The organism is Lacticaseibacillus jixiensis (assembly GCF_042847315.1).
Lineage (GTDB): Bacteria > Bacillota > Bacilli > Lactobacillales > Lactobacillaceae > Lacticaseibacillus > Lacticaseibacillus jixiensis.
On sequence record NZ_BAAFPR010000002.1, the window covers coordinates 57,466 to 114,216 of the forward strand.

The 56,751-nt window shown below is 51.8% G+C and carries 58 protein-coding genes, 1 other RNA gene, 1 riboswitch and 1 other annotated feature (1 of these 61 only partly in view); of the genes, 17 read left to right on the top strand and 42 right to left on the bottom strand.

From position 1 onward, the window contains the following. Positions 1-76: 76 nt before the first annotated feature. The 5 genes from ACGG90_RS01655 to groES form a co-directional block, all read right to left on the bottom strand. The gene (locus ACGG90_RS01655) at positions 77-1,912 is read right to left on the bottom strand and encodes an APC family permease (RefSeq protein ID WP_390405027.1); all 1,836 of its coding nucleotides are present in this window, start codon (positions 1,910-1,912) and stop codon (positions 77-79) included. A gap of 128 nt (positions 1,913-2,040) precedes the next feature. Next, entirely contained in the window at positions 2,041-2,397 is a 357-nt protein-coding gene (locus ACGG90_RS01660; protein ID WP_390405029.1) for a DUF1827 family protein, read from the bottom strand. 45 nt (positions 2,398-2,442) lie between these two features. Then, positions 2,443-2,715 (bottom strand): hypothetical protein, encoded by a 273-nt coding sequence (locus tag ACGG90_RS01665; protein WP_390405032.1) that lies wholly within the window; start codon positions 2,713-2,715, stop codon positions 2,443-2,445. Positions 2,716-3,075: 360 nt separating this feature from the next. Beyond that, the gene (gene groL, locus ACGG90_RS01670; protein WP_390405035.1) at positions 3,076-4,701 is read right to left on the bottom strand and encodes a chaperonin GroEL; all 1,626 of its coding nucleotides are present in this window, start codon (positions 4,699-4,701) and stop codon (positions 3,076-3,078) included. Positions 4,702-4,785: 84 nt separating this feature from the next. Further along, a complete protein-coding gene (gene groES, locus ACGG90_RS01675) occupies positions 4,786-5,070 on the bottom strand; it encodes a co-chaperone GroES (RefSeq protein ID WP_390405038.1) in 285 nt (94 codons plus the stop codon). A 221-nt stretch (positions 5,071-5,291) separates the two neighbouring features. On the opposite strand from groES, the gene ACGG90_RS01680 reads away from it, so the two are divergent. Continuing rightward, positions 5,292-6,365: an LCP family glycopolymer transferase gene (locus tag ACGG90_RS01680; RefSeq protein ID WP_390405042.1), complete on the top strand. Its 1,074-nt coding sequence runs from the start codon at positions 5,292-5,294 to the stop codon at positions 6,363-6,365. A gap of 373 nt (positions 6,366-6,738) precedes the next feature. Here ACGG90_RS01680 and ACGG90_RS01685 read toward each other — a convergent pair whose 3' ends face one another. After that, positions 6,739-7,398: a redox-sensing transcriptional repressor Rex gene (locus ACGG90_RS01685; protein ID WP_390405044.1), complete on the bottom strand. Its 660-nt coding sequence runs from the start codon at positions 7,396-7,398 to the stop codon at positions 6,739-6,741. A gap of 221 nt (positions 7,399-7,619) precedes the next feature. Between ACGG90_RS01685 and ACGG90_RS01690 the strand changes: the two genes are divergently transcribed. After that, positions 7,620-9,572 (top strand): ABC-F family ATP-binding cassette domain-containing protein, encoded by a 1,953-nt coding sequence (locus tag ACGG90_RS01690; protein WP_390405045.1) that lies wholly within the window; start codon positions 7,620-7,622, stop codon positions 9,570-9,572. Between the two features lie 105 nt (positions 9,573-9,677). On the opposite strand, the gene ACGG90_RS01695 is transcribed toward ACGG90_RS01690, so the two are convergent. The 5 genes from ACGG90_RS01695 to ACGG90_RS01715 form a co-directional block, all read right to left on the bottom strand. Then, positions 9,678-10,502, bottom strand: a complete 825-nt coding sequence (locus ACGG90_RS01695) for an HAD family hydrolase (protein WP_390405048.1) — start codon at positions 10,500-10,502, stop codon at positions 9,678-9,680. After that, on the bottom strand, positions 10,492-11,511 hold the full coding sequence (tsaD, locus tag ACGG90_RS01700) for a tRNA (adenosine(37)-N6)-threonylcarbamoyltransferase complex transferase subunit TsaD (protein WP_390405051.1): 1,020 nt from the start codon (positions 11,509-11,511) through the stop codon (positions 10,492-10,494). Before tsaD ends, ACGG90_RS01695 begins: the two co-directional genes overlap by 11 nt. Positions 11,512-11,577: 66 nt before the next feature. Further along, complete coding sequence (rimI, locus tag ACGG90_RS01705; protein WP_390405053.1) at positions 11,578-12,117, bottom strand: ribosomal protein S18-alanine N-acetyltransferase; 540 nt, start codon at positions 12,115-12,117, stop codon at positions 11,578-11,580. Further along, positions 12,101-12,823, bottom strand: coding sequence for a tRNA (adenosine(37)-N6)-threonylcarbamoyltransferase complex dimerization subunit type 1 TsaB (gene tsaB / locus ACGG90_RS01710; RefSeq protein ID WP_390405056.1), 723 nt, complete (start codon positions 12,821-12,823; stop codon positions 12,101-12,103). Before tsaB ends, rimI begins: the two co-directional genes overlap by 17 nt. Positions 12,824-12,912: 89 nt before the next feature. Beyond that, complete coding sequence (locus ACGG90_RS01715) at positions 12,913-13,431, bottom strand: folate family ECF transporter S component (protein ID WP_390405059.1); 519 nt, start codon at positions 13,429-13,431, stop codon at positions 12,913-12,915. A 52-nt stretch (positions 13,432-13,483) separates the two neighbouring features. After that, a riboswitch (THF riboswitch) is annotated at positions 13,484-13,576 on the bottom strand. Between the two features lie 412 nt (positions 13,577-13,988). Here ACGG90_RS01715 and ACGG90_RS01720 point away from each other — a divergent pair. After that, positions 13,989-14,960: an asparaginase gene (locus ACGG90_RS01720; protein WP_390405060.1), complete on the top strand. Its 972-nt coding sequence runs from the start codon at positions 13,989-13,991 to the stop codon at positions 14,958-14,960. Continuing rightward, the gene (locus ACGG90_RS01725; RefSeq protein ID WP_390405063.1) at positions 14,938-15,585 is read left to right on the top strand and encodes an endonuclease III domain-containing protein; all 648 of its coding nucleotides are present in this window, start codon (positions 14,938-14,940) and stop codon (positions 15,583-15,585) included. Before ACGG90_RS01720 ends, ACGG90_RS01725 begins: the two co-directional genes overlap by 23 nt. A 57-nt stretch (positions 15,586-15,642) precedes the next feature. Here ACGG90_RS01725 and ACGG90_RS01730 read toward each other — a convergent pair whose 3' ends face one another. The 15 genes from ACGG90_RS01730 to tadA form a co-directional block, all read right to left on the bottom strand. Beyond that, positions 15,643-16,707 (bottom strand): endonuclease/exonuclease/phosphatase family protein, encoded by a 1,065-nt coding sequence (locus ACGG90_RS01730; RefSeq protein WP_390405065.1) that lies wholly within the window; start codon positions 16,705-16,707, stop codon positions 15,643-15,645. A gap of 45 nt (positions 16,708-16,752) precedes the next feature. Beyond that, the gene (locus ACGG90_RS01735; protein WP_390405068.1) at positions 16,753-17,490 is read right to left on the bottom strand and encodes a sulfite exporter TauE/SafE family protein; all 738 of its coding nucleotides are present in this window, start codon (positions 17,488-17,490) and stop codon (positions 16,753-16,755) included. A 63-nt stretch (positions 17,491-17,553) separates the two neighbouring features. Next, the gene (locus tag ACGG90_RS01740; RefSeq protein WP_390405071.1) at positions 17,554-18,279 is read right to left on the bottom strand and encodes an acyl-[acyl-carrier-protein] thioesterase; all 726 of its coding nucleotides are present in this window, start codon (positions 18,277-18,279) and stop codon (positions 17,554-17,556) included. Continuing rightward, the gene (gene rsmI / locus ACGG90_RS01745) at positions 18,276-19,139 is read right to left on the bottom strand and encodes a 16S rRNA (cytidine(1402)-2'-O)-methyltransferase (protein ID WP_390405074.1); all 864 of its coding nucleotides are present in this window, start codon (positions 19,137-19,139) and stop codon (positions 18,276-18,278) included. The genes ACGG90_RS01740 and rsmI overlap by 4 nt, the downstream gene beginning before the upstream one ends. Beyond that, complete coding sequence (locus ACGG90_RS01750) at positions 19,139-19,477, bottom strand: DNA replication initiation control protein YabA (RefSeq protein ID WP_390405077.1); 339 nt, start codon at positions 19,475-19,477, stop codon at positions 19,139-19,141. The genes rsmI and ACGG90_RS01750 overlap by 1 nt, the downstream gene beginning before the upstream one ends. Before the next feature lie 45 nt (positions 19,478-19,522). Beyond that, entirely contained in the window at positions 19,523-20,680 is a 1,158-nt protein-coding gene (locus ACGG90_RS01755; RefSeq protein ID WP_390405079.1) for an MFS transporter, read from the bottom strand. 283 nt (positions 20,681-20,963) lie between these two features. Then, positions 20,964-21,938 carry a DNA polymerase III subunit delta' gene (holB, locus tag ACGG90_RS01760; protein ID WP_390405082.1) on the bottom strand — a complete coding sequence of 325 codons (975 nt, stop codon included), beginning with the start codon at positions 21,936-21,938 and terminating at the stop codon, positions 20,964-20,966. Beyond that, on the bottom strand, positions 21,938-22,267 hold the full coding sequence (locus tag ACGG90_RS01765) for a cyclic-di-AMP receptor (RefSeq protein ID WP_390405085.1): 330 nt from the start codon (positions 22,265-22,267) through the stop codon (positions 21,938-21,940). Before ACGG90_RS01765 ends, holB begins: the two co-directional genes overlap by 1 nt. Before the next feature lie 25 nt (positions 22,268-22,292). After that, positions 22,293-22,940, bottom strand: a complete 648-nt coding sequence (tmk, locus tag ACGG90_RS01770; protein ID WP_390405088.1) for a dTMP kinase — start codon at positions 22,938-22,940, stop codon at positions 22,293-22,295. Between the two features lie 93 nt (positions 22,941-23,033). Further along, complete coding sequence (locus ACGG90_RS01775) at positions 23,034-23,294, bottom strand: YaaL family protein (RefSeq protein WP_390405091.1); 261 nt, start codon at positions 23,292-23,294, stop codon at positions 23,034-23,036. A 119-nt stretch (positions 23,295-23,413) separates the two neighbouring features. Next, a complete protein-coding gene (gene recR, locus ACGG90_RS01780) occupies positions 23,414-24,013 on the bottom strand; it encodes a recombination mediator RecR (protein WP_390405093.1) in 600 nt (199 codons plus the stop codon). A 19-nt stretch (positions 24,014-24,032) separates the two neighbouring features. After that, the gene (locus ACGG90_RS01785) at positions 24,033-24,344 is read right to left on the bottom strand and encodes a YbaB/EbfC family nucleoid-associated protein (protein ID WP_390405429.1); all 312 of its coding nucleotides are present in this window, start codon (positions 24,342-24,344) and stop codon (positions 24,033-24,035) included. A gap of 24 nt (positions 24,345-24,368) precedes the next feature. Continuing rightward, the gene (gene dnaX / locus ACGG90_RS01790; RefSeq protein WP_390405096.1) at positions 24,369-26,048 is read right to left on the bottom strand and encodes a DNA polymerase III subunit gamma/tau; all 1,680 of its coding nucleotides are present in this window, start codon (positions 26,046-26,048) and stop codon (positions 24,369-24,371) included. A 75-nt stretch (positions 26,049-26,123) separates the two neighbouring features. Beyond that, positions 26,124-26,210: signal recognition particle sRNA small type (gene ffs, locus ACGG90_RS01795), an RNA gene on the bottom strand. Positions 26,211-26,289: 79 nt separating this feature from the next. Further along, on the bottom strand, positions 26,290-26,778 hold the full coding sequence (gene tadA, locus ACGG90_RS01800; RefSeq protein ID WP_390405099.1) for a tRNA adenosine(34) deaminase TadA: 489 nt from the start codon (positions 26,776-26,778) through the stop codon (positions 26,290-26,292). A gap of 63 nt (positions 26,779-26,841) precedes the next feature. Between tadA and ACGG90_RS01805 the strand changes: the two genes are divergently transcribed. After that, on the top strand, positions 26,842-27,663 hold the full coding sequence (locus ACGG90_RS01805) for a helix-turn-helix domain-containing protein (RefSeq protein WP_390405101.1): 822 nt from the start codon (positions 26,842-26,844) through the stop codon (positions 27,661-27,663). 114 nt (positions 27,664-27,777) lie between these two features. Here the strand turns inward: ACGG90_RS01805 and ACGG90_RS01810 are convergent, their stop codons facing one another. The 15 genes from ACGG90_RS01810 to pplA form a co-directional block, all read right to left on the bottom strand. Further along, positions 27,778-28,371, bottom strand: coding sequence for a class I SAM-dependent methyltransferase (locus ACGG90_RS01810; protein WP_390405103.1), 594 nt, complete (start codon positions 28,369-28,371; stop codon positions 27,778-27,780). A 70-nt stretch (positions 28,372-28,441) separates the two neighbouring features. Further along, positions 28,442-31,048 carry a bifunctional lysylphosphatidylglycerol flippase/synthetase MprF gene (gene mprF, locus ACGG90_RS01815; RefSeq protein ID WP_390405106.1) on the bottom strand — a complete coding sequence of 869 codons (2,607 nt, stop codon included), beginning with the start codon at positions 31,046-31,048 and terminating at the stop codon, positions 28,442-28,444. Positions 31,049-32,276: 1,228 nt separating this feature from the next. Further along, positions 32,277-32,642 carry a 50S ribosomal protein L7/L12 gene (gene rplL, locus ACGG90_RS01820; protein ID WP_390405109.1) on the bottom strand — a complete coding sequence of 122 codons (366 nt, stop codon included), beginning with the start codon at positions 32,640-32,642 and terminating at the stop codon, positions 32,277-32,279. A 47-nt stretch (positions 32,643-32,689) separates the two neighbouring features. Further along, a complete protein-coding gene (rplJ, locus tag ACGG90_RS01825) occupies positions 32,690-33,196 on the bottom strand; it encodes a 50S ribosomal protein L10 (RefSeq protein ID WP_390405111.1) in 507 nt (168 codons plus the stop codon). 32 nt (positions 33,197-33,228) lie between these two features. Continuing rightward, positions 33,229-33,348 (bottom strand) — a sequence feature (ribosomal protein L10 leader region). 64 nt (positions 33,349-33,412) lie between these two features. Next, positions 33,413-35,170, bottom strand: a complete 1,758-nt coding sequence (locus tag ACGG90_RS01830; RefSeq protein ID WP_390405112.1) for an ABC transporter ATP-binding protein — start codon at positions 35,168-35,170, stop codon at positions 33,413-33,415. Next, positions 35,157-36,887: an ABC transporter ATP-binding protein gene (locus ACGG90_RS01835; RefSeq protein WP_390405115.1), complete on the bottom strand. Its 1,731-nt coding sequence runs from the start codon at positions 36,885-36,887 to the stop codon at positions 35,157-35,159. The genes ACGG90_RS01830 and ACGG90_RS01835 overlap by 14 nt, the downstream gene beginning before the upstream one ends. A gap of 447 nt (positions 36,888-37,334) precedes the next feature. Further along, the gene (rplA, locus tag ACGG90_RS01840) at positions 37,335-38,024 is read right to left on the bottom strand and encodes a 50S ribosomal protein L1 (protein WP_390405118.1); all 690 of its coding nucleotides are present in this window, start codon (positions 38,022-38,024) and stop codon (positions 37,335-37,337) included. Between the two features lie 90 nt (positions 38,025-38,114). Then, on the bottom strand, positions 38,115-38,540 hold the full coding sequence (gene rplK / locus ACGG90_RS01845) for a 50S ribosomal protein L11 (RefSeq protein WP_179395878.1): 426 nt from the start codon (positions 38,538-38,540) through the stop codon (positions 38,115-38,117). Between the two features lie 146 nt (positions 38,541-38,686). Beyond that, positions 38,687-39,235, bottom strand: a complete 549-nt coding sequence (nusG, locus tag ACGG90_RS01850; protein WP_390405121.1) for a transcription termination/antitermination protein NusG — start codon at positions 39,233-39,235, stop codon at positions 38,687-38,689. A gap of 95 nt (positions 39,236-39,330) precedes the next feature. Beyond that, positions 39,331-39,501, bottom strand: a complete 171-nt coding sequence (secE, locus tag ACGG90_RS01855; RefSeq protein ID WP_390405124.1) for a preprotein translocase subunit SecE — start codon at positions 39,499-39,501, stop codon at positions 39,331-39,333. Positions 39,502-39,780: 279 nt separating this feature from the next. Then, positions 39,781-39,930: a 50S ribosomal protein L33 gene (gene rpmG, locus ACGG90_RS01860; protein WP_390405126.1), complete on the bottom strand. Its 150-nt coding sequence runs from the start codon at positions 39,928-39,930 to the stop codon at positions 39,781-39,783. Between the two features lie 31 nt (positions 39,931-39,961). Further along, a complete protein-coding gene (locus tag ACGG90_RS01865; RefSeq protein WP_390405129.1) occupies positions 39,962-40,924 on the bottom strand; it encodes a UbiA family prenyltransferase in 963 nt (320 codons plus the stop codon). After that, a complete protein-coding gene (locus ACGG90_RS01870) occupies positions 40,915-41,853 on the bottom strand; it encodes a 1,4-dihydroxy-2-naphthoate polyprenyltransferase (RefSeq protein WP_390405131.1) in 939 nt (312 codons plus the stop codon). The genes ACGG90_RS01865 and ACGG90_RS01870 overlap by 10 nt, the downstream gene beginning before the upstream one ends. After that, the gene (locus tag ACGG90_RS01875; protein WP_390405134.1) at positions 41,850-42,923 is read right to left on the bottom strand and encodes an FAD:protein FMN transferase; all 1,074 of its coding nucleotides are present in this window, start codon (positions 42,921-42,923) and stop codon (positions 41,850-41,852) included. Before ACGG90_RS01875 ends, ACGG90_RS01870 begins: the two co-directional genes overlap by 4 nt. Positions 42,924-43,043: 120 nt before the next feature. Further along, positions 43,044-43,967, bottom strand: a complete 924-nt coding sequence (gene pplA / locus ACGG90_RS01880; protein ID WP_390405137.1) for an extracellular electron transfer flavoprotein PplA — start codon at positions 43,965-43,967, stop codon at positions 43,044-43,046. 293 nt (positions 43,968-44,260) lie between these two features. Between pplA and ACGG90_RS01885 the strand changes: the two genes are divergently transcribed. The 4 genes from ACGG90_RS01885 to ACGG90_RS01900 all read left to right on the top strand — a co-directional run bounded on the left by ACGG90_RS01885 (position 44,261) and on the right by ACGG90_RS01900 (position 48,209). Next, positions 44,261-46,168, top strand: a complete 1,908-nt coding sequence (locus ACGG90_RS01885) for an FAD-dependent oxidoreductase (protein WP_390405139.1) — start codon at positions 44,261-44,263, stop codon at positions 46,166-46,168. Between the two features lie 78 nt (positions 46,169-46,246). Next, entirely contained in the window at positions 46,247-46,672 is a 426-nt protein-coding gene (locus ACGG90_RS01890) for a NusG domain II-containing protein (protein ID WP_390405141.1), read from the top strand. After that, positions 46,669-47,232: a Gx transporter family protein gene (locus ACGG90_RS01895; RefSeq protein ID WP_390405143.1), complete on the top strand. Its 564-nt coding sequence runs from the start codon at positions 46,669-46,671 to the stop codon at positions 47,230-47,232. The genes ACGG90_RS01890 and ACGG90_RS01895 overlap by 4 nt, the downstream gene beginning before the upstream one ends. Then, positions 47,229-48,209 carry a polyprenyl synthetase family protein gene (locus ACGG90_RS01900; RefSeq protein ID WP_390405145.1) on the top strand — a complete coding sequence of 327 codons (981 nt, stop codon included), beginning with the start codon at positions 47,229-47,231 and terminating at the stop codon, positions 48,207-48,209. Before ACGG90_RS01895 ends, ACGG90_RS01900 begins: the two co-directional genes overlap by 4 nt. Before the next feature lie 62 nt (positions 48,210-48,271). Here ACGG90_RS01900 and ACGG90_RS01905 read toward each other — a convergent pair whose 3' ends face one another. Further along, the gene (locus ACGG90_RS01905; protein ID WP_390405147.1) at positions 48,272-48,805 is read right to left on the bottom strand and encodes a sigma-70 family RNA polymerase sigma factor; all 534 of its coding nucleotides are present in this window, start codon (positions 48,803-48,805) and stop codon (positions 48,272-48,274) included. Between the two features lie 168 nt (positions 48,806-48,973). Between ACGG90_RS01905 and ACGG90_RS01910 the strand changes: the two genes are divergently transcribed. The 8 genes from ACGG90_RS01910 to ACGG90_RS01945 all read left to right on the top strand — a co-directional run. Further along, positions 48,974-49,783, top strand: a complete 810-nt coding sequence (locus tag ACGG90_RS01910; RefSeq protein WP_390405149.1) for an ABC transporter permease subunit — start codon at positions 48,974-48,976, stop codon at positions 49,781-49,783. Positions 49,784-49,785: 2 nt separating this feature from the next. Continuing rightward, positions 49,786-50,487, top strand: a complete 702-nt coding sequence (locus ACGG90_RS01915) for an ABC transporter ATP-binding protein (RefSeq protein ID WP_390405151.1) — start codon at positions 49,786-49,788, stop codon at positions 50,485-50,487. A gap of 14 nt (positions 50,488-50,501) precedes the next feature. Continuing rightward, a complete protein-coding gene (locus tag ACGG90_RS01920; protein ID WP_390405153.1) occupies positions 50,502-51,707 on the top strand; it encodes an acyltransferase in 1,206 nt (401 codons plus the stop codon). After that, positions 51,664-53,196 carry an AMP-binding protein gene (locus ACGG90_RS01925; RefSeq protein ID WP_390405155.1) on the top strand — a complete coding sequence of 511 codons (1,533 nt, stop codon included), beginning with the start codon at positions 51,664-51,666 and terminating at the stop codon, positions 53,194-53,196. Before ACGG90_RS01920 ends, ACGG90_RS01925 begins: the two co-directional genes overlap by 44 nt. Next, a complete protein-coding gene (locus ACGG90_RS01930; protein WP_390405157.1) occupies positions 53,193-54,152 on the top strand; it encodes an aliphatic sulfonate ABC transporter substrate-binding protein in 960 nt (319 codons plus the stop codon). Before ACGG90_RS01925 ends, ACGG90_RS01930 begins: the two co-directional genes overlap by 4 nt. A gap of 223 nt (positions 54,153-54,375) precedes the next feature. Further along, a complete protein-coding gene (locus ACGG90_RS01935; RefSeq protein ID WP_390405159.1) occupies positions 54,376-55,245 on the top strand; it encodes a DegV family protein in 870 nt (289 codons plus the stop codon). 74 nt (positions 55,246-55,319) lie between these two features. Next, positions 55,320-56,015 (top strand): SDR family oxidoreductase, encoded by a 696-nt coding sequence (locus ACGG90_RS01940; protein WP_390405161.1) that lies wholly within the window; start codon positions 55,320-55,322, stop codon positions 56,013-56,015. A 108-nt stretch (positions 56,016-56,123) separates the two neighbouring features. Beyond that, positions 56,124-56,751, top strand: partial view of a sulfite exporter TauE/SafE family protein gene (locus ACGG90_RS01945; protein ID WP_390405163.1) — the 5' portion only. It continues 134 nt past the right edge of the window; only the first 628 of its 762 coding nucleotides appear in the window; its start codon is at positions 56,124-56,126; its stop codon lies beyond the right edge, outside the window.

The window sequence follows — 56,751 nt, forward strand, 5'->3', positions numbered from 1 at the left end:
CAAGCCAAACAAACACCCCTGCACCGCGATTCAAAGTCCAAAATCGTGGGTAGGGGTGTTTGAGGCAGCTTGTGAACTATCGCTTCAAGTGGTAGCTGTAAGTGGCGATGATGACATTCTCACGCGAGGCAAACGCAGTGCGCAAACGCACATTGGTTTGGTTGTGCAGAATGTTTTGCCAAGGCTTGCGCGGCACGAATTGCGGGATCAATACCGTGGTTGTGAAATTGCGCTTGGCGGCATTCTTGGCGATGATATCCACGAAGCGGATCGTCGGGCCAGTGATCGAGCGGTAACTCGAATGGACATCGACAAAGCGCACATCCGGGAAGTCGCGTTTGAACTCGTCTTGGGTTTCGTGTTCTTTGTTTGGATTTTCGTCCATGGACACATGCATGGCGATGACATAATCGCCGATCGTTTGCGCATAATTCAACGCACCGCGCGTCACCCGCGTCACATTGCCCACTAAGACGATCACCGTTGAACCTGAATACTCATGCTTGAGCACTTCTTCTGGCAAGCGCAGTTGCGCCGCAACGACTTGATAATGCGCATGGATCTTGTAGAACACAAAGACCAATAACGGCATGATGATGAAAAACGGCCAGATATCCGGCAGGCGATAAACAAACAAAATCACCAAGATAGCAAAGGAAATCAACGCCCCTGCAAAATTGGCAAAAGACTTGCCCAGCCAACCTTTCTCTGTGGTGTGGCGTTTCCACCAATGCCGGATCATCCCCGATTGCGACAAGGTGAACGGAATGAACACCCCGACGGCATACAGCGGGATCAAGCGTTCCGTTGACCCATGAAACATCGCGATCAACAGCCCAGACCCAACTGCCAAGGTCAAGATCCCATTGGAATACCCCAACCGGTCGCCACGGTCCATATACATATGCGGCAGATACTTGTCTTTGGCCAAATTATACGCCAACACTGGAAACGCTGAGAACCCGGTGTTAGCCGCCACGGCTAAGATCAGCGCAGTGGCAAATTGAATGACGTAATACATCACGCCGCCTTGACCGAAAGTGTGCGCTGCCACTTGCGACAGCACCGTGACTTTGGCTTCAGGCACAATCCCATACCAGTAGTTCAAGAAGGTGATTCCGGCAAAGAAGAAGCCTAAGATTGTCGCCATAATCGCCAAAGTCGAAGCCGCGTTATGCTCGCGCGGCTTCTTGAAGAACGGCACCGCATTAGAAATCGCTTCGACCCCAGTCAGCGAACTTGACCCGCTGGAAAACGCCCGGAAGATCAAAGCCGCCGAAATACCTGGTACGACCCCACCCACTGCTGCAGTGGCGGTAAACGGAATGGCGCCAGTGAGAATTTGATACAGCCCCCAAATGATCATGGCTGCGATCGATACCACGAACAAATACACCGGGATCATCAAGAAGTTAGCCGACTCGCTCATCCCCCGCAAGTTCATCAGCGCCAACACCACGATGATGACGATCGAAATCGCCACTTGATGGCCGTATAACGCAGGGATCGCCGAAGTGATCGCTTCGGCTCCGGCTGAAGTTGACACCGCCACAGTCAGCATGTAGTCGATCAACAAGCTGCCCCCAGCGGCTAAGCCGGCATTTTGTCCAAGATTCTCGCTGGCCACCACATACGCGCCGCCACCAGACGGGTAAGCGTAGATGATCTGGCGATAAGACATCGTCAAAGCCAACAGCAAAATCAAAACGAATGCCGCGATTGGCAAAGAATACCAAATCGCCGCGGCAGACAAGGTGGTCAACACCAAGACGATCTGCTCGGTACCATATGCGACCGAAGACAGCGCGTCGCTAGAAAGCATTGCCAAAGCCTTGAGTTTGCCGAGCTTTTGCCCGCCTTCTTCGTTAGACTTCAGGGGCTTCCCCACTAAGAAGCGTTTCAAATGAGCCATTTCTATTCTCCATTTTCAAAAAATCAAACAGAAGCTATTCTAGCGCATCACTTTCTGAAAAGCTATCAATAAACAAGAAAAATCCTGCCCACGGCTTAAGCATGCCGTGCTGGCGGGATTTTGCAAAGTTACGCGGTGGCCAATTCGATGATCACGATATCTTTGAATGGCAGCTTGCGCTTGGCGCCTGCTTCCACTCGCGACTTTGCTTCATCATCGATTTTCAATTGGTCTTGAACCTTTGCATCAAATAATTTATCAACGATGAAGTCGATTTCTTCTTGCTTGATCTGGCGATGGTCATGAGTCAAGATCACGTCAGTTTTGGTGAACCCTTCAACGTAGTGCACATGAACGGAACCCAATGTGTACAGGCGAAACGCCTTGACGTTGCCGCTGTGCTTGCCATATAAATAGCGCATCGTGTACGGCAGCATCTTATGGAGGCTGGCGTTTAGACGGATAGGATTTTCAATCAATTTCATGCGATCACTCCTTTAACTTCATTATACCAAACCGCTTACGCCGCGTCACGACAAGCCCGGATCAGCTTGGCGCATCCGCTGATTCAGCAGCGATAACAGCGCTAACACGGCATCTGGCACTTGATAGTCATGCATGTAAATCACATGCGAGATTCGGCGGGAGAAAACGCCAACCGCAATCGCATTGGTCCGGCCTTGTTGATAATCTGCGGCAAAAGCCTTCAACTGACTTTGCAGCTTCGGCAAGCCATTGGTGGCGTTGATTGCTGCGGTCAACGCGGCTAAGACTTGAATGTCAGGTTTCTGGCGTTTAAACATATCGATTCCCCCGATCGCGGCTTGGATAAACCAAGCACCTACTCATGCGCACAATATACACCCCCGATACCAGTTTAAGCAAGCAAAGTGTCACAGCTTAACCACAGCTTGGGGTCTTGGTTTAACTGCCCGTCGCAATATGGCCAGCAATTTGCCATGTGCAGTATGCGCAGCATTGCACCTACTATGAGCTCGGCACATAACAGTATGGAGACACGCAACTTTATCGTGTTAATCCAGGCTATCAATCTGACGGCGGCATCACGGCATATATCCACCGCTAAGTGCGGGCTGCTTCACTTTGGACACACAAAAAGCCTCGCAGAAAGCGAGGCTTAATGAAATGCGCATGATGATAAATTACATCATACCGCCCATGCCGCCAGCAGGTGCAGCTGGTGCAGCTGGTGCGTTCTTATCTGGCTTGTCAGCAACCACGGCTTCAGTCGTCAGCATCAAAGCGGCAACAGAAGCAGCGTTTTGCAAGGCAGAACGGGTGACCTTAGTTGGGTCGATGATGCCGGCTGCGGCCATATCTTCCCAAGTGTCAGTGGCAGCGTTGTAGCCGAAGCCAACTGCTTCTTTCTTCATGCGATCAACAATGACAGAGCCTTCAAGCCCAGCATTGATGGCAATTTGACGAACTGGTTCCTCAAGAGCGCGCAGCACGATGTTGATCCCAGTTTGAACGTCGCCTTCTTCTTTAAGCGCCGCAACAGCCTTCATTGCGTCAACCAAAGCGACACCGCCGCCGGCCACGTAACCTTCTTCAACCGCGGCACGTGTCGCGTTCAAAGCATCTTCGATCCGATACTTGCGTTCCTTAAGTTCAGTTTCAGTTGCAGCACCGACCTTGATCACAGCAACCCCGCCGGCCAACTTAGCCAAGCGTTCTTGCAGCTTCTCACGATCAAAGTCAGAAGTGGTTTCTTCGATTTGCTTGCGGATGATGGCAACCCGTTCGTCGATGGCAGCCTTGTCGCCAGCGCCTTCAACGATGGTCGTCTTATCCTTGGTGATGGTGACCTTGTTGGCAGTCCCAAGTTGTTCTAACTTGGTGTCCTTCAAGTCTAAGCCAAGATCAGAAGTGATCACAGTACCGCCAGTCAAAGTGGCGATATCTTGCAGCTGTTCCTTGCGGCGATCACCAAAGCCTGGTGCCTTAACCGCAACGACATTGAAGGTCCCGCGAATCTTGTTGAGGACCAAAGTTGGTAATGCTTCACCATCAACGTCGTCAGCAATGATCAATAAGGCCTTGCCTTGTTGCACGATTTCTTGCAGCAATGGCAATACATCTTGGATGTTGGAGATCTTCTTGTCAGTGATCAAGATGTATGGGCTGTCCAAATCGGCTTCCATCTTATCATTGTCAGTGACCATGTATTGAGACAAGTAGCCGCGATCAAATTGCATCCCTTTAACAACATCGGATTCAGTCTTGATCCCTTTGGATTCTTCGATGGTAATAACACCGTCGTTGCCGACTTTCTCCATGGCATCGGCGATCAATTCACCGACTTCTTCGCTGGCGGAAGAAACGGATGCCACTTGGGCGATTTCCTTCTTGCCGGAAACGATATGGGAAATGTTGTGCAATTCCTTGACCGCAGCGTCAGTGGCTAATTCGATCCCCCGACGGATACCAACCGGGTTAGCACCAGCGGTGACGTTCTTCATGCCTTCACGGATGATGGCTTGGGCCAAAACAGTCGCAGTGGTGGTACCATCACCGGCGATGTCGTTGGTCTTGGTTGCGACTTCGGCAACCAGCTTGGCACCCATGTTCTCGTAGTGATCTTCTAATTCGATGCCCTTGGCGATGGTGACACCATCGTTGGTGATTTCAGGGGCGCCGTAAGACTTTTCCAGCACCACGTTGCGGCCTTTCGGGCCAAGGGTGGTTTTTACTGTGTCTGCTAACTTGTCGACACCTGCCAACATGGAACGGCGAGCTTCTTCAGAGAACTTAATTTCTTTTGCCATGTGTGCATTCACCTCATAAAATTGATTTTATATATTTAACGCACGCAGCTTTGTGCGCGCTGGATCAATCGCGTTACTTGTTGCTCAGTCAACGATGGCCATGAGATCCTTCTCGTGTAAGACCAGGTACTTCTCACCGTCGTTCTTCACTTCAGAACCTGCATACTTGTCATAAACCACGACGTCGCCAACCTTGACGCTGAGCGGTAAGACTTTGCCTTCTGGGGTGCGGGCGCCATCGCCCACAGCAACGACCTTACCAGATTGAGGCTTCTCCTTGGCGTTATTGGCTAGAACGATCCCACCAACGGTTTGTTCCTCTTCTTCAACGACCTGCACGATAACACGGTCTCCTAATGGCTTTAACAAGGCAATCCCTCCATAACAATGATTTGAATTTTAGCACTCATATTGTCTAAGTGCTAACCACAACTGCTACTATAACGAGTTTGGCTAAAGAATGCAACCCTAAAATAGCAATCTTTGCCTCAGAGTGCTAGATTTTAACAAGTGCTTAAACTCAAGCCCACTCGTGACGCGCCTGCAGCTGGGGTGATACACTAGAAGCAACATTGTGAGGAGGCCCCAACATGCAAACGCGTCAATCTCGCCACCGCCAGTCGCCAAGACCAGCGTGGCGCCGCTGGCTTTTCCTGATCGTGGCTGTTGCGCTGTTTTCAATTGGCGCATACGCCTTGCGTCTATACAGTCAAACCAAATACGCTGTTGATGCCACTTATTCCGGATTAACCAGTCAAAAAGTCTCAAGCGACATCAGAAACAAGAAGCCTTTTGCCGTGTTATTGCTGGGAGTGGATACCGGCGCGTATGGTCGCTTAGATAAGGGGAATTCCGATACCATGATCGTCGCGGTGGTCAACCCCAAGCAAAAAACCACCACCATGGTGTCGATCCCGCGTGACACTGTGGCGCAACTGATCGGCACCAAATCATTCAACATGCAAAAGATCAACGCCGCTTATAACGTTGGCGGCTCAGACATGGCGATCAATACCGTCAAAAAGCTGACTGACGTTCCGATCAAATACTACATGACCATCAATATGGGCGCATTAGAGAAAGTTGTCGATGCGGTGGGCGGCATTGACGTTGATGTGCCATTCTCCTTCTCTGATTCACACACCGGCGGCCAACACTTCACCAAAGGCAAGATGCACCTTAACGGCGAATATGCGTTGGCTTATTCGCGGATGCGCCATGAAGATCCCCAAGGCGACTATGGCCGCCAAAAGCGTCAACAGCAAGTAATCAAAGCAATTTTAAAGAAGGCGATCTCTTTTCATAGTTTGACCAACTTCACCAAGCTGCTTAAAACCGTTTCTTCTAACATCAAAACCAACTTGACCTTCTCCGACATGACCAGCATCTTTACCAATTATCGTGCCGCGGCAGGAAAGATCACCAGCGGCACTTTGCAAGGCGCCAGTGCCAATGTATACTCCAACACCTACGGCAGCTATTTGAGCTATCAGATTCCTTCTAACGACACCTTGCAGCAAACCTCTGACAAGCTGCGCCAAGCGCTGGGCCTGCAGCCAACGACGCTTAACAACGAAAACATCAAAGAAAACAACGCCAACGCTGGTTTCTCCTGGACCAGCGGAGTGACGCAAACCTATACGATCTACAATCCGGATCTTTAACAATAACAACAAATATCCCTGGCTCACCAACCGTGTGAACCAGGGATGTTTGTCGTCATACCGCTGCCGATTGAGGAAATTCGCGGCAATCGTTTGTGATGATGTCACTCGGCTAAATGTAATAGCCGCTTTAAACTGTATCACTCAAGTTGTGGGATCTGGCTTGATCTTGCAGCAGACACTGCACTTTCACGAAGATTCGCATATGGCAACGTTAACATTCGCTGATTTTTCCACAATGATGATGCCCTGTTGCGCGGCTTAAACAATTTGCTCAATCCTACACCATTACTAAATTGATCTCCTTGATTGCTGCAAATAAAAAACCGCTTGGCTAGCTGAAAGCGGCTAGACAAGCGGGTCAAACGCTGATTTATTCTTGGGTATCAGGTTCAGATAAGTTGGCGCCATAATGTTCCAGGAAGTAGATCAAAGTCTGCAACTCGGTAGCTAAGTCGACGTTTTGTACGCGGACGTAACTTGGCACAGAAATGCGCAGCGGGGTGAAATTCATGATTCCTTTGATGCCGGCTTTGACCAAATCATCGGTAATGTCTTGGGCAGCGTCAGTTGGCACCGTTAAGATCACGATCTCGATTTGTTGTTCCTTGAGCTGCGTGATCAATTCAGTCATCGGATAAATCGGCACACCGCTTTGAATGGTACCGGCAATTTCCGGATTCAAATCGAAGCCGGCACTGATGCGGATGTTGTTGGCTTGACGGAAGTTGTAGTTCAATAAGGCATGGCCCAAGTTGCCGACCCCGACTAAAGCCACATTAGTCAAACGGTCTTGATTTAAGATCTTCTTGAAGAACTTGATCAAAGCGGTGACGTCATAGCCATAGCCGCGCTTGCCTAAGGCGCCGAAATACGAGAAATCGCGGCGGATCGTTGCGGAATCGACCTTGACGGCTTCTGATAACTCCGTTGAGCTGATTTTTGTGGTCCCGGAATTCGCCAAAAACGTTAAATACCGGTAATATAAAGGTAGCCGCTTTGCTGTTGCTTTGGGAATGATTGTCTCTGCCATTAGATGTTATCCTCCTGATAATCGCTGGTCAATTTGTTCACTGTTGCGCTTTCAATTGTGAATCCTCTGTCAAGCTTCTAAAATGATAGTAACCGCTTTGGCACGCAAACGCAAGTAAATCGGTTACCCTTGTACAAAAAAATTCACATAAGCCCAAAAGAAACAGCAATGCCAAATGTGTTATATTATTATTACGAATCTAACCAAAGGAAGCGATACGCGTGATTATTATGCAGGCACAACAAGTCAGCCGGACCTTCTCCGGTAATGACTTGTTCACGGGGATCAACCTCGAAGTGCAAACCGGCGCTCGAGTCGGGCTCGTTGGACCCAACGGGATCGGCAAAACGACGCTGCTCGAGATCCTCGCGGGCCTCAACCCACCGGATCATGGTCAAGTCACCATCAGCAAGAACGTGTCGATCGGCTATCTCGCCCAGGATTCTGGACTGGACTCAAGTCGCACGATTTTTGCCGAAATGTTGACGATTTTTGACGGCCTGATTGCGATGGAGCAGCGTATGCACGCCTTAGAAGCTCAGATTGCCGACCCTAAAACCGCCGCCGATCCAGAGCACTATCAACAAGTCTTGGCCCAATACGACCAGATCCAACACGATTTCCAAGCTCAGAATGGCTACGGCTACCAAGCTGAGATCCGCTCTGTCTTACACGGCTTCAAATTCGATGACACCACTTATGACAAGCCAATTGGTACCTTATCTGGCGGCGAGCGCTCGCGCTTGGCGTTGGCGAAGCTCTTGTTGGAACATCACGACTTGATCATCTTAGATGAACCAACTAACCATCTGGACATCGATACCTTATCTTGGCTTGAAGGCTACCTCAAAACATACGATGGCGCCATTCTCACCGTCAGTCATGACCAATATTTCTTGGATCACGTGGTCACTGAACTTTACGAACTGACCCCAAGCAAAGCCATTCACTACAAAACCAACTACTCCGGCTACTTAAAGCAAAAAGCCGAAAATCAAGCACTGGCTTGGAAAGCTTACGAGAAACAGCAAGAAGAGATCCACAAGCTGCAAGATTTCGTCGACAAGAACATTGTGCGGGCCAGCTCAACCAAACAAGCCCAAGCGCGGCGCAAGCAATTGGAGAAAATGGACGTTTTAGATCGCCCTCAAGGCCGTGAGAAAACTGTCCACTTCCGCTTCACCCCAGAAACCACCAGCGGCAATGAAGTTTTGCATGTACAAGATGCCACAGTTGGCTATGATCCAGCTGAACCAATGGCTGGTCCGATTAATTTTGAAGTCAACAAAGGCGACCGCATCGCCATCATCGGCCCAAACGGCGTCGGCAAGTCCACCCTTTTGAAGTCGGTGTTAGGCCAGATCCCCTTCTTGAAAGGTGAAGCGCGCTTTGGGACCAACGTCACTACAGGTTACTACGATCAAGATCAACACCAACTGCATTGGAACAAAACCGTGCTAGATGAGATCTGGGATGATCATCCGACCATGCCGGAACAAGCCGTTCGTTCAGCATTGGCTGCGTTCTTATTTGATGCCAATGACATCACCAAAACCGTCGCTGATTTATCCGGCGGTCAAAAGGCGCGCTTGGAGCTGACCAAGTTGTCGTTGAAGCATGATAACTTCTTGGTGCTGGATGAACCAACCAACCACTTGGACATCAACTCCAAAGAAGTCTTGGAAGAAGCCTTGGCAGACTTTGCTGGGACGGTGCTGTTTGTCAGCCATGATCGGTATTTCATCAACGAATTGGCGACCAGTATCGTTGAAATCGAGCCAGCAGGCGGTACCTTGTTCTTAGGCAACTGGGATTACTACCAAGAAAAGCTCGCCGAAAAGCGGGCTGAACAAGAGGCCCAAGCCGCTGCAGCTGCCCCAACCGAAGATGTGCCAACCACCGCTGCCGTAGACTATCAACAATCCAAAGACCAACAGCGCGCCCAACGCAAGCTGCAACGCGAAGTCGCTAAGCTTGAAGAAACCATGGAAGACTTGGCGCAACAAGTCACTGCGGTTCAAGAACAAATGGCCGCACCAGAAGTCTTGAGCGATTACGTGAAGATGCAAGCTTTGCAAAGCCAACTTGATGACCTTAATCAGCAAAACCAAGCGGCTGAAGACGCCTGGGAAGAAGCGGCTATGAAGCTTGAAGAATTTGACGCATCATTGTAAACGGGTCCTTCGCGCATACCTGCACGAAGGATTTTTTCTCAGCACAACAAACAGCATCGCCGCAGCAAAAAGATGCTGTGTGCGATGCTGTTTGTTGTGATCGTGTCATTCACGTGATGTCTCAAGCAGCCGCTCTAAAGCACGGCCCACGCCTTGATGGTCGTGATTATCAACCACCTGCTTAGCGACTGCTTTAACTGCTGGAATGGCATTAGACATAGCCACGCCAAAGCCGACACCTTCAAGCATTGCCAAATCATTCTCATAATCACCAAATGCAATGAAGCGGCTGACATCTGTGTGCCATTGCCTTGCCAAAGCCGCCAAGCCGGTCAGCTTGGTGATGCCGGCATTGGTGATCTCTAAGAAATTCGCCGAAGCCCACACCATGGTCAGCGCTTCTCGCTTGGCGAGCTGCTGTTGAATCCCAACCAACACCGCATGATCCGGGTGATTAAAGCCGACTTTATAAATCATGCGTGTTGCCAGCAAGTGCCGCAGCCTTGATTCATGCTTGAACAAGCGATTGCGCCGGTCATGCCCCAGAAATAAAGCGTGCCACAGCAGCGAGTTGGTCACATCATAGCGCACCACTCCGCGTTGCTGATAGCACATCATATTGGCACCAGCCGCGCTGGCCAGTGCAAACAGCTCAACAATCATTTGCGGATCGATTGCTGAAGCGACCAGCACATGCGCTGCCTCGTCAACGACATAGGCCCCATTCAAGCAGACTTTGGCACCATTGACCCCTACTTTATGCATCACCTTGGCAATCGCAGGCTGCTGGCGGCCAGAGGCAACCACAAAGTGCAGCCCTGCGGCAGTGGCGCGCTGTACGGCCACGATATTCCTGGCTGGGATGGTCATGCCGTGATGCATGAAGGTACTGTCTAAATCGGTAGCAACAGCGACATACTTATTCGGCATAGGCAAAGTTCAAACCAGGATCGGCGCTTAAAGACAAATCGGCAAGCTTGTGCTGGGCGAAAGCCACATGCGCTGCAGCCCCGATCATTGCGGCGTTATCGCCACACAAACGCAGCGGCGGCACGATCAACTCGATATCTGTCGGTGCCAGCACCTTGGTCATGGCTTCGCGCAATCCTTGATTGGCTGCAACACCGCCGGCCACGACAAGCTGCTTGACCGGGTGTTGCACCAAGGCACGCTGAGTCTTGGCCACCAAGACATCAACCACCGCCGCTTGAAAACTTGCCGCAAGATCTTTGCGGTCTAAGGTTTCACCGATTTGATCGGCGTGATGTACCGTGTTGATAAACGCTGATTTCAGCCCAGAAAAGCTGAAGTCCAAGTCTTCTGAATCGATCATCGCCCGAGGAAAATTAAACGTATCCTGGCCAAGGTGTGCCAGCCGATCCACTTCTTTGCCTGCAGGATAATTGATTTTCAGCACACGGCCGATTTTGTCATAAGCTTCCCCAGCAGCATCATCACGCGTGTCGCCAATGATTGAAAACTCACCGGCCGCTTTCATATACACCAGCTCAGTGTGTCCGCCAGACACGACCAACGCCAACAACGGGTATACCAGCGGCTTAACCAAGCGCGCCGCATAAATGTGACCGGCGATGTGATTGACCGGGATCAAGGGCAAATGATGGGCAAACGCCACCGTCTTAGCCGCAGTGACACCGATCAAAAGCGACCCCACCAAACCTGGGCCGTATGTCACTGCCACGGCAGTGAGGTCTTGATAAGTCACGTGGGCTTCTTGTAAGGCCAAATCAATAACTTCGGTGATCTGCTCAACGTGATGCCGGCTGGCTACTTCTGGTACCACCCCGCCAAAGCGCTTGTGGGAATTGATTTGAGTAGCAATGATGTTGGATAAAATGGTCTCGCCGTCTTTGATCACTGCAACACTTGTTTCGTCACAGCTGCTTTCAAAGGCAAGAATCAGTTCTGGTTGACTCAATGTATTTCTCCTTATTCATGTATACAACGCAGGGGCCGCGTTCGTGCTCGGGGCAAATCTTTGGGGTTAATTTAACTCCAGCCACATGTCCATGGCATCGTCGTGATTGGCCACGTAATAGCCTTTCTTGATCCGGCCGTCTTTAAAGCCCAGGGAATGATACAGCGCTTGGGCAACGGCATTATCGGTTCGCACTTCCAGTGTCAACTGCAATGAGCCATAATCCAAAGCCTTGGCGATGATCATCTTCATCAAGAAGCGGCCGATGCCTTGATGTTGCAAGTTGGGATCCACTGCAATGTTGGTCACATGGGCCTCATTTCTGGAGAACCAGCAGCCAATAAATGCCACCACCAAGCCGTCATCCGGCAGGGTCAACACTAGATACAAGCTGTGCTGGCGCTTACGCAACTCTGACAAGAAAGCCACGCGGTCCCAAGGGGTATCATTATACACCGCCCGTTCGATCGCCAAGGCCGCGTCGATGTCAGCATTGGTCATTTTGCGCAGCGTGTAGCTGCGCCGGTTGATCACCACCTCGCTTTGGGCAAAAAGCAGCGGCTCCGGTGGGTTATTCTCGATCCAATCTCTAAACTTTCTCAACATATGGCTCATGTCCTTCATCCGAGTGCGTTTTAAGCCAGGTGCGCTCGGCCTCCGTCACGCGCAAATAGCGAGGTACGAAGTCGGAAACGGACACTGGTTGCGCCTTGCGCCCAAGCATCGCCAACCGTGCAGCATTAGGATAAGCAGTCAACGCATCCGCCAATTGGCCGCGATCGCCAAGTTTGGCCACGATGGTTTCGTTGAACTTCGCTGCGTCGACGCCAACAAACACCGCCGGCTGCTGCAACACATTGATCCGCTCCAGCAGCAATCCCAACGACACATGCGCGTCTTGCACCACATTGATCAACTCGCCATGATCCCACTGGTAAATGCCTGCAAACACATTCTGCCGCCGCGCATCCATCAAAGGGACGATCAAGGCTGTTGTGTTGGTGACGCCTGCTGCTAACACCGCGAGACTTGAGATCCCAACCAGCTGCTTGTTTAGGGTATCAGCCAATGTCTTGCCTGTGGTCACAGCAATGCGGATGCCAGTATAAGAACCAGGCCCGTCTGCCACCACGATGCGGTCCAGCTGTTCAGGCGTCAACGCACTGGCGCTCAAGAGGTTCTGAATGGTCGGCAACAGCTGTTCACTGTGCGTTTTTTTGTGATTGATCGTCGTTTCTGCCAGCAGCGTTGCGTCTTGCATCACTGCAACACTCATGGTTTGATTCGACGTGTCCATTGCCAATAAATACATGCGTTGCCTCCAAAGGTTATTATTGGCCTATTTTACCGCTTTTTGCCCATATTAAAAAGGCCACGCTACTCGCGTCGCCTTCGTTTGGCTTAAAGTTGTGGTTTGGCCTTGCTGACAGCCTTCAAAACGGCGTAAGACACACCGACTTCAATGACTAACATGACCAAATTCTTCAAGATGCGCGGGATGATGATTCCTTGCCACGGCATCCCCATCATGTCCAGCCACATGGTGTTCAAGAAGGTGTCACAGATGGCGACCACTAAGACTGTGGCCACCAGCACCCGCCAGAAACGCACCGGCTGTTGATAAAAGAAGATCCCGTAGATGATCGCCGCAACCACTGCGGTCACGGTAAAGCCTGGGAAATCCAGTCCCGGCATAAACACCAAGACATTGAGCTGATCACACAATCCAGCCCCGATCGCCGCGACCCACGGGCCTAAGTAATATGCCATCATCACCGTGGCGATGAAAGCCGGCCCGATGCGCAAGAAACTGTTGCTGATCGAGAAGCGGCTCAGCACCAGCTCAAGCGCCATGAACAATCCCAGACTCACCACAGTTTTGGTGGTGAACTTGGCTGAAGAAAACGATAAAACTTGCATAACGACAATCCCCTTTGGTCGGAGACGCCAAATTGTGCGCCAAAGCGCGTTATCGGCGAATGCGGATCTGCCACCGCAGCAAAGCTTTCGTCCAGTGTTCACATTCCGTTCCACTGGCACTTAACGCGGCAGAGCCTACTCCTGAAATTTATGGTACGAGAACCATCATAACCCAAACGATGATAATTGCAATAGCTAAATTGTTCGTTAGTTGCTCACTATCATCAGCTATAGGTGCTGCCTATCACCGCTGATCACGAATAATCGCCTTGACGTGATAAACTTACTAATGCTGTAATCAACGTAATTTCCTATTTGTTCAACGTTTACCAGCTGCTCACTCACATGGGTCTATTAACTAATTTATCGTTTGCTGAGAGCCGCATGAGGACTCTCACACGAAACTTTTCCGCTATCACCATAGCAGCCAAAACGCGTTCTAACCTGCCGCTTGTATACTGATTAGCAGTAACCAAACTTTATCTATCTCCGGCAACGGGGATTTCCCTTAAATAACACTTCAATCGAAGTGTTTTTTTTCGTCACGGAGGAAGATCATGCCTAACATCCTTGTCTTACATACCGGCGGCACCATCGCCATGAGCCAAGACCAAGCCGGCGCTGTTTCGCCAAACGCCGCCAATCCGTTGCTGATGGTGGATACACCGCTTAGCGCCGATATTCATGTCACTGCTGAAGAAGCGTTCAACTTGCCATCACCGCACATGACTCCGCAGCACATGCTGCAGCTGGCGTTACGCATTCGCCAAGCCACCGCTTGTGGCATCGACGGCGTGGTGGTCACGCATGGCACAGACACCTTGGAAGAAACCGCGTATTTCCTAGACCTCACGTTAGAAAACACCATCCCCGTTGTGGTCACTGGGGCGATGCGCTCTAGTAATGAAGTCGGCGCCGATGGCAGCTATAATTATGCTTCGGCATTGCAAGTCGCCGCCAGTCCGCAAGCCCGCAACAAAGGCTGCTTGGTGGTGATGAATGACGAGATCCATACGGCGCGCTTTGTCACCAAAACTCACACCACCAATGTTGCGACGTTTCGGACCCCGACTTTTGGTCCGATCGGCTTGATCACCAAACATGGCGTCCGCTTCTTTCAAGAATTGATCCATCAAGTTGCCGCACCGATCGATCACACAGTGGCCAATGTATTCTTGTTGAAAGCATACGCTGGCATGGATGGTACCTTATTTGACGCGCTGCCTGATGCGACCAACGGCTTGGTTATCGAAGCGCTAGGTGCCGGGAATTTGCCGCCGGCGACTTTACCAGCATTGCAGCGCTTGTTGGCCCGCCACGTCCCAGTCGTGTTGGTGTCACGCTGCTTTAACGGCGTGGCTGAAGGGTTTTACGATTACCCAGGCGGCGGTGCTCAACTGGCCAAACTAGGCGTGATCTTCTGCCAAGGCCTCAACGGGCAGAAAGCACGCATCAAGTTGATTGTTGGCCTCAGCGCCGGGTTAAGAAAAGAGGCGCTGGCCCATTATGTCGACAACGCCATTTCATGAATTATCGCTGGCCAAGCTTTACCAGCACTTGGCCACAACACTCGGCCCAAGCGGCTGGTGGCCGGCAGATTCACCATATGAGATCTTAGTTGGCGCCATCTTGGTGCAAAACACCAACTGGCAAAATGTCGCCAAGTCCTTGAGCAGTTTGCGTCAAGCAACGCATTTTGACCCAGAAGCGCTTGCGGCACTGCCTGTGGATAAGCTGCAAGCCTTGATTCGCCCCAGCGGTTTCTATGTGCATAAAAGCCAAGCGATCCATACGTTATTCACCTGGTTGGCCGCACAACAATGGGACTTGGCTGCTCTTGGCCAACGCGTTGATTTACGCCGCACCTTGCTGGCCTTGCCTGGTATTGGCCCGGAAACTGCCGACGCCATGCGGCTTTACGTGTTTGCTCAGCCAACGTTTATTGCTGATCATTATTCGCGGCGCTTGTTTGCATGGTTGGGCCAACCGGCTTTGACCTATGCCCAACTCAAATCCCGCACCACAGTTGTGGATAACTGGCCATTGCATGATGCTCAAGAGCTGCATGGTTTGATCGATAACTTCGGCAAGCAGGTCAAAACCGCTGCTGACTTCACCCAAAGCAGCTTGGCCAACATGCAATTACGGCTGTAATCAAATAAGCGGCTCGCTTCATCAAATCCTGCGTTGAGGATCGACGAAGCAAGCCGCTTATTTGGTTAACGTGAAGCGCAGTAACACGGGATTATGATCGGAATAAGCAAAACCTGTGTCAACGACTTGCACGCTGTTGGTCAAGATATTAGGTGAGCAGATAAACCCATCGATCAAGGTCACAAAACTGCTTTGCGGCGCATAAGCCCGATCAAGCGCCCGAACAGACGCAACCGCCGCTTCGGCTAAGCCGCGCGTGGGCTGATAAAACCCTGGTGCCAAGCGCTCAATGGGCAGCACATGCGTCCAAGTGCGCGGTGTTTCATCCGTGTGGAAAACTTGCGGCGCGTTTTTCAACACGCGATGATTATAATCGCCGCCGACTAAGACATAATTGCCTTGTTGATATTCCTGAGCAATGAAGTCAAACAAAGCAGCCAATTGTGCGTCATGCACCGTGCGATTCGGCGTGAATGCCGATAAATGGACATTGACCAACACAAGATATCGCCCGTTGTCCACAGGGGTATAACTGGCCGTGAAGGCGCGGTCGAGATCCATGAACTTATTGAAGTCTTTGTCCACAGGCAGTGCATAACGCCACGCTTGCACCAAGGCACTTTGCGCTTGTGTCACCAGCCCTGAGCGCGCCTTGCCGATTGGCTTGGTGAAGGGATAAAACAAATACGCTGAGTCATAGTTCTGGCCAAACACCCGCGCATACTGCGTGAACCCAGCATCTAACAGCGTCAATTCATTCACGTGATGTGCGCGGTCGCTAGCGACATCGACTTCTTGATATAACGCAAAATCCGGCGCCAACTGACGCACCGTTTGCACCACCCCATTAAGACTGCGGCGCACCGCATCGGCACTATAAGCGCGCGAATATTTACCTCCAGACATAAAGAAACTGTATGACGGTGGATAACTGCCATAACCAATATTATACGTCAGTGCCGTATACACCTGACCAAGGTGCAGGACGTCTCGGGCCGCATGGCCGCTGACAGGCAGCGGCAGCTGCGCAGGCAAGCGCCGATAACTCAAAGCCAAATAGGCCAAATAACCGCCGATCACAAGTGTTGCACCAACGCTAAGCCCTTGCTGCCATTTGCGCATAACCTGAGCTCCTTTTTTATCCACAGGGGATAACCCCATCCAAAGTTATCCCCTTGTGGATAATGCCGTTAGCAGATAATACATGCCGCTGATGCCGATGAACCCATACACGACCTTGGTGATCGCCGCAACGTTGAGATGCACCACGATGCGATTGGCGATAGCCGTACCGATCAAGGTGCCGACGATCCCCACTGCTACCAGCGGCAGCTGCGCCACGCCGATCACACCGGTGGCAAAGCGCACCAGCGACACATAACACGTGTCGATCAAGAAGAACGCTTGGATGCTGACCAGATATTCTTCTTTGGTTTGAGCCAGTGTCAGAAAATATAACGCCATCAGCGGCCCGCCAATCCCAAATAAGCCATTGAAGAAACCTGACACCATCCAGAACAGGACCGCCACTGCCAACGGAATCACTTGCGTATTGGTGCTTTTGCGTAACAGAAAATAAATCGCCAAACCGATCAATAAGCAGCCTAACAACACCCGCAGGATCTGCATCGGCAAGACTTGGCCCAAATGCACTGACCAAGTGGCCACCACCGAATACACAATGAATGGCACCACCAAACGCCGCGGCTTAAGGGCGTGGCGATAACGCCAAGTCAGCGCTACTTCTGCCACGATCATCGTCAACGTCGCCACCCCAGCGCTTTGCCCAATCGGCAATAAATGCGGCAAGATGATCATCAACATGATCCCCGAACCAAACCCGGTCACACCTTGTTCCAAACTGGCGATCACCGCCGCCAGCAACATCACCCAAACCCAACTCAAGATCTGTCCCCGCCCCCAATACCCATTGTCTATTCGATCGTTACACCACCTTGATCAGCCGATTTAGTCGCGCTGATGCCAGACAAAAGTTGCTTCGGCATTGACCACCCCATCAGAAACGATTTGATGATGGGTCGTAATGCCTTCGATTTGCGCTTGGGCATGCGGCGTTGAACCATAAGTGACTTCGCGCGCATATTTGATCTGCACCGAGTCGATATCATGTTGGCTCAAGAAATCATAACCTAAGCTGTCTTCCATCCATTCAAAATAATGCACATTATTCACGTGCCGATTGCCATCAATATCAAAATACCGCACGCGATATGGCACATCAACATCGATGCGTTCAAGCTTGGGCAAGCGCGAAAACCGCTGCACTAAAGTATCTGACACCGCACCGACTTTTTCTGGAAATTCAGGCAAGATCGGCACTAATTTGCGAGAATCCAGATCCATCATCACCCAAGCACCGCGCATCGTCGCCAGCTTGTGGCCAGCAAGATCGGCGACCCAATAGTCGCGATAAGTCATCAGCTTGTTATAGGTAGTGGCTTGCGTCCCCAATACTAAAGGCGTTTCAACTGGCGGCATCGCGTTGATTTTGATTTCATATTGCGTGATCACCCAGCCTAAGCCATGGGCCAACAAAGCGTCAACGCCAGCACCTAATTGGTCCAGTTGATGTTCGGAACCCATCAATAACATGTTCACCAATGTCGCCAAATTGACTGTTTGCTTCTGTGTCGTGAGGTAATAAGGCAGCGTGTAGGGCTCTTCATAGATCATGCATCGTCCTCCAATCCGTGATAGGCGTTATAGACATCTTGGCGCACCGCACCATTGGCTTTGGCTACCGCCTTGATCGCTGCGTTAGGCTTGGCCCCTTGATCGATACGCGCTTGTACTTGTTGTGCCAGCGGCAAATCGCTAGGTTGAGGCGCTTGAGGCGTGGCCCCTTGCACCATCACCACAAATTCACCGCGCGCAGATTCGATTGCCCAGGCTGTTAATTCGCTTAAGCTGCCTCGGATGAATTCCTCGTGCAGCTTGGTCAGCTCCCGAGCCAACACCGCTTGGCGATCGCCAAACGCCTCTTGCATGGCCGTTAAGGTCTTGGCCAAGCGATATGGTGACTCATAAAACAAGATCGTTTGTTCTTCAAGCGCCAGCTTCGCCAATTCGGCGCGCTGCACGCTGGCTTTGCGCGGCAAGAAGCCGTAGAACATGAACGGCTGCGGCGCCAACCCCGAGGCAATCAACGCAGTCAGCCCAGCATTGGCACCTGGCAGCGGCACAACCGGCAAGTCGGCTTGGATCGCCGCTTGTACCAGTTCTTTGCCGGGATCAGAAATCGAAGGCATCCCAGCGTCAGATACTTGGGCAATACTCAAACCATCCCGGAGTTTAGCAATCAGCTCCGGGATGCGTTGTTGGGTATTATGTTCGTGAAACGAAATCTGCTTGGTGGCAATTTCAAAGTGGTTCAGCAGCTTCTGGGTGTTGCGCGTGTCTTCTGCGGCGATCAAGTCGACTTCCTGCAGTGTTTTCACGGCCCGAATGGTCATGTCGTCAAGATTGCCGATCGGTGTCGGCACCAGATATAAGGTGCCGCTTTGATGATGGTCGAAACTATGTTGATTTTGCATTAATGCTCCCCGTAAATAATGTCCAAACAAAAGGCACACGGTTCATTGTCGATCCGCCGCTGGCCGTACATATACGAGCACACATGGAACCCTTCTTCATAAAGGTTCTCCAAGTTCAGCTTAGACTTGGACAATTCCACCGCACCACTGGATTTATGATCAGCGCTGGTTTGCAGCTCCTGCAGATGCTCGCGCAGGTGGCGATTCTCGATTTCAAGTTCCGCATTGGTTTCCACGATCGTCGCCATTTGCGTCTTCAACGCCGCGATCTTGGTGAGCATCGCTTGAGTTTCTTGTTCAAGTGCTACGAAACCGTCATAGAGTTCTTTTTTCTCCATGTGTCTTCCCTTCTTGCCGTATTGATACTTTCAGTGTACCGATAATTATCCTCGGCCGCAAGCGACGACCTGTTGATGCATGCGCCAATAACTTGCCAATAGCGCCGCCCACAAGCCGCCCATCACCCAAGGCAACAGGCCTAATTGCCCGATCCCGCCAAAAATCGGCGGCACGAAAGTCGAACCGGTATATGCCGCAGCCATTTGCACCCCAATGATCGCTTGGGAGTACTCCGGGGCAAAATTCATCGGCGTGGCGTGGATGATCGCCGGATAAATCGGCGCGCAACCGATCCCCACTATCACTAACCCCACCAAAGCAAATATATTCGAAAGTGGCAGCAGCATTGCCAACAGCCCAATGCCAACCACGACCCCGCCGCCTAATACCAAGCGATGATCGCCTAAAGCATCCGCAAAAAAGCCTGCCAGCAAGCGTCCTGCCGTGATTCCCAAATAAAACAACGACGCAAACATCGCCGCTTGCACCGGCGCCACGCCGCGTGCAGCATGCAAATAAGAAGCAGCCCACAAACCGGTCAAAGACTCTAAGCCGCAATACATCCCAAACGCCAGCATCACCATCTTCACGCCAGGCAGCGCCACGACTTGAACAAGCGACGCGGCATGCTCACGCGCGGCTTGGGCCTTGACTTGCCGCTTTGGCCAAAGCGGCAAACTCGCCAACAATACCAATGCCAACCCCAATTGCACCATTGCCACCGTGCGATAGCCGCCGCGCCAAGACATTTGATTGGCTAAGGCATTGCCCATGATGAACGGACTGATCGCCGCGCCGATACCCCAACAACAATGCAGCCAATTCATTGCCCGCGACGAATAATGTACCGCAGCGAAGTTATTCAGCGCCGCATCCACCGACCCGGCGCCTAACCCATAAGGCACCGCGATCACGCACAACGTCAAGAAATTCGGCGCCAATGAGAATCCCCATAACGCCAAGGCCGTCAGCATCACGCTGCCTGCCGTCACCATGCCCACACCTAAGCGCCTAGTCAAGCGATCAGAAGCAAGACTGGAAACAATCGTGCTGCCGGCAATCAGCATCGAAATCGTTCCCGCCCAGCCACTAGGTACTTGCAATGCGACATGCATCACCGGCCACCCTGCACCTAACAACGAATCCGGCAGCCCCAAACTCACGAATGCAAGAAACACCAATGCCATTAACAAACTTGCCATAATATCCTCCAAAGAATATGGCTAATTATAGCAGAAATCGTTTGCAAAATCGGCTATTCTGCATCAGATATTTCATGCCTTGCTAGATTGCACGAATCCATCTTACACACATCGCTAAATACGCTTTGCTTCGCTTTGGTATTTCGTCCAGCTGCGCAAAGCAACGCGATTGCGTGTAAGCTGGCTTGAGCTTATGGCAAAGCCCGCCATTCGCTCAGGCCATCTTACACACATCGCTAAATGCGCTTTGCTTCGCTTTGGTATATAAATAGCCGTGGCGACTTCACACGGCTAATAGTTTAAGCATCAATTGTTCGCAATCGGATTGAAACGTCACATTCTGGCGCAGCTGGACCTGCGCTTGTAAAATTGCGGTTAAGCTGGTCACCAAAGCTTTAGCCGAAAATCCAGCCAGCTGGTCCACTACTGGTGCGCCAAGAAACGCTTGGCTTTGGTCCACTTGATAATGGCGATTCATGGCATCTTCATAAACCAGCCCCAACAACGCCAGCATCTGGGTTTGTTCCGGCAGGCTTTTGGCGTGCGGCATCAACTCGGCTTGCACCGAAACAAACGCCATGCTGTCGCGGTTGGCCAACTGTCCGGCAAGCTTTAACACCGCAGCAACACGCGCAGCAAAATCGGCATCATCAGCCAACGCCTGAGCTTGCGTCAAGTCAGCGGTTAAACTGGCCACCAAAGCAGCAGTCGCCGGGATCACCCCTTTGGCGGTGAGCTGCTGCTCCAATTGCGTGCGCGATGGCGGTAAGAAGTTAATGATCTGTGCGCGCGACAAAATCGTTGGCAACAGTTGGTTCTTCGCGGTGGTCGTCAGAATGATCGTGGCCCCAGCCACCGGTTCTTCATAGAACTTCAGCAGTGAATTAGCCGCTCCCGGCGTCATTTTCTCAGCTTCTTCAATGATGAATACGCGCTGTTGGCCTTCCATACCAGACTTGGTCAGTTCACTTTTCAACGCGCGCACGTCATCAACTTTCAAGCTGCGCGCATCGGTACGCAATTCAACCACATCGGGATGGTTGTGCGAAATGATTCGCTGACACTCAGCGCATTCACCACAGGGACGGCCAGCTTGCACATTCAAACAAAACAAACGCATGGCGATCCACTCGGCTAACGCCACCTTACCAACACCTGCTGCACCGTTGAAAACATAAGCTTGGCTGAGCTGGTTGGCTTGGATGATCGTGGTAAATTGTTTGACTAAGCTGGGCTGAAGTTGTTCAATTGCCAGCATCAGAAGTGGTGGAACGCTTCGACAGGCAAGACGAACACTGTCGCGCCGCCGACTTGCACTTCGATTGGATAGGCCATGGCCGAATCAGAAGTGGCATCAAGATTAACCGGCGGCGTCATGAATTGCTCACGGGTTTGTGCGGTGTCTTTGATGATCTGTAAGACATCGTCGACACGCTCATCTTCGATCCCGATGATGAAGGTGGTGTTGCCGGACTTCAAGAAGCCCCCAGTCGTCGACAACTTGGTGGCACGGACGTTATTATCAATGAATTCACTGCTCAACAAGTTGCTGTCTTTGTCTTGCACAATGGCCATGATCAATTTCATAACTAACTCCTCCGTTTCCTGGCGATCAACTTCGCCAGATGCCTTGTAGATGCGCTTGTAACACGGCTAAACACTGCTGGACCACGACTGCCATGTCAGCAGTCGCATCAACGGTCACGATCCGCTGCGGGGCGTTGTGAGCCAAGCGCAAGTACGCCGCTCGAACCCGCTGGTGAAAATCGAGCTGTTCTTGATCCAAGCGATCATATTGCGTGGCTTGGCGATTCTGACGGATACGCGCTAAGCCAACTTCAGATGGAACATCCAAATAAACCGTCAAGCTCGGTTCAAGGCCAGCCGTGGCAAACTGATTTAATTGCCACACGGCCTCTTCACCGATCCTGCGCCCGGCCCCTTGATAAGCAACAGACGAATCGACAAACCGATCACATATTACCAACTGTCCTTCTGCCAACGCCGGCAACACCTTCTCAACCAGGTGCTGTCGGCGGCTGGCAGCGTACAACAACGCTTCGGTACGCGGATCCATCTCGGTATTTTGCGGGTCAAGGATCATCGTACGGATCGCCTCAGACAGCCGCGCGCCGCCTGGTTCACGCGTCAACACGACAGGCGTAGTCACCGCCTGAGTGATCTTGGGCATCAGCGCTTTAAGTACGCTGGTCTTGCCTGCGCCATCGGGTCCTTCGAATGTGATAAATGTGCCTGTCACGGTTAGCCTTCTTTCGTCTGTCATGTTAATTCTACTGGAAATCCTGCCAAATAAAAAGCGCGGGGTCAAAAATTCTCATCCCGCGCACATCTGTTATAGATTTGCTTGTTGCAACTGTTCAGCTGCCATCTCTTGGACTAATTTACCAGACACCTGGCGAACTCGAGCTTCTCGATACAAGAAATCAAACAAGCCCTCTTGCAGCTGCAGCTGTGAGCGTGATAAGGCATCGACTTCGCGAAAAGTAGCCAACAGCGCCCGTTCTCGTGCCATATTATCCCGCACGCGATACACTGTTGTCATCAGCTCGCGATCCGCTTCAGTTTTTAGTTGGGGCTTCTTGGTAAAGAACATGCCAGATCTCTTCTTTCTTCAACACAGGTTGCTGGTATCGTCAAGTGACGCAAAAATAACGCAGCTATCGATTAGTTGGCTAAAGTTGAAGCCAGCTTTGCCTGACCGCGCACGCTGGGTCAAATTTCCGTTCGGCCTTCTACGGCCTTGAGCAAGGTCATTTCATCAGCATATTCGATATCCGAGCCCACCGCCAAGCCATGGGCCAAGCGGGTGACTTTGATTTGCGCCGGCTTGATCAAACGCGCCAGATACTGCGCCGTTGCTTCGCCTTCTGGTGTGGCGTTGGTCGCAACGATCACTTCATGCACATCATCGTTAGCTTTCAAGCGCTTGATCAGACTTTCGATATTCAAGTCTTCAGGACCGCGGCCTTCGATCGGCGACAATACCCCGTGCAAGACATGATACAAGCCATGATATTCGTTGGTGCGATCGATCGACATCACATCTTTAGGCTGTTCCACCACTAAGATGGTGCCTTGATCGCGGGTGTGGTCGCTGCAGATCTCACAAGGATCCGTATCGGTGATATTGCCGCAAATTGTGCAGTAATGCAGCTGGGTCTTGGCTGCCATCAGGCTGTCAGCGAAGCCTTTAACATCTTCTTGGGCCATATCGATGGTATAAAATGCCAACCGTGTGGCGGTTTTGCCACCGATCCCAGGCAGTTTCATATAGCTGTCGATCAACTTCTCGATTGGTGCTGGATATTGCATGTTTCCCCTACCTATTCAGTTAGATGCCTAAACCGCGCGAATACTTACCCATCTTCTGTTGCGTGGTTTTATCGATATCTGCCATCGCCGCGTTAACGGCTTCGATCACCAGATCCTGCAACATGTCAGGATCATCCGGGTCGATGGCTTCCGGCTTGATTTGAATGTCTTTGAGCTTCTTATCGCCAGTGAAAACAACTTTGACCATGTCAGAAGCGGAAGTCGCCGAGAACTCAGTGGCATTAAGTTCGTCTTGATCAGCCACCATTTGTTTTTGCATCTTCTGCATCTGTTTCATCATACCTTGCATGTTACCCATTCCGCCACGCATCATAATATCAATTCCTCTCTTTGTCTAATCATCTTTAACGGTAATATTTGGTTCTTCACCGAACATATCAGTGATGGCTTTGACCACCGGCGCTTGGGCTGGCGGCGTCTTGGCTTTAGGATGCGGCGCGCCGTTTTGCGCAAGGTAATCCTTACGCAGCTGCGGCCAAGCGGCGGACTGCACCAGCACGATCTGCGGTTGTTTGTTGATCAAGCGCTGCAAGCCGTTCTTCAACTCAGCCATTAAAGCGTCGTCGTTTTCAGCCCGCTCCACCAGGATATCATAGTCGAAGCTGACGATCACCCCATCTGGGCTGGCTGCCACTGGCTCTGAGATCTTCATCATTGCTCGCTTGGTCACCGACAGCATATTCAACAGATCCGGCCAAATATCTTTGATCGCATCCAGATCCGCGCGGGTTGCAGCGCCTAAGATCGGATAAAGCTTGGCTAAATTGACTGTGGCTTTCTGCTTGCGCCGCACCTTAGCAGCTGGCTTGCTGGGCTTTGCCACGCCATTTTGCGCCAATTGTTTGACTGTTTCTTGTAAAGCCGCCAGCTGCTGCTTTAACGCAGCCACTTCTTGCGTTTCCACCGGCGCCGCTTGTTTTGGTGCCGCTTGGTCCAGTTCGCCTAAGCGCACCGTGGCCACTTCCAGGTAAATCGCCGGATGGTTGGTCAAGCGCAATTGCGCTGCGGTATCATTTAATACCGCAATCGCCTTGGCCAGCCACTGCGCAACCAGTTGTTGTGCCAACGGCTTGAAGTGCGCGTCGATCAGATCTGCTTCAGTAGCATCCAACAAGTTCGGGGCTTGTTGGTAAACCATCAAATCTCGCAGATAGGCGATCAAGTCTTCAATTAACCTGCCGGCATCTTTGCCAGACGTCAACAAAGCCTCAACTGTTGTCAACGCCTTGGGGATATCACGCGCTTGGATCGCCGCCAGATATTCGCCCAGTTGCGCGGTTGCCACCCCGCCGGTGACGTCTAAGGCATTCTCGACGGTGACATGATTCTGGCCAAATGACAACACTTGATCCAGAATCGATAACGCATCGCGCATTCCACCTTCTGCTGCGCGGGCAATGACCGCCAACGCATGCTCATCGTAGGTGATCTGCTTGTCGTCTAACACCGTCTTTAAGCGGCCGACGATATCTTGCGGTGTGATCCGGCGAAAATCAAACCGCTGGGTGCGGCTGATGATCGTTGCCGGGATCTTCTGCGGCTCCGTTGTTGCCAAGATGAACACCACATGGGCTGGCGGTTCTTCAAGAGTCTTCAACAATGCATTGAAAGCCCCAGTTGACAACATATGCACTTCATCAATAATGTAGACTTTGACCCGCGCCAACGTCGGGGCGTATTTAGCCTTGTCGCGGATATCGCGGATCTCGTCAACGCCGTTATTCGACGCGGCATCGATTTCGATCACATCAGTCAATGAACCTTCCGTGATCGCTTGGCACAAATCGCAGGTGTTATCCGGTTCACCGTCTTGCAAATGTCGACAATTCAGCGCTTTGGCCAAGATCTTCGCCACAGACGTCTTCCCTGTCCCACGCGGGCCGCAGAAAAGATAGGCATGGCTGGTTTGCCCAGTCATCAACGCGTTCTTAAGCGTTTGTGTGACAGCGGTTTGGCCGATCACATCAGCGAATGTCTGCGGTCGCCAGACCCGATACAATGCTTGATAGCTCACCTGATTCACCCTTTCTGTAGATTAATTTTAACACATTAGAAAAGGCCACCCGACAGGTGACCTGTTAATTATCTCAAAAACTTAAGGCACATGGCTAACGATCCTTAGTGCTGCTTCCTTCCGGACCTGACACGATTCGAAAAGCAGCCATTGCCTCAAGGCCTTTCGGCAACAATTATCATACCATAGGCCGCTGAATTTGGCTAGTCACAAGCAGCCACTGTTCCTAGCCCACACATCATTATTGTTTCTTTGTTTGTTGCTTGGCGCGCTTGGCAGCCTTGCGCTTGGCGCGGATCGCCCGAAAGAAGTCTTGCAATAACGCCGCGGCTGCTTGTTCGTGAACGCCGGAAACCACTTGCACTTGGTGGTTGAAGCGGGTATCAGTCAACAAATTGCCTAACGACCCAGCCACGCCGGCTTTAGGATCGAACGCGCCAAAATAGCATGTGCGAATGCGGCTGTTGATCATCGCACCGGCACACATTGGACACGGTTCAAGCGTCACGTATAAATCACAATCTTCCAAACGCCAAGTACCTAGCGTCATACACGCTTCTTGAATCGCCAAGATTTCAGCGTGTAACGTGCTGTCTTGGCTGTGTTCGCGCAAATTGTGGCCGCGGCCAACGATTTGACCATCATGCACCACCACGGCGCCGATCGGAACTTCGCCGATGCGCTTAGCGTCTTTGGCTTCTTGAAGTGCGGCAATCATGAAATCCTGCATGTCATCCTCCTATTTGACGTGTTACACTGAATGTAAGCGATTTACCACAAAGGAGTCTTGCTTATGTCGATTCAGTCCGTATTGGAACAATACTTTCAAGTGTATCATAACCCGCCATTTCCTGCGCATAGCCGGGAGTTGATGGTCGATGGGGTGCGCATGGCCGTTGCCGACGGCGATTTAACGCCGCGCGAATCTGCATTGTTAGCGGCCTTGGCGCCGCAACCCACGTCGCGCAATCCTTGGGCGCATTTTCTGGCGGGTACCGGGCCGATCCCTAATAGCGGGGTGGTACGCTTAGTTCAATTCACAACGGCGAATCCCCCAGCAGAAGCCAAGATGTGGCTGGACGCGCTGCTTAGTTTGTTCGGCGGTGATGATACCGGCTTTTGGCTCACGCCGACGCATGCCGTAGTCGTTGAGCCGGAATCCACTGCGCCAGTCGACTGCGACGGATTGTTAAGCATCTTAGATACCTTGGATCCGGACTTCGACACCCAAACACATGGCTATCTTGGCCAATTCTGGCCGGTGACCACGGCGCTGCCGACGCTTTTTGCCGAAGAACAGCGCTTGGCCGCCTACACCGATGCGCGTTGCGCCAATCTCCCGCAAGCAGCGTTAGGCTATTACACCCAAACGGCCCGCAACGATTCGCGGCTGCTTGCTGCTTTGCGCGCCACTGTTGATCAAGATCCTGAAATGCGGCCGGTGATCACCAGTTTGTACGAACATCTCGGCAATCTCACCGCCACAGCCAAAGCCTTATACATCCACCGCAACACCTTGCAATATCGCTTGGACAAGTTCCAGCAAGCTACCGGTTTCTCCTTGCGCCGCATGGATGACTTGGTGTTGTGCAATTTGTTGATCCAAGGCCAATAGTTCGGCGTATTCCCTATGGCGAACTTGATGTTTCACGTGAAACAAATACCGCATCCGGCGCTTGACGCTGGATGCGGTATTTGTTCTGGCCAAAAGAGCCCTGAACCAGACTGCTTAACGTACGGCTTCTAAGATGTAGTAGCCTTTGTCTTTCTTAACTACCGTCGCATTGCCAAAACGTTGCGCCATCAGTTTCTTGGCCGATGGTGCCCCTTGTTTCTTCTGCAACACGACCACCAGCTTGCCGCCAGCATTAAGGTGATCATACGCCCCTTCAAGCATCGCTGAAACGATCGGCTTGCCAGCACGCACCGGCGGGTTGGTCACGATCGTGTCAAAAGTCCCTTCGATATTGTCATACACTGAAGACGCCACGATCTTAACGTTGTGAATGCCATTGGCCGCTGCGTTGCGCTTGGCCAAAGCCATGGCGCGCTCGTTGACATCTGACAACACAACTTGCAGATCAGGATTGGCTTTGGCCAAGCTTAAGCCAATCGGCCCCCAACCGCAGCCAAGATCTAATAACTTGCCTTCAAGCGGCGCGGTTGCAACCACTGAAATCAATACGCGGCTGCCATAATCAACAGTGTGCTTGGAGAAGACACCATTATCGCTGGTAAAATGCAGATCATGACCAGCCAACGTGAAATCGAAGCTGTGTTCATCATGGGCCAGCTCTGGGTCATTGGTAAAATATTGATTCATACGTTCTCCTATTTCTGTGTGAGATTACTTTAAGCATACTACGTTTATTCGCCAACGGCTAGCATCCTGATCAGTTGAACCACTCATCAAGTTTGGCCACCAGCCGAAAGCGGCGCGGCTCCCACACTCGGCTTTGCGGCTGCTTGCGATTGACCAATAACAACAATTGCAGCATGGTAAACAACAAGCTGTTGCGCTTGCGATAAGCGATGTATTGCGGGATCCACTCATCGGTATACTTGGCCTTATATGAGCGCAACCCAGCGAACCCGTAGAAGCGATAACCGTAGCGATACACCAAGTGGGCCAGGCGTTCTTCTACAAAAGCATGCGGCGATAAGCCAACGTTGCTTAATGGCGCCATGCCCAGGTCAAACACCGTATCGCCGGCATCTTTGGCATATTGGAACAAGTTGATAAACAGCAGATCCATGCTGCCATTAGGCGCCGCATCGCCAAAGCGCATCAAGTCCACACTACCAACGCCTGCAGCCATTGGCATTAAACTGGCAAAGGCCACGATTTGCGCATCAGCAGCTTGGATCACTGCGATCGGTGCCTGCTGCAAGTACGCTTCATCGTAATAACCCAACGAGAAGCCTTCTTCAGCACGGCCTGCCAACCACTGGTCTGACACGGCATGCAATGCAGCTAGCGTTGTTGCATCAAACGGCGGCTTTAAGACGGCAAACGTATACCCGGCGCGTTCCAGCTTATGGACCAAGGCTCGCTCACCTTTGCGCCGACTGCCAGCCAAGGTGAAATCAGCCAAGGTCACATGGGCAGATTCGCCGAACTTCATGAAATCAAAACCATATTCGTGCAGCTGCATTGTCAAATCTGCCGGTACCTCATAGAACACCAACGAGCGATTCTGCGCTTCAGCAGCCGCCATGAAGTCAGCAATCGCCGCTTGCCAGTCTGCTTGCGGCCCGATCGGCACGCCTAAGATCATCAGCTTGTCAGCAGCAGCTTTATACAAGAAGGCCACGCGATCTTCACCGTCGACTTGATAGAAGCGGACCATTTTGTCTCCAACAAATGCCAAGTGGGAAGTGGCCGTGCCGCCGAAGCGATCAATCAGCGCCGCAATGCGTCTTTTGGCATCTTGCGTGGGGATGCCAAAAGGCGCCCCTGGTGCACATAAGTAGCGATAGATCACTGCCAAAGTAATGGCCGCGACCACCACCCCAGCCAGGGTCGTCATCCACATTCGCTCGCTGGGAAAAAGAAAGATCTCCGGTACCGGATGGCGATGATGGATCGCCGGGGCGTTATAAAACAACGCCAAAGCATAAAATACCGCCGTGGCGCAGAAAATGACGGCATCGATCAGCTTATTACCCCAAGACATCACCATACTGCTGCGCGTCAACGCCTTGCGCGCCCACAACGCCGTGATGATCAACACGCACACAAACACGCCTAACTTAATACCGGCTTCTTGCCGCCAAGATGCCAGCCCGCCAAGTACCAAGATCACGATCGTCGGCCAATACGCCCGGCGCACCCGATTGGCAATGCCGCGCGCGAACCCGAAGATCACAAACGCCATCATGATATTGGTCACGCGACTCAAAAACAAGAACGTGTATGGATAAAAGCGCAAGTACAAGGCATTGCGCAACGCCAGATCCGGGATCACCCCGCGCATCAACAACATGAACGCCGTGAAATACAAGAACAAGGTCAACCCAGCATGCGCCAAGCGTCCCAACAGCACGCTTGGCAAACCTTCCAATTTGGCATTCAGCTTGCGCCCGGCATCTTGGGCAAACAACAAGGCCCCGATCAGAAACGGGATCACATAATAAAACAGCCGATAAAACAGCAGCCACACCACCGCAATGTTGTTGTCGACACCAAGTTGCGCCAAGCCAAAGATCATGAACACATCAAATGATCCCAAGCCCCCAGGCACCATCGATAGCACCCCAAAGACATTGGCAATCAGAAACATCGGCAACACCGCAAGCGGCTTTTGCGTCGCATGCATCAGCACCCCGATCAGCAAGAAGAAACCGCTGCAGCCGCCCCATTCCAGAAACGACCCGCAAGCCAAGCTCACCCGCCGGCGCAGCGGCAGATCCGAAAAGAATTCTGCTTGGGTAAAATGCGTGATCAGCATCAACACCGGAAAATACGCTGCTGCCCCGATCAGCCAAATCCAATAATCAGTCACCATATGACCGATGCCAAAGCCAAACATCAACACCAACGCAATCATCGACCACAATGACAAGCCCGCTAATAAAAACAGCGCGATCTTAGAAATCGCAAACAAGATCTGCTTGCGACTGGCACCTTTGTGATAGAAGTTCGCCCGCAAACTCGCGCCTAAGAAGCCGCCGAACCCCGCAATATTGGTAAACGTGTTCACGATCCACCCAGAGCGCAAGATGTATAAGGGTTTGAAGCGGCCAGGCAGCAGCTTGGTAATGGTAAAATCATAATTCATCATCGGCAATACTGCGACCAGCCCCAACACTGCCATTAATAGCAGCGTTTGCGGGCTTTGAGTCGCTAGGCTTTGGCGCATGGCTGCGCCAGACAGGTCACGGCCAATGCGCCCAATTTCGATGATCACAAACACGATCACCGACAGCATGAATAGTGCCTTCAATAGGTTAAGATGCTTCTGTATGGCAGCTAGAAGCTTAGTCACAAACTTTTTCACGAGACACCTCCGACTTTCCATTATAGCCGCCTATGCCACGTCATTCGAGTAACAATATTGTTATGTTGCTGTAAGTCAGGACAAGGACTGCTGCGGGGCAGTGGTTGGCAGAGCCGGACAGGGGCTGCTGCGCGGCGCGGGGCAAACGGCGGCGCAGGCGGTGCGGCCGGCTTCAACCACGCAAAAAGCGCGTGTTTTACGCCTAAGCATTTAGCCGTGCGCTCGCTTTGCTCACTTGCGCGTCTAAATGCTTGCCGCGATTTGTACAGCAAGCCAAGCACAGCCCGCTTGTCTCACTGTACAAATCGTTTCACGGCCTGACCGCCGCTTGCCCCACGCCACTTCGCAACCCCTGTCCTCCGGTGTTCAAGTTAGCGACAAATTGAGCAATCAAGTCGCAATGTTGCAGACGTAATTACTAAAATCAACTTTGGAAAATACAGCAGCAAGTGAGGCTCAGTCAGCGATCGAAAAACTCAAGCTCGAATACAATCTTGAATGATCAGCAAAATACCCCTACGGAAGTGGCCAACGTCACAAATCGTACCTGAACGTTTCTTAACTCCCGAATCAACTGCCTGAATATCGCTGCACTGCTCACACCACTGCTCACCAAGATGTACCCTGTTCGATGAAAATCAGCTTTGCTCATTGGCATTACTTCAAAAACCGAATCCAATGAGTAACCATAGTCCACACATGACTGGTCGCTCGTGCCAATTGTTAGCTGATTCGACTATTGGAGGACAGGGATTGCGTAGGTGCGCGGGGCAAGCGGCGGTCAGGCCGTGAAACGTGTGATGTCAGGTAAGACTCGCGTACTTTGCGAGGCTCACCCGACATCACACGCGGCAACTTTTGAGATTTGCAAGGCGAGCCGCAGGCGAGCGCAAAGCTCAAAAGTTAGGTGGAAAACGCGCGCTCTTCAGCGCGGTTGGAACCGGCCGCACAGCCTGCGCCGCCGCTTGCCCCGCGCACCGAAGCAATCCCTGTCCGGGCTTTACCAGTTCCATGCTTTTTACACTGTGGCCTTCGTCGAGCTGCGCAAAGCAACGCAGGTGCAATTAGCTACGCCCCCGCACTCGCGGCAAAGTACGCCGCAAGCACGAGGGCTAGGCTAATTGACCCGCTAAATGCACTTTGCTCCGCTGTGGGTATCAAAAACGCCGCCGCGCGGCTCCCTGATGGGAATCGTGCGGCGGCGCTTTGGATTGCTGAAGTGCAAAAATTACTTAAGAGTAACAGTTGCGCCAACGGCTTCAAGTTGTTCCTTGATCTTGTTAGCTTCGTCTTCAGTAACGTCTTCTTTGACGGATGCAGGTGCACCGTCAACAAGACCCTTAGCATCCTTCAAGCCCAAACCAGTGATGGTACGGACTTCCTTGATAACCTTAACCTTTTCTTGGCCAACTTCGGTCAATTCAACGGTGTAGGAATCCTTGGTAGCAGCGGCATCTGCGCCGGCTGCAGCAGCTGCTACAGGAGCAGCTGCAGTAACGCCAAATTCTTCTTCGATTGCCTTAACTAATTCGTTCAGTTCAAGGATGGAAGCTTCTTTGATCTGGTCGATGATTGCTTGTGTATCTAAAGCCATGATTGTTTCCTCCAATTTATGGGTTTTATGCAGCTAGGCTGCTTGAATTATGCTGCTGGTTCTTCGTCCTTTGCTTCGGCAACGGCCTTGACGGCGTATGCGACGTTGCGGACAGGAGCTTGTAATACGGAAAGCAACATGGAAAGCATCCCATCGCGGTCTGGTAACTTGGCAAGTTCCAAGATTTGATCCAGAGTTGCGACTTTGCCTTCGATGAAGCCGCCCTTGATTTCAAGGGCGTCGTATTGGTCAGCGAACTTGGCCATGATGCGGGCTGCGGCAACAGCATCTTCGTTAGAAAATGCAATTGCAGTAGGGCCTTTGAAAATATCGTCCAAGCCTTCATAGCCGGAGATATCTGCAGCACGACGCAGGTAAGTGTTCTTGAGAACTTCCATCTTGACGCCGGCGTCACGCAATTCTTTACGAAGTGCGGTCACCTCATCAACAGTTAAGCCACGGTAGTTCACAACAACAGCGCTGGTTGCGGCTTCAAACTGCTTGACGATCTTGTCAACAGCTGCAGCCTTTTGTGCGATAATTGCTTCACTCATTTGATTCACCTCCTACAGTTTGGTTGAAGTTTTTAAATATAAAAAAACTCCATGTCTACCAAGACATAGAGGTATCTAATGTTTCCGATACCACCTCGGCAGGATATTAAGGCTTGCGCCACCTGAGTCTTAGGCAGAGTGAATTAACACAAAGAGCATCGTATCATGCAACACGATGCTCGTCAACATTTTTCTGAAATTAATCTGGCAGCCGGCTTAATCAAAGATCATCTGGTTGCGATATAAACTGGCATAGAAGCCATTCTCCGCTAATAAACTGGCATGGTCGCCTTCTTCGATAATGCGGCCGGCTTGTAAGACCTCAATACGATCAGCATTCAAGATCGTCTTGAGCCGATGGGCGATGACGAAACTCGTCCGCCCGGCGATCACGTTATCCATTGCCTGTTGGATCGCCGCTTCGGTGACGGTGTCAACGTTGCTGGTGGCTTCATCCATGATCAATACTTGCGGATCACACAAGATCGTGCGCGCGATCGACAACAATTGCTTCTGCCCGGCTGAGAAAACCGCCTGTTCATCAGAAAGCGGCGTGTCGTATCCTTGCGGCAAGCTCATGATGTAATCGTGAATATAGGCCTGCTTGGCGGCGGCGATCATTTGCGCTTCGCTGGCGTCAGGCTTGCCAAAGCACAGATTCGAGCGGATCGTGCCAGAAAATAATTGCGGATCTTGCAACACGATCCCCACAGTGTGCCGCAGCTGAGTCAGATCCATTTGCCGCACATCAACGCCATCGATCAACACCGCGCCGCTATCGACATCATAGAAGCGATTCATTAAGTTCATGATGGTCGTTTTGCCTGACCCGGTGGGACCGACTAACGCCACCATTTCCCCGCGCTTGGCGTGAAAGCTTACCCCGTGTAAGACTTCTTGGCCTGGCAAATACGAGAAATGAACGTCGCGCACTTGGATCTGGTCATGCACTTCGGCCACTGGCAAGCCTGCTTGCGGCCGCACTTCATCTGCTGCTTCATGTACTTGGGCCACGCGCCGTGCGCCGGTGATCGCCAATTGGATCTGTGCGTATAAGCTGGTCATCATCACGATCGGCTGAAAGTATTGCTGCGCATATTGCACAAACACCACCACCAAAGCCAGCGCCGCAGCCGTTGATAAGCTGCCTTGCAGCACCAGCCAGCTGCCGACAAAAATCACGATCGCCGTGGTCAATAACATCAAGCCGCTCATCAGCGGCTGCAAGACCCCAGACCAGATCTGCCCGCGCAAAGTGGTGCTGGCCACTTGCTTGTTTAAGCGGTCAAAGCCGCTTAACGAGTCTTGTTGCAAGCCGTTAGTGATGATCACTTTCTGGCCGGTGATCTGTTCGTTGATGTAGCCGTTTAACGCGCCGACATGGTCTTGTTGCAAGTTCACCGCCGCGCTGGCTTTGCGAATATTGATCACCGCGATGATCGCCGCGATCGGTGTCGTCGCCAGCGTCACCCAAGCCAACTCAGCAGAAGCATGAAACATCACATACAAGGCGCCGACAAACTGAGCAAACGAATAAAACATCTGCACGAAGACTTCATTCATCGCATTGAAAATGTTATCCAAGTCACTGGTATAACGCGCTAGAATATCCCCATCAGAATGGGTATCGAAGTATTTAACCGGCAGGCGCTGCATCTTGGTAAACAAACCCACCCGCATGTCGCCAGTCACTGTGCCGCCGACCCAAGATAAGATCATTGACGTGGCCCAATCGCCGAAGCTTGACGTGACGTATAACGCCGCCAAAATTGCGGTATTCTTCAAAAACGCTGCTGCCGGGGTGCCGTGCTGCACCATGTTGGTCAACGCCGCGATTGCTTGGCCTAGAAACATCGGCGAAGCAGCATTGGCCACGGCAAACACCAAGACGCATAACGCTGCGGCCACTAAGCCCCAAGCATAGCGCTTGAGATAGACGCGATAATAATGCAGCGGTAACTTAAGCTCTTGCATCAGCTGCTCCTTCCAGTGCGCGTTGGGTTTGATAGATCCGTTGGTAAACCGGACTGGTTTTGACCAAAGCCTCATGCGTTCCGCTGGCCACAATGCGGCCGGCATCGATCACTAAGATCTGATCGGCGTGGCGCACTGCAGACAGCTTCTCGGCAATGATCACCACCGTGGTGTCTTGCAGCTCGCGGTTAAGCGCTTCTTGCACCAGCTGTTCGCTGCGGGCATCTAAGGCCGAAGTCGAATCATCCATGATCAAGATCGCCGGCTTGCCAATGACGCCGCGAGTGATTGCCAAACGCTGCTTTTGTCCGCCGGAGAAATTGGCAGAACGTTCTTCCACTGGCGCGTCATAATGCGCATCAAGGCGGTCAATGAACTCGGCAGACTGGGCCACATTCGCCGCCCAGCGCATATCCGAAATGGTCGCATCAGGCTTGCCTTGCCGTAAATTGCCTGCGATCGTCCCAGAAAACAGCGTGGCGCGCTGCAGCACCATGGCCACATTCTGGCGCAGCGTTGCTGCAGACAAATCGCGCACATCTTGGCCGCCGATGCGAATCGTCCCCCGATCCACATCAAACAACCGCGGGATCAGCTGAGCCAGCGTCGACTTGCCTGACCCAGTTGCCCCAACGATCCCCAGCATTTCGCCAGGCGCTACGGTGAAGCTGATGTCTTGTAGTGTCGGTTGATCATCATTAGGGTAAGTAAACGTGACATCATTGAACGAAATGCTGCCGGCTAAATCGATTGCCGGACCTTCCGGCAGCGCCATGGACGGCTGATGGTCAAGTACCGCACCCATGCGCTTCAGCGACACGAAGGCACGCGTGGCCCCAGTCAGAATGAAGCTGGCGTTGATGATCGCCATGAGCACTTGCATCACATAACTGATGAAACTGGCTAACGCGGCCAGATCCCCTGGATGAGCGTGGATCGACTGCCCTACTAGCAGCAGCACCAACACACAAGCAAGATTGGCGATCAGAAAGAACCCCGGCATCATATACGAGAACGCATAGCCGATCTTAACGGTCACACGCACCATGCGATCAGACGCGGTTTTAAACTGCTTGATTTGGGTGTCTTCTTGATCAAACGACTTCACGACCCGCACACCCATTAAATTCTCGCGCGCGATTGTGTTGACGGCATCGATATCATTTTGCACTTGGGCAAAATACCGGCCCATAGTCCTGGTGCCGATCACCGCAATGGCGATCACAATGGCGATCATCAATAACATCACCCACCACATACGCGGAATGGTCATCAAAGCCAGCACCATCGCGCCAATGAACAAAATCGGCACCCGCAGCACAATCGACAACATCGCCATCAGCATGCCTTGCACCTGATTGACATCATTGGTCATGCGCACCACCAAGTTAGACGCCGAGAATTGTTCAATATCCGCAAAGGCAAAACGCTGCACCTGCGCATACAAGTCTCGCCGAATACTTGTCGCCACCCCAACGGCAGTTTGCGCCGAGTAAATGGTGTTGACGATCCCCGCCACGATCCCGATTCCAGCCAGCGCCACCAGCCACACGCCGAGATGCCACACCGTCGTTTGGTCTGAGGCGATAATGGCAGTCATCATCGCTTGCAGCAAGTGTGGCTGCCATAGCGTTGCAAAGGCCATGGTGATCGTCGCCAGGGTGGCGATAAGCGCCTGCTTGCCATAGCGCCGTAAATACGGCCATAAAGTGGTCATTTAATCCTCCATTATCTGCTTGTAAAACCCCATGCTATAAATTCATGAGCGTGCCCGATATTTGTAACAACTCTCTGGCGCACCCAACAAACTGTCTTGCCCAAATCTGCAACCTCGATCAACTTCGGAATTTATTTCATCACCTAATCATATCCTGATTCAAACCAGGCAAGAGTGGGATAAGTCATGACGCCAATTGGGCAAAGTACGCCCAACTGTCATCCCGCCTTATATCCATCGCTAAATGCGCTTTGCTTCGCTCTGGGCTTTTCGTCGAGCTGCGCAAAGCAACGCGATTGCGTGTAAGCTGTCCCGAGCTTATGGCAAAAACCGCCATTAGCTCAGGACAACTTACACACATCGCTAAATGCGCTTTGCTTCGCTCTGGTATATAAAAAGCCATCATCAGGAAGTCTCCCGATGATGGCTTGGCTTAATAATCAGTGATTAGAAAGCTTGAACGTCGACATGCACACCAGGCCCGAAGGTGGAAGTGAGTGTCAAGCTCTTGATGTATTGACCCTTAGCAGATGCAGGGCGTGCCTTAGTGATCACGTCGTTCATCGCCTTGAAGTTCTCAACTAACTTGGCTTCATCAAAAGAAACCTTGCCAATTGGGGCATGCACGATACCAGCCTTGTCGGCACGGTAGGCCACTTGACCTGCTTTGATATCGTTAACAGCCTTGGTCACGTCCATTGTGACGGTACCAGTCTTCGGGTTAGGCATCAAGCCTTTAGGACCAAGGACACGGCCCAAACGGCCGACCTTAGCCATCATCGGTGGCGTTGCCACAGCAACGTCAAAGTCCAACCAGCCATCTTGGATCTTTTGAACCAAGTCGTCGCCGCCAACAAAGTCAGCGCCGGCTTCTTCAGCCATCTTGGCCTGAGGGCCTTCGGCGAAGACGATAACAGTTTGGGAACGACCAGTCCCGTTAGGAAGCACAACGGCCCCACGGATCTGTTGGTCAGCTTGCTTAACGTCAATGCTCAAGTTGTAAGCAACTTCAACAGTTGCGTCAAACTTAGCGAAGTCGATGTCTTTAACTAAAGCCACAGCCTCTTCAGGAGTGTATAACTTAGTTGCGTCAACTTTCTTCGCTGCTTCAAGATACTTCTTTGCTTTTTTAGCCATTTTGGGAATTTTCCTCCTTGCAAATGTGGTCAGCGGGCGCTTGCCCTTCCACTTGATTCACTCGGTTTTCACCGGTGATCCGGACAACTCTTAGCCTTCGACAACGAAGCCCATGGAACGAGCAGTCCCTTCAACCATGCGCATAGCAGCTTCTACGTCTGCAGCGTTAAGGTCTTGCATCTTCGTCTCAGCGATCTGACGAACTTGGTCCTTGGTCACAGTAGCGACCTTCTTAGTGTTCGGTTCGCCAGAGCCGTGTTCAACGCCAGCGGCTTTCTTAAGCAAGATAGCAGCCGGAGGGGTCTTAGTAACGAAGTCGAAGGAACGATCTTCGTACACGGTGATCACAACAGGGATGATCATGCCGGCTTGATCAGCCGTGCGTGCATTGAAATCCTTGGTGAAGCCCATGATGTTGATCCCGGCCTGCCCTAAAGCAGGACCTACCGGGGGAGCTGGAGTTGCCTTCCCCGCAGGGATCTGGAGTTTAACGATGTTTGCTACTTTTTTAGCCACGAAACATAACCTCCTTAAGTCCGTGATGTGGTGATGATGGCCAAGATAATTTTGGCCTCCCACGCGTATGTCAAAACATACCAGAATAGGTTAGCATGCCTGAGCAGCTTTTGCAAGCTAATCCTGTCCAAGCTGCTAAGTACAAATTACGCTTTGTCGACTTGTTCGTAATCTAATTCTGCGGCAGTTTCCCGATCGAACATCGTGATCGCCACGCGCAGTTTCTGCTTTTCTTTGTCGTTGGCGGTAACTTTGCCTTCCATACCAGCGAAAGCCCCATCGATGATGGTAACCGTTTCGCCGAGATCGAAGTCCAAGTTAGCCGTCTTGCGGGCACTCATACCTAAGCTGTGCAGAATCGAAGTGACTTCTTCTGGTTCCAAAGGCGCTGGTTTGGAACCGGCACCGTGAGAACCAACGAAGCCGGTGACCCCTGGCGTGTTACGCACAACGAACCAAGATTCATCAGTCATGACCATTTCCACCAGGACATACCCTGGGAAAGTCTTCTCCATCACCTGCTTGACCTTACCATTCTTGGTTTGGGTCTCTTCTTCTTCAGGCACGATCACCCGAAAAATGAAGTCGTCCATGCCCATTGATGTGGCACGGGATTCGAGGTTCTGCTTGACCTTATTTTCATAACCGGAATATGTGTGCAACACATACCATTGCTTCTCTGCTGATTCTACCATGATGCGCTCCTTTGTTTGATTGCGACGACAAATAAAAAAACCGCCCACAGATCCGGCACGGTTTTTTCGCTAATTTCAATATATCAGACTCGCGACTAGAATACAAATGCTTTAAGCAAGGATACGATCACCCAATCCGCCACGGCAAAATAAACCGCAAATAACAGGGAGGTCATAATGACCGTCGTCGTATCGCGCCGTGTCTCCTTGGCGTTAGGCCAGGTCACAGCCTTCATTTCAGCAAAAACGCTTTTAATAAACTTCATGATGTTACCTCCCTCCTGGTCGAATTGGGATCCTGTGCTTTGATTGCTTCGTCTAGCTGCGCAAAGCGACGCGGCGTGATATAAGTCGTGACGCCAATTGGGCAAAAAACGCCCAACTGTCATCCCGCCTTATATCCACCGCTAAATGCGCTTTGATTTCTTCGTCTAGCTGCGCAAAGCAACGCGGCGTGATATAAGTCGTGACGCCAATTGGGCAAAAAGCGCCCAACTGTCATCCCACCTTATATCCACCGCTAAATGCGCTTTGCTCCGCTTTGGTTATTTGGTTTCGCGGTGTTCGGTGACTTGTTTGCAATATTTACAATACTTATTTAACACCAAGCGTTCAGTACGGTGCTTGTTTTCCGGCACGAAGTAATTCCGCCGGCCACACACTGTACACGCCATGGCGACTTTCTTAACAGACATAGGTGAATTCCTCCAGTCGCTCCTTAATGTATCAGAAATTCAACCCGCCTGCAAGCAGGATCAAAGCGACTTGCGCAGACGCGGTCACCAACAATGTGTGAATCGCCAAATTAAATGTTTGGCGCTTGTCTTGTACTGCCAAGAACCCAGCAGTATTCTTGGCGATCAAAGGCCACAATACCAGCGTCCCTAACACCGACCATGGCAAAGCGCGAACCGCCACTGCTAAGACGATCAGCGCATAAGCCACCCGCGGCAGCCAAGGGTAGATTTTCAACGCACGCTTGCGGCCTAAATAATATGGTAAGGTAAACCGCTGATTGCGCTGGTCTTGGGCCAAATCACAGATATTATCGGCAAACATCACCGTGCCATCTAAGATCACAATGGGCAGTGCCACCAACAGCAATGTTAAGCACACCTGCAGATCCGCCCCGAAGGTAAATTCACCGCCATTAACGTGCAGCCACAACGGTTGCGGCACCACATTGACAAACACGGCAATGAAAATCGTCCCAAAGCCTTCGCACAACCCCGCCAGCACTTCGCCGCTGGGGATCCGCGACAACGGTACCGGCCCAAAGGTGTAGAATATCGCCACAAAAATCGCCAAGCCGCCGATCACCAACAGGCTCAAATTTGTCCGCCATACCAACACCAAGCCACAGCCGCATGCCACCGCGAGAAACCCCAGCATTAACGCCAAGATCTTGCGCGGCGCCAAATGTTCGCGGCCGATAATATTTTGGGTGACCCGATACTGGTCATCTTTGGCTTTATAGAAGTCCTGCACATTATTGAAGCCGGTGACGAATAACGCGATGCTCATTTGCCCGACAAAATAAGTCGCAGTATTCACCCAGTTCAACTGGTGATAATGCTGCCAGGCATAGCTGACCCCAAACAAGAACGGCAATAAGCTGGCGGCTTTGGCCGGCAAGCGGATCAATTCCAGAAACAGCGGCCAGGTGAGCTTTCGATAAGTCATTGCCATCCCCCTTTAGTCGCCAACAATCCGATCACCAAAGCCGCATTCTCGATCACTAAGTTGATGATGGCTGTTTTGAAGGTCTTGCGCTTGTCCTGCACCGCCACAAAGCGCTTGGTGGCGCGGATCACAAAAGGCAGCCCCAGCCAAGTCAGCAGCAGCGGCCAAGCGGCCTGATGCCAAATCACGATCACCAATATGGAAGCATATCCGCCATAGGCCAGTGCTTGGTGCAACCAAAGGCCTTGGCGGTGGCTTAAGTACATCGGCAGGGTCGTGCGGTGGTTGGCCAAGTCTTCTTCAATATCCGACAAGTTATTGGCCAACATGATATTGGCGATCGTCGCCATGGGCGTGATACATACCAAACCCAATGCCGCCAATGCCTGCCAATCACCGCGCCCGGTAATATTAGGCCAGGCTAAGTGCATGCTGAATAGATCATTTGGGTTGACGAACACCGCGATCAGCGGAATGCCCAAGCCCATCGTTACGCCGGAAAACACCTCGCCTAAAGGCAGCCGATTCAGCGGCAGCGGGCCAAATGTATAACAGATCCCGATCACAAAACACGCCCCGCCCAGCAGCAGCAACACCCAACTGGTGCGTACGACCAAGTACAGCCCTAACCCCGCCGCCGCTGCCAACATGCCCAAGATCATCCACGCAACTAGGCGCGCGTCAAGGTGATACTTGCCGATCACATTGGTGTGATCGACATAATGCGCACTTTGCGCCTTGCGATAATCCATCAAGTTATTGATGGCCGTGGTGGTCATATCAAATACCAACATCGCCACAAAAAACACCGCGCTGTTTAAGACATCCAATCGGCCATAATACACCCAAGCAAAACTCAATCCGATCAACCCTGGCAGGATACTTGCTAACTTGGTCCGGGCTTCAACCAGTTCCAGCCACACGCGAATCGTCATGGCAGCTTAGCTAGCGTATAGCCAGAGTCTTTAAGCAGCTTGAAGTCCTTTTGTAAGCCGCTGGAAACATAAACCTTCTTATCTTTGGTGATGAAGATCGCTTCGGCATAGCCGGTTTTTTCAATGAAAGCCATGCCGCCTTTCAGTCCTTTATCAAAAGTTGCAGTCGACAAAGCGTCGCCATCAACGGATTTCTTCGTCACGATCGATACCCCCATCAAGTTATTCTCGAAAGGATAGCCGGTTTTAGGATCCATCAAATGTGAATACGTGTGGCCGTTGACCACCAGCTTGCGTTCATAAATACCGCTGGTGACCACCGTCTTGTTGCTGGCCGGCACGGTACCAATCGAGGTGCCGCGCGCTTCTAGCGGATCTTGGATGCCGACTGTCCAATCGGCATCTTTTTGTTTAGGCGAATGGCCCATCACATAAATGTTGCCGCCTAAGTCAATAATGGCCGTGGTGACTTTTTGCTGCTTCAAGACTTTGACCACTTCATCAGTGATGAAGCCTTTGGCAATACCGCCTAAATCCAAAGCCATGCCGGGCTTCTTCAAGTACACGGTGCGCTTGGCCACGTTGAGTTCAACATCTTTATAGTTGACCAGCGGCAGCTTGGCGTTGATTTCTTGCTGACTGGGCTTGCGAGCATCATTGAAGCCAATATGCCACATGCTGGTGATCGGCCCGATCGCCAAGTCAAAAGCGCCTTGTGACTTGTCAGAATACGCCTTGGCGTATTGAATCAGGCGAAATACCGCCGGGCTGACTTTAACCGCAGACTTGCCGGCTTGGGCGTTGACAGCATCAACTTGTGAGCCTTTCTGATTGACCGTGACCGCATTGGCTAATGCTTTGATCCGATCGAAGGCTTTGGTTAACGCCGCTTGCTTGCCTTTGTCATACACGCGGATCGTCACCACAGTCCCCATCAGAAACTGCGTGTCTTCATAAGGTGTTTTCACCAGCACCGGTTGCGGATCGGCCGCCTTGTGTTGCGGCGCACATCCGCTTAACGGTGCCGCCAGTGCCACCAGCGCAAACAGCGCCACGATAATTTTCTTCATAACATACCCCTTTGATTCACTTCATCGCACAACTATTTTACCTTAGCACAGCGTTGTCACCAAACAAAAATGGGCAGTACCGGCGTTGCGGTACTACCCGTTTGTGTCAACTGCGCCAGATTATTCGGCGTAAACGATGTTGTCGACTTCGATCTTGCTGGTGTTGCCGGCTTGAGCCGCGTTGATCAACTGTTGTGCATAGCCGATGAAGGCTTCAGAACTGTGGGTCGCACCAGAAACCACATCAACTTCGGAAGGATTCTGCTTCTTAACTAAGGCGTCGTTCAACGCTTTGGTGTATTCCACAGGGCCGACTTTGTTGACTTTCTTCATACTCTTCTCGTATTCAGTATCTTTGGTCTTGGACTTGCCGTTCTTGTCCACGTTGTCGTAATGGGAAGCCACGATCTTGCCGCCTTTAACATCGATGGAGAAGACCACGCGATAACCATGGGAGTAGTTCTTTTCTTCCAAGGTGTAGGTGCCGTCTTTCATCTTAGCAGTGTTGTCGATCTTGATCGTGTCCGTCTTGCCGGCTTGAGCTGCTTGGACTAATTGTGCGGCATAGTTCTTGAAGGTCAAAGACGATTCCGTTGCGCCGGAAACCACTTCGATCGCCCCGGTGTTAGAACCGTTCTTGGTGAAGGACTTGTTCAAAGCCGGGATGTATTCCTTCGGGCCAGTCTTGGCTTGGGCCTTCATGTTCTTCTCGTATTCAGCATCTTTGGTCTTGGACTTGCCGTTCTTGTCGACGTAATCATATGTGGTCTTGGTGACTTTGCCACCGGCAACAGTCATACTCATCTGCACGCGATAACCATGGTTGTAGCCAGTTTCTTCCAAGTTATAGGTGCCATCTTTCAGCGGGCCGCCTGCAGTTTGCTTGGCAGCAGCAGAAGAACTGGATGCTTTCTTCTCCACCTTGGCGCTGGAAGTCTTGCTGCTGGAGTCTTTGGAACTGGAGCTTGAGCTGCCGCACGCCGCCAGAGTCAATGCGCTTAACGCGATCACTGAAACGCCGGTCAATGTCTTGAATAATTTCATCTGTCTATACCCCTTTTGTATGATTCCCCTGAATTTGTGTTACTCTTCACACAAGACAAGTGTAACGAGTCATTGTGCAAAAATCAACATAAAGCCAAAAATTTTACCGCTTTCACCCCGTCTGGCACCTAGACCAATTCAGCGGTTTAATCGCCGTTTTATCAAACTTTTAACAGTTTTTAAGGTGCGGTGGAACAGCGTGTGAAAAAATAGACAAACGCCCTCGTTTATGGGTATAATGTTGCCGTAGTGATGCCATCATAAGATAATTATTCACAGAGGAGTGTGCAACCATGACGCAAAAAAACATCGTCGTCATCGGTGCCGGGTTTGCAGGGGTCTATGCAACCAAACGGCTCGCCAAAAAATTCAAACATGATCAAGATGTGACCATTACCTTGATCGACAAGCATTCATATTTCACGTATATGACTGAGCTTCATGAAATCGCCGCTGATCGTGTCGACGCCGATGCGATCCAATACGATTTGCAACGGCTGTTTTGCCGGCGCAAGAATGTAAAGCTTGTTACCGATACGGTCACCACCATCGACCGCGACCAGAAGCTGGTCAAAACCAAGCACGGTGCCTACCCTTACGACTACGTGATGTTAGGCATCGGCTCTGAGCCCAATGACTTCGGCACCCCAGGGGTTGCCGAATACGGCTTCACCTTAGGTTCTTGGGAACATGCCATTGCCTTGAAACAACACGTCGCTGACGTGGTGCGGCGCGGGGCGATCGAACACGACCCAGCTAAGCGCAAGGCGCTGTTATCCATCGTGGTTGTCGGCTCCGGTTTCACCGGGACTGAAACCATTGGTGAAATGCGCGACTGGCGCGATCAGCTGGCCAAAGAAAATAAGATCGATCCTAGCGAATTGACCTTCACCTTGATGGAAATGGCCCCAACCATCATGAATATGCTGGATCGTACCGACGCGGCTAAAGCCGAGCAGTACATGCTCAAACGCGGCATCCACATCATGAAAAATACCGGTGTGGTTGGCGTCCATGAAGAGTATGTGGACCTCAAAGACGGCTCGACTTATCCCACTGCCACTTTGATTTGGACTGCCGGCGTCAAAGCCAGCACCCAAGCGGCGAACTTCAACCTCACCCAAGGCAAAGCCGGGCGCATCGTGGTCAACTCCCACATGCAGTCTGTTGATGATGACAGCATTTACGTCGTCGGGGATGTGTCCTTCTACGGCGGCAATTCCGATCGCGGTGAGCCGCAAATCGTCCAAGGCGCCGAAGCCAGCGCGCAAACGGCCTTAGACAACATCACCAAGCAAATGCACAACCAAGCAGCCGATGTCGACTATAAAGCCTCCTACTCCGGCTTCATGGTTTCATTAGGTTCGCGCTATGGTGTTGCCAACTTAATGGGCTTCATGCATTTGTCCGGATTCTTTGCCATGTTGATGAAGCATTTGGTCAACATGCTGTACTTCATCCAGATCTTCTCCGGCTACTATTTCTTCCAGTATCTCTTGCACGAATTCTTCCGCACCAAGCATGACCGCAACTTGATGCGCGGCCATACTTCCCGCCAAGGCAATGTGTTATGGGCGGTGCCGGCACGCTTATTCTTAGGCGCGATGTGGCTGGTTGATTGTGCGTATAAGGTAAGTGGTAAAGAATCCTGGTTTGTCGACAAACTGCGCTTGCCATTTTCTTGGCTGCAGCCGGCTGTGACCAGCGGCGCCAGTGCTTCCGGCGCTGATGCCACCAGTGCGGCCACTGGGGCAGCGGCGGCTGCAGATACAACTGCCAAAGCCGCCAAGTCAGTATTCAGCTTGTCTTATCAATATGGCAAAGACCCGATGATGGTGTTTGATCAAATGCCGAAGTGGATGTACAACATCACCAAAGTCTTGATCCCTAACCAAGATGTCGCCTTCTTCATGCAGAAAACCATGACTGTCGTTGAGATCTTGATCGGCTTAGCCTTGATCGCTGGGTTGTTCACTTGGCTTGCCGGTGGGATGTCTGTGATGTTCACCGTGATCTTCTGCTTGTCAGGGATGTTCTATTGGGTCAACTTATGGATGATCCCAATGGCCATCGCTGTGATGAACGGCTCTGGGCGCGCCTTTGGCCTAGATAAGTGGGTCATCCCTTACCTGCAGCGCGTGTTTGGTAAGTGGTGGTATAAGCAACCCAAAGCCTTGTATGGCAGTGATGTCGTCAAGTAACCACATGGTCATGTTTGGTTCTGGGGTATACTATCCTCAGAACCTTTTTTATTCAATTCGTCGCTAGAGGAGGCGCTCATGAAACACTATCTCAAAATGACCCGCCCCTTCGATTATGTGATCGTGATCGCGTTGTTGGTGGCGTCATTCATCCCTTATGTGGTGTTTGCCCATGAAGAAGCCAGCAAACCTAAGCCCCAACAAGTTGTTTATACCGCAGTGGTCACGCATGATGGCAAGGAAGTCTATCACATTCGCCTCACCGGCCACAAAGGCCGCACGACTTTCGTGTATCACGACGGGGATGACGAGAACACCATCGTCACCACCGGCAATAAAATCGCGATCACCGAAGCCAACTGCAAAGACCAGATTTGTGTGCGCAAAGGCCAAATCGCCAAACCCGGCCAAACAATCGTGTGTCTGCCGCATAAGCTGCTGGTCCAGATCAACTCCAACAGCCATTCCAGCGGCAACAACACAGGCGGGATGGTGAGCGAATGACTTATCGACCAGAACGTACCAGACAGATCATCTTCATTGCGCTGTTATGTGCCCAAGGCGTGATCTTAGGCTTGTTGGAGCGTATGATCCCGTTTCCTTTTGCCTTTGCGCCAGGGGCCAAATTGGGCTTGGCAAATTTGATCACCATTATTTCGTTATTCACCATGTCTTACAGCGATAGCTTCTTGTTGATGGTGTTGCGCTTGGGCTTAACGACGCTGTTAGGCGGGACGTTATCAACGTTTATGTACAGCGGCATGGGGGCGTTGTTATCATGGATCGGGATGTTGTTGATCGCACAGCTTGGCGACAAGCGCGTGTCGATGATTGGCATTTCTGCCGCCGGCGGGATCTTGCACAATGTCGGCCAACTCTTGGTTGCCAGCCTCATCGCCCAGTCATGGACGGTGATGTTATACTTGCCGATTTTGAGTTTCATGGGTATTCTGGCCGGCATTGCAGTCGGCGTGGCGGCCAATTTCTTATTTGAACACATCAACACACTTGCGCGGCTGCGCTTTGATCACACCAAACGCACGCATCTAAAGGAGAAATCATGAAGATCCATCCAATGTGGGAGGCTTATCCCGAACTTCAATCTGAATTGACCCAGACTTTGGATCTGATCGCCGATTCGATCCATCCCAACAACCAAGCCGTCGCAGACGCCTTGATCACCATGATCAACGCCGGCGGCAAGCTGTTGCGCCCGGCGTATTGCCTGCTTTTTTCGCAATTCAACCCCAAAGCCGATCGCCAGAAAATGATCGCCTTGGCCGCTGCGGTAGAAGCCTTGCATAATGCCACGCTGGTACATGACGACATCATCGATCGTTCCAGTTTGCGCCGCGGCTTGCCTACGATCGCCGCGCAATTCGGCTCGGATGTGGCGGTGTACGCCGGTGATTACTTGTTTGTGGTGTGCTTTAAGCTGATCGCCCATTATGCCGGCGACTTGCGCTCGGTGCAACAAGACGCCGGCAGCATGGAGCGGCTGTTGAACGGCGAACTGGAACAAATGGCCACCCGCTATAACTATGCCATCGACATTGACCAATACCTCAACCAAGTCAGCGGCAAAACCGGTCAGTTATTTGCTTTAGCAGCCTTCATCGGCGCTTATGAAAGCGGCCAGCCTTTACGTTTTGCCAAGCAATGCGAACAAATCGGCTTAGACATCGGTATCGCCTTTCAACTGCTTGATGATATTCTCGACTACACCCAAGATGCCGACACGATTGGCAAGCCGGTGCATGAAGACATCAAACAAGGGGTCTATTCCGCACCGCTGATCTTAGCAATGCAAGCCGATCGCGCCGCCTTTAAACCGTTGTTAGCCAAGCAGCACGCGATGACTGATACCGACTTGGCACAAGTTGCGGTTTTAATGCGCCAACATCAAGGCGTCGCCCAAGCCCGTGCCATGGCCCAAGATTATACCGCTCGCGCCGTAGCCGGTTTGAAGCGGCTGCCGAACGCGCCGGCTAAAGCCACCTTGTTGCGCCTGAGTGAACAATTGTTGAACCGCCAAAGCTAACCTGCCCCCAAAAAGCGCCTCGATCACACCCAAACGGTGATCGAGGCGCTTTTTGATTGCCTTCAAGACGTGTCGGCAAGGTAGCGGCGCAGCTTGTTGCGCGTGCGCTCACGGGCGCGATCTGCGATGGCCGCTACCGGCTCATGTTGCAATGCGATCAAGAAGCTTCTGGCTTCAAGCGGCGTGAAGCTGGCCAACACCGTGCCCAGATCCAAACCCAACAAGTAGTCGTCTTCTTGCTGGCGCCAATTGCCATACACCCGCGTCACTTCTTGAATTGCTGCTAGCGGCACACTGGTCAGCTCAATGGCGCGTTTATCTGCTTGGCGGCTGCGCAACAGCGATTGCAAATGCGATTTCAACACGATGCCATAGAAAGTGCCAAACTTTGCGCCGCGGGTGAACGAATAACGCTTGATCGCCTCAACCATGGCGATCCTGGCTTCTTGCAACCAATCATCTTGTGAATAATCACGAATGTAATAGCCGTTAACGATCCGCAAGATCATGGGATAGTGGTGGTCAAACAGCGTCTTGAATGCTTGGGCGTCATCGATATCGGCTTTCAGCAGCGCGACTAAGGTGGCGTCGTCCATAGTTGCCTCCGATCGAAGCAGTACCACCATCAGGAAGTTAATTCTACGCAACTTATTTTTTGTCAGCAAGCGAACGGGTGTTGGGCAAAAATGTCAGCTTTTAAGTTGGGTTTAAGCTTGAGCACTTATGCTGATGACATTGAAATTTGAAATCTCGGAGATGACAACATGGATAATGCAACTGACTTGATCAACAAACCGCACCGCCGCTTCTCATGGCGCTTCCTCACCCAATTGCTGCCTTGGCTGATTCCGCTGGCCTTGATCGGCTTGTGGCAAATCGCAGGTAATTTCGGCTGGCTGCCAACCAAACTCATGCCCACACCGCTGAGTGTGTTACAAAACGGCATCAGCCTTTGGCAATCAGGCGACTTGCCGAAGAATTTAGGCATCAGCTTGTATCGCGCCTTAGTCGGCTTTGCCTTAGGCGGATCGGTGGGCTTTGGCTTGGGACTGTTGAATGGCCTTTCTAAAACCGCTTGCGCCTTGTTTGATTCCACCATTCAAATGCTGCGCAACATCCCCCATTTGTCCTTGATCCCAGTGGTGATCATCTTGTTTGGGATCGGCGAATCCGCCAAGATCTCCTTAGTCACCGTGGGCGTGATGTTTCCGATCTACATCAACACCTTCCATGGCATCACGAGTGTTGACCCGGAGCTGATCGAAATGGGCCAAGCTTATGACCTAAGCAAGTGGCAGATGCTCAGCAAGATCGTTTTTCCAGGCGCACTGCCGACGATCTTAGTTGGGGTGCGCTATGCCTTAGGCGTCATGTGGACCACCTTGATCGTGGCTGAAACCATTTCCAGCACCGCCGGCATCGGCTACATGGCCACCAACGCGCAAGAATTCATGGATATGAAAACCGTGCTGCTGTGCATCGTGATCTACGCGTTGCTAGGCAAAGCGTCTGATTTAATGGCCAAGCTGCTGGAAGCGATCTGCCTGGATTGGCAAGTCAAAAGGAGTCGATAAACATGCCTGAACCTTTACTCACCTTAAACCGTATCGCCAAACATTACGGGACAAAAACCGCCTTGCATGACGTGAATTTCTCAATTTATCCCGGCGAATTCATCGCTTTAGTCGGCATGTCCGGCGGCGGCAAAAGTACGATCTTGCGCCTGATCGCGCAACTGGAACAGCCCAGTGCCGGCACCATCAGCTATACCGATTCTAATTTAGTCACCCGTGTGATGTTTCAAAACGACCGCCTGCTGCCTTGGCTGACCAACTTGGAGAACCTCTCGTTTAAAAACAAAGCCAAACAAGCTCGCGCCAGCCAAATGCTTGAAACCGTTGGGCTTAAAGCCTTCGCTGATACCTACCCTGGTGCTTTATCCGGCGGTCAGAAACAACGCTTGGCGCTAGGCCGCGCGTTAATGGCCGATCCGGAATTGTTGTTGTTAGACGAACCGCTTGGGGCCTTAGACGCCTTAACTCGGCGCGAGATGCAAGCGCTGATCAGCCGCATCTGTACTGAGCAAGATCTCACCACCTTGTTGATCACCCATGACGTTGAAGAAGCGGCGCGCATGGCCGACCGCGTGATCGTCGTTAAAGACGGCACCAACATGTATGAAGCAGACGGCGCCAAAGGGCAAAGCCCTGCTGCCATCGCCGCGGTGTCTGAGCAGGTCTTACAAGTCATCTTAGGCCCTGATCAGGCCTTGGTTTAGAAAGCAGGCGGCTAATGACGACAAAACGATCCCGCAAATACCTGTATGAAGTCGATGCCATGCGCATTATTTTCATCTTCGGGGTACTGCTCAATCACACGACAACGGCCTTTGCCCAAAGCATGAACGATGCTGGCGGCTGGGCGCACATGACCTTACTTGCGACCCACTTGATGATCCATTTCACCCGCATGGGCTTTATGTTCATGACAGGCTTGGTCTTAACCTTAAATTATTATCACCAAGCCAACTGGCCGACGTTTTTTAAGAAGCGCTTTGCCGGCTCTGGTTGGCCTTATCTGTTATGGAACTTCATCTTGATGGTGTGTGCCTTGCTGGTTGGGGTACCTGGATTTTCCTTGAGCCGCTTCTCAAGCACTTACTTAAGCGCCATCATGCATGGCGATCAATTCTATATGTATTACATCTTAGTCACCTTGCAGCTGTACTTGCTGTTTCCGGCGCTGGTATGGCTGTTTAAGCGATTTGATCGGCAGCACGGTGTAATTTTGATCATCAGCTTCTTGCTGCAAATGATGTTGATGATCGGCATTAAATACGGCTTACCGCATGTCGATCGCAGCAATTGGCTGTGGTGGTTCAAAGCATACGGCGTCAACGTGTTCTCCTATCAGTTCTATTTCATCTTCGGTGCCTTCACTTCGCTGCATTACCAAGCAGTCGTTGCCTTCATCAAACGCCACGCTAAAGTCCTTGCGTCAGTGACACTGGCCTTAGGTCTAGGCACAATCGGCTATTACTTCTTCAATCGGCAAGTGCTAGGCCTCAGCCACACCGCCGCAGTTTCACCGCATCAGCCTTACATGCTGGTGTATGACACGCTGATGATCGCAGTCGTCTTTGGCATCGGTAAAATGTACGCGCGCTGGCGGCAACAAGGCATGCCAACTTGGCTGGACCGCCTGGTGCGAAACGGCGCCAAAGTTTCTTTTGGTATTTATCTGGATCAAACAATCGGCTTGGCGGTTTTGCGCTTCATATTGGGCTTCACCCATTTGCCAGATTGGGGTTATCTCGTATTGATCCCGATCGGCTACCTCTTGGTGCTTGACATCAGCTTTGCAATTGCTTGGTTCTGCTACAAGGTGGCGCCTTTTGGCATCTTGATTGGTCGACCGCAAGTACATCTGTTTAACAAGAAAGGAATGGTCGCTCATGACCCAACTTACCACACTGCTATCCGCTCAACTGACAAATAACCCCACTCGCCCCATCATCAAAGACGCCACGCTGGATCATTGGTTCACCGGCAGCGAGTTGGCCCAAGACGTTCACAAGCTGCAAGACTTGTTTAACGCAATGAATATCGGCAAAGGCGATGTGCTTTTAGTTTGCCTGCCGAATTCTGCCGCCTTCTTGCCGATCAACCAAGCCGCTTGGGCGCTGGGGATCGTTGTACATCCAATTTCTCCCACGACCCCGTTGTTGGCCTTGCGTGCAGATTATGATGAGCGGCGTTATCCATTGATGCTCATGACCAACGATTTGGCTGCGGCCTTCACCCAGGCGCATTTTGCCCAGTCAACATTGCGCCTGAACACCGCCAGTATGACGGTAGTGGCCGATATTGACCAATTGGAAAATCGTGCGTCAGTCGATCACACGCCGGTTGCAGAAGATGACTTAGGCTTGATCTTAAACACCAGCGGCACCACCGGCCAGCCCAAGCGCGTGGGGCTGACCCATCGGATCTTGCTCAACGCCGCCAAACACGATGCGGCATCAAATCACATGACTGAAGCCGACACCGCCATGATCATGATGCCGATGTTTCACATTAACGCCCAAGTGATGTCGACCTTATCGTCGCGCGTGGCCAACGCCAAAATCTTGGTGACACCAAAGTTCTCCGCTTCACGCTTCTGGCAGCAAGTTTATGACAACCAGGTCACTTGGGTATCGGTGGTACCGACAATCATCAGCTTCTTATTGCTTAATGAAGCAGCCAATGCTGCTTATGGCCGCTTGCGCTCCGGCATTCACTTGCGCTTTGTCCGCTCCAGTTCTTTTGCCTTGCCTGAGGAGCGCTTGCGTTTGTTTCAAGAACGCTTTCACACCTTGGTGATCGAAGGCTACGGGATGACTGAAGCCGCCAGTCAATGCACCACCAACCCGCATGACGCCCCCAAAATCGGCTCAGCCGGCTTGCCTTATGGTACGGATGTACAGTTGTTATTAGATGACACCTTCACCGCTGCCCCTGGCGTGTTAGGCGAAATCGCGCTGCGCGGCGATCATGTTATCACCCATTATCTGGATGACGAAAAGCCGGAATCGTTTAAAGACGGCTGGTTCTTGACTGGCGATTTGGGGTATTTCGACGAAGACGGTTACTTGTTTGTCAAAGGCCGCAAGAAGGAAATTATCTCCCGCGGTGGCGAGAAAGTTGCCCCGGCGCATGTTGAATCGGTGTTGGCTGAATTGCCCTTCATCTCGCAGCTAGCCGTGATCGGCTTGCCTGACGACTTATATGGCGAAGCAGTTTGCGCCGTGGTGATCACAACCACACCAGGTCTTAATGAAACTGCGCAGCGTGAATTGATCTTGGCCTATGGCGCAAACCACTTAGCCAAATTCGAAGCCCCCACGCAGGTCGCATTTATGCGTGAATTTCCGCGCAATGCCACCGGCAAAGTCTTGCGGCCGAAACTGCGTGAACAATTACTGACGATTGGAGCCTATGCTTGATGAAGAAGAAGTTATTGACCTTGCTGCTAGTGGCGATCATCGCTATTGCCGCATGGTTTGGCTACACCACCACCCATGAAACCAGCGCCGGCAAGCACTTGACCACCGTGACGATCGGTTATCAAAAAGCCGATCCTGTCGCCATCGCCAAAGCGCGAGGAGAATTGGCCAAGAAGATGCAGCAAAAAGGCTACAAAGTCGTCTTCAAAGAATTCCAAGACGGCACGGCCTTGACCACTGCCTTGCAGTCCGGCGATATCGATTACGCCCGCATCGGCGACGTGCCGCCAGTCACCGCTCAAGCCAACGGGTTAGGCTTCGTGTATATCGCTGCCGGCTCTGACAAAGTCAATGGCTCAGGCATCGAGGTCAAGAAGAATTCCAAGATCACTTCCATTGCCGACCTCAAAGGCAAAACGATTGCCTACACCAAAGGCACTTCGGCGCAATTCATGGTGATTCAAGCCTTGAAGAAAGCCGGCTTGACCACTGATGATGTAAAACTCGTCAACATGGATCAAAGTGCCGCCGCAGTGGCTTTTGCCAAAGGCACCGTCGATGCTTGGGCAACTTGGGATCCTTACACCTCAACGGCTGAAGTCAACGCCGATGCCACATTATTAGTTAACGGTACCGGCTTAGCCAAGAATCGCGATTTTGTCGTGGCCACCAAACAATACGCCGCCACGCACAAAACCGTGTCGAAATACTTGACCAAATACCTCGCAGAAGACATGACTTGGGCCAACACCCATAAGCCGCAATTGATCACGATGCTGACGAAGATGTTGAAACTCAAGCGCTCGATCATCACCAAAATGGTCAACCGCCGCGAGTACTCAATGGGCGCAGTGACCACCAGTATCTTGAAGGAACAACAAACCATTGCCGATGTGTTCTATGACCAAGGTGTGATCACCAAGCAAATCGACGTCACCGACGCCACCGTTAAATGATCCCCTGAAAAGCCAAGCCATCAAGCAAGGCACCAATAACCTAAGGCTATGCCCCCACGATTCGTTCTTTGAGTCGCGGCGCATAGCCGTTTGTGTCACTTGGCGAAGGCTTCTGAGTCAGCCAGCCGATATATCGACTGCGGCGAATCTGCGGCGTTTACATTGCCTTTTTCAATAATCGGTGTAGACTCGCTATATATGCCTAAAATTCAAGGAGCAAACCATGTATCAATTATTGACTGATTCCGCCTGTGATCTGCCTTATCAAACCTTGCAACAGGCCAATGTCGCCTTCGTGTCGATGCATGTCGATGTCGATGGCGTTGACCATATCGATGACCTAGGCCAGACCTTCAAGCTGGAAAACCTCTACGCCGATATTGGCCGCGGGGTGATGCCCACAACTGCCCAAGTCAACGTCGGCCAATTCATTGACTTCTTCACGCCTTATGTCGAAGCCAACACGCCGATCCTTTACCTGGGCTTCTCCAGTGGCTTAAGCGGCACCTTCGACTCAGCAAAGCAAGCCAAACAAATCATCTTGGAAGACCATCCAGATGCCCAGATTTATCTCGTCGACAGCTTGGCTGCTTGTTGCGGGCTGGGCTTGATGGTGCTGGATGCCATTGCCAAACGCGATGCGGGCATGCCGATCGATACTTTAGCAGCTTGGCTGACTGACAACCGCTTAAGCTATCGCCAATGGTTTACCGTGGATGATTTGAACTACTTGTATCACGGCGGCCGTGTATCACGCACCAGCGCCGCATTAGGAACCATGTTGCACATCAAGCCGGTGATGGATGTTGACACCGCCGGGCACTTGCGCGTGGTTAAGAAAGCCCGCTCGCGTCAGAAATCTTTGATGGCACTAGCCGATGAAACCATTCAAGCTTTAACCCAAGATCCCACGCATCAAGTGTTGATCGCCACTTCTCAAGCCCCTGAAGCGGCCAAGGTCGTTGAAGAACGCATCCACAAGACTTACCCGCAAACGCCGATCCAAACCCTGCAAATCGGCGCTGCGATCGCCAGTCATACTGGTTTAGGTTGTGTGGCGGTATTCTCGCTTGACAGCCATGCCCGCAGTTAATCGAAAAGCCAGTGACCTTGTCGTCGCTGGCTTTTGTTTTGGTTTGTGCGCATAATAAAGCAGAGGTGAACAATATGCATAATGAACGACTTTTGATCATCGGCGGCACCAGCGGTTTCGGTGCTGCAGCGGCTGAGCAAGCACAAGCGTTAGGCGCACATGTCCATGTGATCGGCCATGACCCAGTGCGCTTACACAATTATCTCAGTGCGCACCCCGGTATCGCTGGCTCAGCACTGGATGCCACCAGCCAGCAAGCGCTGGCGGATTATTTCAGCCGTCACGCGGCCTATGATCATCTGGTGTCAACACTTGGCGGCGCCATGAGCGGCAGCTTCTTGACCAGCGATATCGCCGCCATCCGCCAAACGCTGGAAGCTAAATTCTTCGCCAATCTGCAACTGGCTCAAGCGGCCAACTCCCACATCACCCAAAGCATCACCTTCACGTCTGGAACTGGCGGCACCTTCGCGGATGCCAGTGGTGCGATTGTTGCCAACCACGCACTCAATGAGTTAGTTCAAGGTCTTGCCAAAGAAATGGCCCCTGCCGTACGCGTCAACGCTGTGGCCCCAACTTGGACTGCCACTGGTTTATGGCGGGAGCTGTCTGAAACCGAGCGTGCGGCTCAAGCCGCCGCTTTTGGCGCCAATGTCCCGCTTAAGCGCACGGCCACCGTTGCGGAAGTGGCTGACGGCTACTTATTCTTGATGCGCAACGCCTACATCACCGGTCAGATTCTTGCCATCGATGGCGGCGTCTCGATATAGTCCACTTTGCACAAGCAGCAAAGGCTGTCATAAAAGCTGACGCAAGTGCTTGTTTGCAAACGGCTAAAATGCTAGGCTGATTCAAATTGACGATAATCAGGTGTGCATATGTCTTGGCTAACTTTTGTAATTGTTTGCCCGCTAGTTGGTTTAGCGGGCTTTGTTGACGCCATCGCCGGTGGCGGCGGTTTGATTTCGCTGCCGGCGTATCTGTTGACGGGCGTCCCCGCTCATATGGCGATTGGCACCAACAAGCTGTCCAGCGGCATGGGCACGCTGGTAGCAACGGCAGAATTTGCGCGCAGCGGCTACATCCGTGTGAAACTTGCGCTGCTGGCGGTCATTTGTGCGATCATCGGCGCCAACTTCGGCTCGCACTTGGCATTGATGCTGTCTGATCACTGGTTTCGCCTGTTTCTGCTTGTTGTCTTGCCGCTTACGGCGCTGTATTTGCTTTGGCACAAAAGCGCCTTAGCCACAACGCCCACTATCGCACTTTCGCCACAAAAAACCACCGTTTATACCGGTTTGATTGCTGTGGTGCTTGGGGCTTACGATGGCTTCTATGGGCCAGGTGCCGGGACATTCATGTTGCTGGCACTGACGGCCATCGCCCACTTGCCACTGCATGACGCCGCAGGCACTACCAAGGTCATCAACTTGACCACCAACCTTACCAGCTTGGTGGTGTTCTTGTTTAACGGCAAAGTTTACTTGCTATTAGGGGTCGCGGCTG

What these genes read in the sequence shown, in the direction of transcription:
- ACGG90_RS01655 (WP_390405027.1), bottom strand. Translation starts at nt 1,912, where the DNA reads ATGGCTCATTTGAAACGCTTCTTAGTGGGGAAGCCCCTGAAGTCTAAC.
- ACGG90_RS01660 (WP_390405029.1), bottom strand. Translation starts at nt 2,397, where the DNA reads ATGAAATTGATTGAAAATCCTATCCGTCTAAACGCCAGCCTCCATAAG.
- ACGG90_RS01665 (WP_390405032.1), bottom strand. Translation starts at nt 2,715, where the DNA reads ATGTTTAAACGCCAGAAACCTGACATTCAAGTCTTAGCCGCGTTGACC.
- groL (WP_390405035.1), bottom strand. Translation starts at nt 4,701, where the DNA reads ATGGCAAAAGAAATTAAGTTCTCTGAAGAAGCTCGCCGTTCCATGTTG.
- ACGG90_RS01680 (WP_390405042.1), top strand. Translation starts at nt 5,292, where the DNA reads ATGCAAACGCGTCAATCTCGCCACCGCCAGTCGCCAAGACCAGCGTGG.
- ACGG90_RS01685 (WP_390405044.1), bottom strand. Translation starts at nt 7,398, where the DNA reads ATGGCAGAGACAATCATTCCCAAAGCAACAGCAAAGCGGCTACCTTTA.
- ACGG90_RS01695 (WP_390405048.1), bottom strand. Translation starts at nt 10,502, where the DNA reads ATGCCGAATAAGTATGTCGCTGTTGCTACCGATTTAGACAGTACCTTC.
- rimI (WP_390405053.1), bottom strand. Translation starts at nt 12,117, where the DNA reads ATGTTGAGAAAGTTTAGAGATTGGATCGAGAATAACCCACCGGAGCCG.
- tsaB (WP_390405056.1), bottom strand. Translation starts at nt 12,823, where the DNA reads ATGTATTTATTGGCAATGGACACGTCGAATCAAACCATGAGTGTTGCA.
- ACGG90_RS01715 (WP_390405059.1), bottom strand. Translation starts at nt 13,431, where the DNA reads ATGCAAGTTTTATCGTTTTCTTCAGCCAAGTTCACCACCAAAACTGTG.
- ACGG90_RS01720 (WP_390405060.1), top strand. Translation starts at nt 13,989, where the DNA reads ATGCCTAACATCCTTGTCTTACATACCGGCGGCACCATCGCCATGAGC.
- ACGG90_RS01725 (WP_390405063.1), top strand. Translation starts at nt 14,938, where the DNA reads ATGTCGACAACGCCATTTCATGAATTATCGCTGGCCAAGCTTTACCAG.
- ACGG90_RS01730 (WP_390405065.1), bottom strand. Translation starts at nt 16,707, where the DNA reads ATGCGCAAATGGCAGCAAGGGCTTAGCGTTGGTGCAACACTTGTGATC.
- ACGG90_RS01740 (WP_390405071.1), bottom strand. Translation starts at nt 18,279, where the DNA reads ATGATCTATGAAGAGCCCTACACGCTGCCTTATTACCTCACGACACAG.
- rsmI (WP_390405074.1), bottom strand. Translation starts at nt 19,139, where the DNA reads ATGCAAAATCAACATAGTTTCGACCATCATCAAAGCGGCACCTTATAT.
- ACGG90_RS01750 (WP_390405077.1), bottom strand. Translation starts at nt 19,477, where the DNA reads ATGGAGAAAAAAGAACTCTATGACGGTTTCGTAGCACTTGAACAAGAA.
- ACGG90_RS01755 (WP_390405079.1), bottom strand. Translation starts at nt 20,680, where the DNA reads ATGGCAAGTTTGTTAATGGCATTGGTGTTTCTTGCATTCGTGAGTTTG.
- holB (WP_390405082.1), bottom strand. Translation starts at nt 21,938, where the DNA reads ATGCTGGCAATTGAACAACTTCAGCCCAGCTTAGTCAAACAATTTACC.
- ACGG90_RS01765 (WP_390405085.1), bottom strand. Translation starts at nt 22,267, where the DNA reads ATGAAATTGATCATGGCCATTGTGCAAGACAAAGACAGCAACTTGTTG.
- ACGG90_RS01775 (WP_390405091.1), bottom strand. Translation starts at nt 23,294, where the DNA reads ATGTTCTTTACCAAGAAGCCCCAACTAAAAACTGAAGCGGATCGCGAG.
- recR (WP_390405093.1), bottom strand. Translation starts at nt 24,013, where the DNA reads ATGCAATATCCAGCACCAATCGAGAAGTTGATCGACAGCTATATGAAA.
- ACGG90_RS01785 (WP_390405429.1), bottom strand. Translation starts at nt 24,344, where the DNA reads ATGCGTGGCGGAATGGGTAACATGCAAGGTATGATGAAACAGATGCAG.
- tadA (WP_390405099.1), bottom strand. Translation starts at nt 26,778, where the DNA reads ATGCAGGATTTCATGATTGCCGCACTTCAAGAAGCCAAAGACGCTAAG.
- ACGG90_RS01805 (WP_390405101.1), top strand. Translation starts at nt 26,842, where the DNA reads ATGTCGATTCAGTCCGTATTGGAACAATACTTTCAAGTGTATCATAAC.
- ACGG90_RS01810 (WP_390405103.1), bottom strand. Translation starts at nt 28,371, where the DNA reads ATGAATCAATATTTTACCAATGACCCAGAGCTGGCCCATGATGAACAC.
- rplL (WP_390405109.1), bottom strand. Translation starts at nt 32,642, where the DNA reads ATGGCTTTAGATACACAAGCAATCATCGACCAGATCAAAGAAGCTTCC.
- rplJ (WP_390405111.1), bottom strand. Translation starts at nt 33,196, where the DNA reads ATGAGTGAAGCAATTATCGCACAAAAGGCTGCAGCTGTTGACAAGATC.
- ACGG90_RS01830 (WP_390405112.1), bottom strand. Translation starts at nt 35,170, where the DNA reads ATGCAAGAGCTTAAGTTACCGCTGCATTATTATCGCGTCTATCTCAAG.
- ACGG90_RS01835 (WP_390405115.1), bottom strand. Translation starts at nt 36,887, where the DNA reads ATGACCACTTTATGGCCGTATTTACGGCGCTATGGCAAGCAGGCGCTT.
- rplA (WP_390405118.1), bottom strand. Translation starts at nt 38,024, where the DNA reads ATGGCTAAAAAAGCAAAGAAGTATCTTGAAGCAGCGAAGAAAGTTGAC.
- nusG (WP_390405121.1), bottom strand. Translation starts at nt 39,235, where the DNA reads ATGGTAGAATCAGCAGAGAAGCAATGGTATGTGTTGCACACATATTCC.
- secE (WP_390405124.1), bottom strand. Translation starts at nt 39,501, where the DNA reads ATGAAGTTTATTAAAAGCGTTTTTGCTGAAATGAAGGCTGTGACCTGG.
- rpmG (WP_390405126.1), bottom strand. Translation starts at nt 39,930, where the DNA reads ATGTCTGTTAAGAAAGTCGCCATGGCGTGTACAGTGTGTGGCCGGCGG.
- ACGG90_RS01865 (WP_390405129.1), bottom strand. Translation starts at nt 40,924, where the DNA reads ATGGCAATGACTTATCGAAAGCTCACCTGGCCGCTGTTTCTGGAATTG.
- ACGG90_RS01870 (WP_390405131.1), bottom strand. Translation starts at nt 41,853, where the DNA reads ATGACGATTCGCGTGTGGCTGGAACTGGTTGAAGCCCGGACCAAGTTA.
- ACGG90_RS01875 (WP_390405134.1), bottom strand. Translation starts at nt 42,923, where the DNA reads ATGAAGAAAATTATCGTGGCGCTGTTTGCGCTGGTGGCACTGGCGGCA.
- pplA (WP_390405137.1), bottom strand. Translation starts at nt 43,967, where the DNA reads ATGAAATTATTCAAGACATTGACCGGCGTTTCAGTGATCGCGTTAAGC.
- ACGG90_RS01885 (WP_390405139.1), top strand. Translation starts at nt 44,261, where the DNA reads ATGACGCAAAAAAACATCGTCGTCATCGGTGCCGGGTTTGCAGGGGTC.
- ACGG90_RS01890 (WP_390405141.1), top strand. Translation starts at nt 46,247, where the DNA reads ATGAAACACTATCTCAAAATGACCCGCCCCTTCGATTATGTGATCGTG.
- ACGG90_RS01895 (WP_390405143.1), top strand. Translation starts at nt 46,669, where the DNA reads ATGACTTATCGACCAGAACGTACCAGACAGATCATCTTCATTGCGCTG.
- ACGG90_RS01900 (WP_390405145.1), top strand. Translation starts at nt 47,229, where the DNA reads ATGAAGATCCATCCAATGTGGGAGGCTTATCCCGAACTTCAATCTGAA.
- ACGG90_RS01905 (WP_390405147.1), bottom strand. Translation starts at nt 48,805, where the DNA reads ATGGACGACGCCACCTTAGTCGCGCTGCTGAAAGCCGATATCGATGAC.
- ACGG90_RS01910 (WP_390405149.1), top strand. Translation starts at nt 48,974, where the DNA reads ATGGATAATGCAACTGACTTGATCAACAAACCGCACCGCCGCTTCTCA.
- ACGG90_RS01915 (WP_390405151.1), top strand. Translation starts at nt 49,786, where the DNA reads ATGCCTGAACCTTTACTCACCTTAAACCGTATCGCCAAACATTACGGG.
- ACGG90_RS01920 (WP_390405153.1), top strand. Translation starts at nt 50,502, where the DNA reads ATGACGACAAAACGATCCCGCAAATACCTGTATGAAGTCGATGCCATG.
- ACGG90_RS01925 (WP_390405155.1), top strand. Translation starts at nt 51,664, where the DNA reads ATGACCCAACTTACCACACTGCTATCCGCTCAACTGACAAATAACCCC.
- ACGG90_RS01935 (WP_390405159.1), top strand. Translation starts at nt 54,376, where the DNA reads ATGTATCAATTATTGACTGATTCCGCCTGTGATCTGCCTTATCAAACC.
- ACGG90_RS01940 (WP_390405161.1), top strand. Translation starts at nt 55,320, where the DNA reads ATGCATAATGAACGACTTTTGATCATCGGCGGCACCAGCGGTTTCGGT.